53 protein-coding genes and 1 tRNA gene (1 of these 54 cut by a window edge) are annotated in these 55,210 nt (G+C 63.9%); 33 read left to right on the top strand and 21 right to left on the bottom strand.

Going from position 1 to position 55,210, the window contains the following annotated elements:
* Positions 1–717 carry the 3' portion of a copper-containing nitrite reductase gene (gene nirK, locus ACMHYJ_RS11730; protein ID WP_414246355.1) on the top strand. Its footprint begins 684 nt before the window's first position, so the window shows 717 of its 1,401 coding nt (coding positions 685–1,401); its start codon lies beyond the left edge, outside the window; its stop codon occupies positions 715–717.
* A gap of 71 nt (positions 718–788) precedes the next feature.
* On the opposite strand, the gene ACMHYJ_RS11725 is transcribed toward nirK, so the two are convergent.
* Positions 789–2,786, bottom strand: a complete 1,998-nt coding sequence (locus ACMHYJ_RS11725; protein WP_414246354.1) for a ligand-gated channel protein — start codon at positions 2,784–2,786, stop codon at positions 789–791.
* A gap of 273 nt (positions 2,787–3,059) precedes the next feature.
* On the opposite strand from ACMHYJ_RS11725, the gene ACMHYJ_RS11720 reads away from it, so the two are divergent.
* From ACMHYJ_RS11720 to ACMHYJ_RS11705, 4 genes are read left to right on the top strand one after another with little or no spacing between them, the layout of a single operon-like run.
* Complete coding sequence (locus ACMHYJ_RS11720; protein WP_414246353.1) at positions 3,060–3,596, top strand: MarR family winged helix-turn-helix transcriptional regulator; 537 nt, start codon at positions 3,060–3,062, stop codon at positions 3,594–3,596.
* Positions 3,597–3,607: 11 nt separating this feature from the next.
* Positions 3,608–4,141: a diaminobutyrate acetyltransferase gene (gene ectA / locus ACMHYJ_RS11715; protein WP_414246352.1), complete on the top strand. Its 534-nt coding sequence runs from the start codon at positions 3,608–3,610 to the stop codon at positions 4,139–4,141.
* Positions 4,142–4,180: 39 nt separating this feature from the next.
* Positions 4,181–5,488: a diaminobutyrate--2-oxoglutarate transaminase gene (gene ectB / locus ACMHYJ_RS11710; RefSeq protein WP_414246351.1), complete on the top strand. Its 1,308-nt coding sequence runs from the start codon at positions 4,181–4,183 to the stop codon at positions 5,486–5,488.
* Positions 5,485–5,880: an ectoine synthase gene (locus ACMHYJ_RS11705; RefSeq protein WP_414246350.1), complete on the top strand. Its 396-nt coding sequence runs from the start codon at positions 5,485–5,487 to the stop codon at positions 5,878–5,880. Before ectB ends, ACMHYJ_RS11705 begins: the two co-directional genes overlap by 4 nt.
* Here ACMHYJ_RS11705 and ACMHYJ_RS11700 read toward each other — a convergent pair.
* From ACMHYJ_RS11700 to ACMHYJ_RS11665, 8 genes are read right to left on the bottom strand one after another with little or no spacing between them, the layout of a single operon-like run.
* On the bottom strand, positions 5,867–7,303 hold the full coding sequence (locus tag ACMHYJ_RS11700) for an aldehyde dehydrogenase family protein (RefSeq protein WP_414246349.1): 1,437 nt from the start codon (positions 7,301–7,303) through the stop codon (positions 5,867–5,869). The genes ACMHYJ_RS11705 and ACMHYJ_RS11700 overlap by 14 nt on opposite strands.
* The gene (locus ACMHYJ_RS11695) at positions 7,300–8,352 is read right to left on the bottom strand and encodes a threonine aldolase family protein (protein ID WP_414246348.1); all 1,053 of its coding nucleotides are present in this window, start codon (positions 8,350–8,352) and stop codon (positions 7,300–7,302) included. The genes ACMHYJ_RS11700 and ACMHYJ_RS11695 overlap by 4 nt, the downstream gene beginning before the upstream one ends.
* Positions 8,353–8,409: 57 nt before the next feature.
* Positions 8,410–9,612, bottom strand: coding sequence for a M24 family metallopeptidase (locus ACMHYJ_RS11690; protein ID WP_414246347.1), 1,203 nt, complete (start codon positions 9,610–9,612; stop codon positions 8,410–8,412).
* Complete coding sequence (locus ACMHYJ_RS11685; protein WP_414246346.1) at positions 9,609–10,115, bottom strand: hypothetical protein; 507 nt, start codon at positions 10,113–10,115, stop codon at positions 9,609–9,611. Before ACMHYJ_RS11685 ends, ACMHYJ_RS11690 begins: the two co-directional genes overlap by 4 nt.
* Positions 10,108–13,062 (bottom strand): sarcosine oxidase subunit alpha family protein, encoded by a 2,955-nt coding sequence (locus ACMHYJ_RS11680; protein ID WP_414246345.1) that lies wholly within the window; start codon positions 13,060–13,062, stop codon positions 10,108–10,110. The genes ACMHYJ_RS11685 and ACMHYJ_RS11680 overlap by 8 nt, the downstream gene beginning before the upstream one ends.
* Positions 13,059–13,325 carry a sarcosine oxidase subunit delta gene (locus ACMHYJ_RS11675; protein ID WP_414246344.1) on the bottom strand — a complete coding sequence of 89 codons (267 nt, stop codon included), beginning with the start codon at positions 13,323–13,325 and terminating at the stop codon, positions 13,059–13,061. The genes ACMHYJ_RS11680 and ACMHYJ_RS11675 overlap by 4 nt, the downstream gene beginning before the upstream one ends.
* Positions 13,326–13,337: 12 nt before the next feature.
* Positions 13,338–14,594, bottom strand: coding sequence for a sarcosine oxidase subunit beta family protein (locus tag ACMHYJ_RS11670; RefSeq protein WP_414246343.1), 1,257 nt, complete (start codon positions 14,592–14,594; stop codon positions 13,338–13,340).
* A gap of 10 nt (positions 14,595–14,604) precedes the next feature.
* Positions 14,605–15,771 (bottom strand): M24 family metallopeptidase, encoded by a 1,167-nt coding sequence (locus ACMHYJ_RS11665; RefSeq protein ID WP_414246342.1) that lies wholly within the window; start codon positions 15,769–15,771, stop codon positions 14,605–14,607.
* A 256-nt stretch (positions 15,772–16,027) separates the two neighbouring features.
* Between ACMHYJ_RS11665 and ehuB (ACMHYJ_RS11660) the strand changes: the two genes are divergently transcribed.
* From ehuB (ACMHYJ_RS11660) to ACMHYJ_RS11630, 7 genes are all read left to right on the top strand, one after another.
* The gene (ehuB, locus tag ACMHYJ_RS11660) at positions 16,028–16,891 is read left to right on the top strand and encodes an ectoine/hydroxyectoine ABC transporter substrate-binding protein EhuB (RefSeq protein ID WP_414246341.1); all 864 of its coding nucleotides are present in this window, start codon (positions 16,028–16,030) and stop codon (positions 16,889–16,891) included.
* 71 nt (positions 16,892–16,962) lie between these two features.
* On the top strand, positions 16,963–17,691 hold the full coding sequence (ehuC, locus tag ACMHYJ_RS11655) for an ectoine/hydroxyectoine ABC transporter permease subunit EhuC (protein WP_414246340.1): 729 nt from the start codon (positions 16,963–16,965) through the stop codon (positions 17,689–17,691).
* Entirely contained in the window at positions 17,688–18,347 is a 660-nt protein-coding gene (gene ehuD, locus ACMHYJ_RS11650) for an ectoine/hydroxyectoine ABC transporter permease subunit EhuD (RefSeq protein ID WP_414246339.1), read from the top strand. The genes ehuC (ACMHYJ_RS11655) and ehuD (ACMHYJ_RS11650) overlap by 4 nt, the downstream gene beginning before the upstream one ends.
* Positions 18,344–19,129: an ectoine/hydroxyectoine ABC transporter ATP-binding protein EhuA gene (gene ehuA, locus ACMHYJ_RS11645; RefSeq protein WP_414246338.1), complete on the top strand. Its 786-nt coding sequence runs from the start codon at positions 18,344–18,346 to the stop codon at positions 19,127–19,129. The genes ehuD (ACMHYJ_RS11650) and ehuA (ACMHYJ_RS11645) overlap by 4 nt, the downstream gene beginning before the upstream one ends.
* Entirely contained in the window at positions 19,129–19,851 is a 723-nt protein-coding gene (locus ACMHYJ_RS11640) for a GntR family transcriptional regulator (protein WP_414246337.1), read from the top strand. The genes ehuA (ACMHYJ_RS11645) and ACMHYJ_RS11640 overlap by 1 nt, the downstream gene beginning before the upstream one ends.
* 82 nt (positions 19,852–19,933) lie before the next feature.
* Positions 19,934–21,085, top strand: coding sequence for an acetylornithine deacetylase (argE, locus tag ACMHYJ_RS11635; RefSeq protein WP_414246336.1), 1,152 nt, complete (start codon positions 19,934–19,936; stop codon positions 21,083–21,085).
* The gene (locus tag ACMHYJ_RS11630) at positions 21,082–22,677 is read left to right on the top strand and encodes a methyl-accepting chemotaxis protein (RefSeq protein ID WP_414246335.1); all 1,596 of its coding nucleotides are present in this window, start codon (positions 21,082–21,084) and stop codon (positions 22,675–22,677) included. The genes argE and ACMHYJ_RS11630 overlap by 4 nt, the downstream gene beginning before the upstream one ends.
* A gap of 72 nt (positions 22,678–22,749) precedes the next feature.
* Here the strand turns inward: ACMHYJ_RS11630 and ehuA (ACMHYJ_RS11625) are convergent, their stop codons facing one another.
* The 4 genes from ehuA (ACMHYJ_RS11625) to ehuB (ACMHYJ_RS11610) form a co-directional block, all read right to left on the bottom strand.
* Positions 22,750–23,520 (bottom strand): ectoine/hydroxyectoine ABC transporter ATP-binding protein EhuA, encoded by a 771-nt coding sequence (ehuA, locus tag ACMHYJ_RS11625; RefSeq protein WP_414246419.1) that lies wholly within the window; start codon positions 23,518–23,520, stop codon positions 22,750–22,752.
* A 161-nt stretch (positions 23,521–23,681) separates the two neighbouring features.
* Positions 23,682–24,377 (bottom strand): ectoine/hydroxyectoine ABC transporter permease subunit EhuD, encoded by a 696-nt coding sequence (gene ehuD, locus ACMHYJ_RS11620; protein ID WP_414246334.1) that lies wholly within the window; start codon positions 24,375–24,377, stop codon positions 23,682–23,684.
* A gap of 4 nt (positions 24,378–24,381) precedes the next feature.
* Positions 24,382–25,053, bottom strand: coding sequence for an ectoine/hydroxyectoine ABC transporter permease subunit EhuC (gene ehuC, locus ACMHYJ_RS11615; protein WP_414246333.1), 672 nt, complete (start codon positions 25,051–25,053; stop codon positions 24,382–24,384).
* Between the two features lie 125 nt (positions 25,054–25,178).
* Positions 25,179–26,039 (bottom strand): ectoine/hydroxyectoine ABC transporter substrate-binding protein EhuB, encoded by an 861-nt coding sequence (ehuB, locus tag ACMHYJ_RS11610; protein ID WP_414246332.1) that lies wholly within the window; start codon positions 26,037–26,039, stop codon positions 25,179–25,181.
* Between the two features lie 465 nt (positions 26,040–26,504).
* Here ehuB (ACMHYJ_RS11610) and aroG point away from each other — a divergent pair, with 465 nt between their 5' ends.
* From aroG to mnmA, 6 genes are all read left to right on the top strand, one after another.
* Positions 26,505–27,602 (top strand): 3-deoxy-7-phosphoheptulonate synthase AroG, encoded by a 1,098-nt coding sequence (aroG, locus tag ACMHYJ_RS11605; protein ID WP_414246331.1) that lies wholly within the window; start codon positions 26,505–26,507, stop codon positions 27,600–27,602.
* Between the two features lie 94 nt (positions 27,603–27,696).
* Positions 27,697–29,112, top strand: a complete 1,416-nt coding sequence (locus ACMHYJ_RS11600; protein ID WP_414246330.1) for an FAD-binding oxidoreductase — start codon at positions 27,697–27,699, stop codon at positions 29,110–29,112.
* Between the two features lie 15 nt (positions 29,113–29,127).
* The gene (locus ACMHYJ_RS11595) at positions 29,128–30,624 is read left to right on the top strand and encodes an FAD-linked oxidase C-terminal domain-containing protein (RefSeq protein WP_414246329.1); all 1,497 of its coding nucleotides are present in this window, start codon (positions 29,128–29,130) and stop codon (positions 30,622–30,624) included.
* Positions 30,625–30,684: 60 nt separating this feature from the next.
* Positions 30,685–31,779 (top strand): glycolate oxidase subunit GlcE, encoded by a 1,095-nt coding sequence (gene glcE / locus ACMHYJ_RS11590; protein ID WP_414246328.1) that lies wholly within the window; start codon positions 30,685–30,687, stop codon positions 31,777–31,779.
* Between the two features lie 15 nt (positions 31,780–31,794).
* Entirely contained in the window at positions 31,795–33,024 is a 1,230-nt protein-coding gene (gene glcF, locus ACMHYJ_RS11585) for a glycolate oxidase subunit GlcF (RefSeq protein ID WP_414246327.1), read from the top strand.
* A complete protein-coding gene (gene mnmA / locus ACMHYJ_RS11580) occupies positions 33,017–34,159 on the top strand; it encodes a tRNA 2-thiouridine(34) synthase MnmA (RefSeq protein ID WP_414246326.1) in 1,143 nt (380 codons plus the stop codon). Before glcF ends, mnmA begins: the two co-directional genes overlap by 8 nt.
* Positions 34,160–34,175: 16 nt before the next feature.
* Here mnmA and ACMHYJ_RS11575 read toward each other — a convergent pair whose 3' ends face one another.
* The gene (locus ACMHYJ_RS11575; RefSeq protein ID WP_414246325.1) at positions 34,176–34,790 is read right to left on the bottom strand and encodes a glutathione S-transferase N-terminal domain-containing protein; all 615 of its coding nucleotides are present in this window, start codon (positions 34,788–34,790) and stop codon (positions 34,176–34,178) included.
* Positions 34,791–35,030: 240 nt separating this feature from the next.
* Between ACMHYJ_RS11575 and purB the strand changes: the two genes are divergently transcribed.
* The 4 genes from purB to ACMHYJ_RS11555 all read left to right on the top strand — a co-directional run bounded on the left by purB (position 35,031) and on the right by ACMHYJ_RS11555 (position 39,090).
* The gene (gene purB, locus ACMHYJ_RS11570) at positions 35,031–36,407 is read left to right on the top strand and encodes an adenylosuccinate lyase (RefSeq protein ID WP_414246324.1); all 1,377 of its coding nucleotides are present in this window, start codon (positions 35,031–35,033) and stop codon (positions 36,405–36,407) included.
* Positions 36,408–36,476: 69 nt separating this feature from the next.
* Positions 36,477–36,552: transfer RNA gene (locus ACMHYJ_RS11565), tRNA-Lys, on the top strand.
* A gap of 586 nt (positions 36,553–37,138) precedes the next feature.
* On the top strand, positions 37,139–38,146 hold the full coding sequence (locus tag ACMHYJ_RS11560; RefSeq protein WP_414246323.1) for a DNA-methyltransferase: 1,008 nt from the start codon (positions 37,139–37,141) through the stop codon (positions 38,144–38,146).
* Complete coding sequence (locus ACMHYJ_RS11555) at positions 38,143–39,090, top strand: hypothetical protein (RefSeq protein ID WP_414246322.1); 948 nt, start codon at positions 38,143–38,145, stop codon at positions 39,088–39,090. Before ACMHYJ_RS11560 ends, ACMHYJ_RS11555 begins: the two co-directional genes overlap by 4 nt.
* Before the next feature lie 105 nt (positions 39,091–39,195).
* On the opposite strand, the gene ACMHYJ_RS11550 is transcribed toward ACMHYJ_RS11555, so the two are convergent.
* From ACMHYJ_RS11550 to ACMHYJ_RS11525, 6 genes are read right to left on the bottom strand one after another with little or no spacing between them, the layout of a single operon-like run.
* Positions 39,196–39,774, bottom strand: coding sequence for a YSC84-related protein (locus ACMHYJ_RS11550; RefSeq protein ID WP_414246321.1), 579 nt, complete (start codon positions 39,772–39,774; stop codon positions 39,196–39,198).
* 32 nt (positions 39,775–39,806) lie between these two features.
* Positions 39,807–40,442 (bottom strand): MarC family protein, encoded by a 636-nt coding sequence (locus ACMHYJ_RS11545; RefSeq protein ID WP_414246320.1) that lies wholly within the window; start codon positions 40,440–40,442, stop codon positions 39,807–39,809.
* A 33-nt stretch (positions 40,443–40,475) separates the two neighbouring features.
* Positions 40,476–41,954 carry a TolC family protein gene (locus ACMHYJ_RS11540; protein WP_414246319.1) on the bottom strand — a complete coding sequence of 493 codons (1,479 nt, stop codon included), beginning with the start codon at positions 41,952–41,954 and terminating at the stop codon, positions 40,476–40,478.
* Positions 41,951–43,615, bottom strand: a complete 1,665-nt coding sequence (locus ACMHYJ_RS11535) for an FUSC family protein (RefSeq protein WP_414246318.1) — start codon at positions 43,613–43,615, stop codon at positions 41,951–41,953. The genes ACMHYJ_RS11540 and ACMHYJ_RS11535 overlap by 4 nt, the downstream gene beginning before the upstream one ends.
* A gap of 11 nt (positions 43,616–43,626) precedes the next feature.
* On the bottom strand, positions 43,627–44,673 hold the full coding sequence (gene mdtN, locus ACMHYJ_RS11530) for a multidrug transporter subunit MdtN (protein WP_414246317.1): 1,047 nt from the start codon (positions 44,671–44,673) through the stop codon (positions 43,627–43,629).
* Positions 44,670–44,987, bottom strand: coding sequence for a YtcA family lipoprotein (locus ACMHYJ_RS11525; protein ID WP_414246316.1), 318 nt, complete (start codon positions 44,985–44,987; stop codon positions 44,670–44,672). Before ACMHYJ_RS11525 ends, mdtN begins: the two co-directional genes overlap by 4 nt.
* A gap of 305 nt (positions 44,988–45,292) precedes the next feature.
* Here ACMHYJ_RS11525 and ACMHYJ_RS11520 point away from each other — a divergent pair, with 305 nt between their 5' ends.
* Entirely contained in the window at positions 45,293–45,478 is a 186-nt protein-coding gene (locus tag ACMHYJ_RS11520; protein WP_414246315.1) for a Flp family type IVb pilin, read from the top strand.
* Here ACMHYJ_RS11520 and ACMHYJ_RS11515 read toward each other — a convergent pair.
* Positions 45,475–45,765: a hypothetical protein gene (locus ACMHYJ_RS11515; RefSeq protein WP_414246314.1), complete on the bottom strand. Its 291-nt coding sequence runs from the start codon at positions 45,763–45,765 to the stop codon at positions 45,475–45,477. The two genes, ACMHYJ_RS11520 and ACMHYJ_RS11515, sit on opposite strands and share 4 nt — an antisense overlap.
* 199 nt (positions 45,766–45,964) lie before the next feature.
* On the opposite strand from ACMHYJ_RS11515, the gene ACMHYJ_RS11510 reads away from it, so the two are divergent.
* From ACMHYJ_RS11510 to ACMHYJ_RS11465, 10 genes are all read left to right on the top strand, one after another.
* Positions 45,965–46,171 (top strand): Flp family type IVb pilin, encoded by a 207-nt coding sequence (locus ACMHYJ_RS11510; protein ID WP_414246313.1) that lies wholly within the window; start codon positions 45,965–45,967, stop codon positions 46,169–46,171.
* 31 nt (positions 46,172–46,202) lie between these two features.
* Positions 46,203–46,727, top strand: a complete 525-nt coding sequence (locus tag ACMHYJ_RS11505; protein WP_414246312.1) for a prepilin peptidase — start codon at positions 46,203–46,205, stop codon at positions 46,725–46,727.
* Between the two features lie 32 nt (positions 46,728–46,759).
* A complete protein-coding gene (gene cpaB / locus ACMHYJ_RS11500; RefSeq protein WP_414246311.1) occupies positions 46,760–47,845 on the top strand; it encodes a Flp pilus assembly protein CpaB in 1,086 nt (361 codons plus the stop codon).
* 41 nt (positions 47,846–47,886) lie between these two features.
* Complete coding sequence (locus tag ACMHYJ_RS11495; RefSeq protein ID WP_414246310.1) at positions 47,887–49,188, top strand: type II and III secretion system protein family protein; 1,302 nt, start codon at positions 47,887–47,889, stop codon at positions 49,186–49,188.
* A 167-nt stretch (positions 49,189–49,355) separates the two neighbouring features.
* Positions 49,356–49,664, top strand: coding sequence for a CpaD family pilus assembly lipoprotein (locus ACMHYJ_RS11490; RefSeq protein WP_414246309.1), 309 nt, complete (start codon positions 49,356–49,358; stop codon positions 49,662–49,664).
* 2 nt (positions 49,665–49,666) lie between these two features.
* Positions 49,667–50,872 (top strand): AAA family ATPase, encoded by a 1,206-nt coding sequence (locus ACMHYJ_RS11485; RefSeq protein ID WP_414246308.1) that lies wholly within the window; start codon positions 49,667–49,669, stop codon positions 50,870–50,872.
* Positions 50,872–52,374 (top strand): ATPase, T2SS/T4P/T4SS family, encoded by a 1,503-nt coding sequence (locus ACMHYJ_RS11480; RefSeq protein ID WP_414246307.1) that lies wholly within the window; start codon positions 50,872–50,874, stop codon positions 52,372–52,374. Before ACMHYJ_RS11485 ends, ACMHYJ_RS11480 begins: the two co-directional genes overlap by 1 nt.
* Positions 52,371–53,354, top strand: coding sequence for a type II secretion system F family protein (locus tag ACMHYJ_RS11475; protein WP_414246306.1), 984 nt, complete (start codon positions 52,371–52,373; stop codon positions 53,352–53,354). The genes ACMHYJ_RS11480 and ACMHYJ_RS11475 overlap by 4 nt, the downstream gene beginning before the upstream one ends.
* A 9-nt stretch (positions 53,355–53,363) precedes the next feature.
* The gene (locus ACMHYJ_RS11470; RefSeq protein ID WP_414246305.1) at positions 53,364–54,296 is read left to right on the top strand and encodes a type II secretion system F family protein; all 933 of its coding nucleotides are present in this window, start codon (positions 53,364–53,366) and stop codon (positions 54,294–54,296) included.
* An 18-nt stretch (positions 54,297–54,314) separates the two neighbouring features.
* Positions 54,315–55,148, top strand: a complete 834-nt coding sequence (locus ACMHYJ_RS11465) for a tetratricopeptide repeat protein (protein WP_414246304.1) — start codon at positions 54,315–54,317, stop codon at positions 55,146–55,148.
* Positions 55,149–55,210 lie beyond the last annotated feature (62 nt).

The following is a 55,210-nucleotide window of genomic DNA, read 5'->3' as shown; positions in this document are numbered from 1 at the left end:
AGCACGCACATCCATTCCATCGACCTGCATGCCGTGACCGGCCCGGGCGGCGGGGCGGCCGTGACCCAGGTGCCCCCGGGCCAGACCAAGTCGTTCACGTTCAAGGCCAACCACGTCGGGCTGTTCGTGTACCACTGCGCCACGCCCATGGTGGCGCAGCACATCACCAACGGCATGTATGGCATGATCCTGGTCGAGCCCGAGGGCGGCCTGCCCGCGGTCGACAAGGAATTCTACGTCATGCAGGGCGAACTCTATACCGCCCAGCCGCACGGCGCCAGCGGCCTGCAGGAATTCTCTCTGGACAAACTGCTGGCCGAAAATCCCGAGCACGTCATGTTCAATGGCTCCATGGACGCCCTGACCAAGGTCTACAGCATGGAATCCAATGTGGGCGACACGGTGCGGATTTTCTTTGGCGTGGGGGGGCCCAACCTGATTTCCAGCTTCCACGTCATCGGCGAGGTCTTCGACCGGGTCTATGACCAGGCGTCGCTGACCAGCAAGCCCCTGACGGACGTGCAGACCACCCTGGTGCCGCCGGGCGGCGCCACCATGGTCGAATTCGTCACCGACTATCCGGGCCGCTATCTGCTGGTCGATCACGCCCTGTCGCGGGTGGAAAAAGGCGTGGCCGGTTTCCTGACCGTGCACGGCGAGGCCGACCACAGCATCTTCCACAGCGACGAGCCCATCGACCCGAACTCCGGGCATTGAGGGGCGGCAGCCTCCGGCGGGCGCGCCGGAGGCTGCGGTTTCGCGGGTTCAGGCCGCAGCGGTTTCGGACGTCAGAAGCCCACGGTCAGCTGCGCCCAGTAGCGGCGGCCATCCAGTACCGTGTCGTAGTCGTCGTAGCTGATTTGTTTATCCAGCAGGTTGTAGACCCCGACGCCGATGCTGGTTTTCTTGTTGATCTGGTAATTGAAGCCCGCATCCACGAAAGTGTAGGACGGCGTGCCTTCGGCCATGCTGGTCCGGCTCAGGTATTCGGAGGTGCGGCTGCGGAAGTTCACCCGCGACCAGACGCCCAGCTTGTCCGTGGCATCCCAGTCCAGCGTCGCGTTGATCATGTGCCGGGGCATTTTGTTCAGCGGCTGGCCCTCGTAGGGCCCGGACTTCTGCCTGGAATACGTATAGGTGTAGTTGGTGGCCAGGCGCAGGTCGTCCGTCATGGACCACGTCAGGGTGGCCTCGACGCCGCGCATCAGGGCGCGATCCACATTGGTTCGGGTGCTGATGAACTTGTAGCCTTCGTCGCCCGGCACCACGTGGCAGGTGGGCTGCTGGTTGGCGTCCGTGCACAGGCGGATTTCCGATATCTTGTCCTTGAATTCGGTGTTGAACAGCATCACGCTGGCATCCAGGTTGCTGCCGTTGTTCCAGATCAGGCCCAGTTCCTGGCTGACGCTGGTCTCGGGCTTCAGGTCGGGGTTGCCCATGATGATGGCGGGCACGCCGCCGCCACCGCCCGTGATCTGTCCCCAATCGGCCACGCTTTGGCGCAGACTGGGCGCCTTGAAGCCCGTGGATACCCCGCCCTTGACGCTGAGATTGCCGGTGGCGTGCCAGACGCCGTACAGGCGCGGCGTCCAGTGGCTGCCGTAGTCCTGGTCGTTGGTGGCGCGCAGGCCGGCCGTCACGGTGAACGTGTCGGTCAGGAACCAGTCGTCTTCCGCGAAAATCGCCCACTGGTTGCGCGCCAGGTGGTTGGTGTTGCTGGAGGCGTACTGGTTGCCGTCGTCGCGCAGGGTCTCGCGCAGAAACTGGTAGCCCATCGTCAGTGTATGGGACTGCAGCGGCACCACCCACTGGGTGTTGAATTCGGTGTTGTCCAGCCACATGTTGCGGCCGTCGTTGGCGGTCTCGTCGCGTTGCACATAGGTGGTGGACGTGGCCCAGCCCCAGCGGCCTGTGTGGCGCAGAGCGTAGGTATTGCGGCCGTACTTGCTTTCGGACACCGCGCATTCGCCCCGGCAGCCCGTGGCCGCGCTGGATTTGCCCGGGGTGGATCGGCGCGTCTGCAGGGTGCGGCTGGCCTCGGCGGCGATGTCGTGGTCTTTGTTGGGGGTCAGGGTGAGCTTGACCGTGCCCGCCTCTTGCTGCTGGTGGTTGAAGCCGTTCAGAATGTGGTCTTCCTGGCGGGTGACGTTCTGGCCGTAGAACTGCACGCCCAGCAGGCCTTCCTTGATGGGGCCGGCCAGGTACACGCTGCCCTGGTACGTGTTGCCCGCATTGTGGTTTTCCTGGATGGTGGCCTCGGCGCGGGCCGAGCCAGTCCATTCATGGTGAACCTTGCGGGTGATGATGTTGATGACCCCGCCCATGGCATCGGATCCGTACAGGGCGGACATGGGGCCGCGGATCACTTCGATGCGCTCGATGGCGTCCAGCGGCGGCAGCCAGCCTTGTTCGATGCCGGCATTGTCGCTGTTGGGGCGGGTTTCGCGTGAATTCTGCCGCCGCCCGTCGATCAGGATCAGGGTATAGGCCGAGCCCATGCCCCGGATGCTGATGTCGCTGCTGCTGGCCCCGCCGGTGACGACCACGCCGGGGACGTCTTTCAGCGCGTCGGTGACGTCCTTGTAGGCACGTTTTTCCAGTTCCGCGCGCGGCAGCACGGTAATGGATGCGGGGGCGTCTTCCACCGTTTGCTCATAGCCGGTGGCCGAGACAACCACCTTGTCCAGTTGGGTGATGTTTTCCTGGGCTTGCGTCGCCGGGGCGGCCAGGGCAATGGCCAGCAGCGACAGGGAGAAGGGGAGGGGGTGTCGTGGGACGGAGATCATGGGACTTCGGGATTCCAGCAAAAGAAGCGAGGGGAGGGTTGTGTTTGGTGTCCAGCGATTTATTCAGCTGTAGTTCAGGATGAATCGGATGAATATTAATAGGAATCATTCAATTTTGTAAATGATTATCAAATATGTTTTTTGTTTTTAATCAAATGCTTTGCGCGGACAAACGGCAGGCGAGATCGGGCGCTCCTGGATTTCATTCTTGACCAGAATCTTTCTCTGTCTTATTATTTCAACTGAAATTAATTTTGAGGACGCCTCGACGCCATGACCAACGACACGGATGCGCAGCAGGCCTATGACCTGCGTATCTTGCGGGCCTTGCGCCGCATCACCCGGGCAGTGGCCCTGCATTCCCGGCAGTTGTCGGCCTGCAATCACATCACGGGGCCGCAACTGGTATGCCTGCGCACCGTCATCGACAAAGGCCCGCTGACGGCGACCGCCATCAGCCGCGAAGTCCACGTCAGCGCCAGCACGGTGGTGGGCATTCTCGACCGCCTTGAAGACAAGGGCCTGGTCGTGCGTGAAAGAGGGCGCGCCGACCGCCGCATCGTGTTCGTCAGCGCCACAGAGGCCGGTCGGCAGTTGGCGCGCGACACGCCTTCCCCCCTGCAGCAGAAACTGGCCGAATCCCTGCAGGCCCTGCCCGAACTCGAACAGGCCACCATGACTCTGTCGTTGGAGCGCATCGTCGATCTGATCGAATCCGGCACGGGGGTGGCGTCGGCGGGGGATGTCCAATCGCCCCTGCTGGATGTGCCCGCGTCGGGCGTGGCGCCCGAATCCGGGCTGGTCGTTTGATTTATCCCGGCGTGCCCCGCCCCGCCGTCCAGCCGGGCGCCGACAGCGATGCGATCCGGCTGCGCCCCCCGCGCTGGGCGGACGGCCCCGCCTTGCACGCCCTGGTTTCCCAGTGTCCCCCGCTGGATCTCAACTCCGTCTATCTGTACCTGCTGTTGGCGGAGCATTTTCCCCAGACCTGCATCCTGGCCGAAGACGAGCACGGCATCGTTGGCATGGTGTCGGCGTATCGCCCGCCGGGCCGGGACGATGTCCTGTTCGTCTGGCAGGTGGCCGTGCAGGCGCGGGCGCGTGGCCAGGGGCTCGGGGGGCGCATGTTGCGCCGGCTGCTGGCGCGCCCGCCTTTGCGGGCCGTGCGGTGGGTCGAAACCACCGTCGGCCCGGGTAACCACGCTTCGCGGCGCTTGTTTGCGCGGCTGGCTGATCGGTTGGCGGCTCCGCTGACCGAGTCGCCCCTGTTCGAGGCGGCACTTTTTGGGGCGGATGCGCACGAGGCCGAGCCTTTGCTGCGCATCGGCCCCATTTCCTTGTCGGCAGTGAACTGATTTGCTGTCGTCTTTTCGAACGTCAACAAGGAGAACACCATGGATTTGAAAATATTCGACCGGATGGAGTCGGAAGTCAGGGGCTACGTCCGGTCATTCCCTGTGATTTTTTCCAAGGCTCGCGGGTCTGAACTTTTCGATGAGACCGGCCGCCGGTACATTGATTTTTTCAGCGGTGCCGGCACCCTGAATTACGGCCACAACAACCCGATCCTGCGCGAGCGCGTGGTGGATTACCTGGGCGCCGATGGTGTGGTGCACGGCCTGGACATGGCCACCAGCGCCAAGAAATACTTTCTGCAAACCGTGGATCGGCTGATTCTGAAGCCGCGCCGGCTGGACTATACCCTGCAGTTCACCGGCCCCACCGGCACCAATGCGGTCGAGGCGGCCCTGAAGCTGGCGCGCCAAGTCAAGGGCCGCCAGAACATCATTTCCTTCACCCATGGCTTTCATGGCGTGTCGGGCGGTTCGCTGGCGGCCACCGCCAACCAGAAATTCCGCCGGGCGGCGGGGGTGGCCCTGGGCAATACCACCTTCATGCCGTTCGATGGCTATTTCGGCCCCGACGTCAATACCATGGCCTACCTGGAACGCATGCTGGACGACCCCAGCAGCGGCCTGGATCAGCCCGCCGCCGTCATCGTCGAGACCGTGCAGGGCGAAGGGGGCGTGAATGTGGCCTCGCAGCATTGGCTGCGCGAACTCGAACGCCTGTGCCGGCGGCACGATATGCTGCTGATCGTGGACGACATCCAGGTGGGCTGCGGGCGCACCGGGCATTTCTTCAGTTTCGAGACAGCCGGGATTTCGCCGGACATCGTCACCTTGTCCAAGTCGCTGTCGGGGTTCGGGCTGCCGATGTCGCTGGTGCTGCTCAAGCCCGCGCTGGATGTCTGGCAGCCGGGGGCGCACAGCGGCACTTTCCGGGGCAACAACCTGGCCTTCGTCGCCGCGGCCCAGGCGATGGAAACCTATTGGGCCGACGAGGCCCTGAGCCAGGCCGTGGCCGCCAAGGAATGCCTGGTGCGCGATTGGCTGGAAAACCTGGCCCACAGCTGCCGCGATGCCGGCCTGGCGGTGCGGGGCCGGGGCCTGATCCAGGGGCTGGTTACCCCGGTGGGGGACGATCTGGCCAATCGGATTGCGCGCCGGGCCTTTGAGCAGGGCGTCGTCATCGAGACCTCGGGCGCGCACGACGAAGTCCTGAAAGTGCTGCCCGCCCTGACGATTCCGCTTGAGCAGCTGGAACAGGGCCTGGAAGTCATCGAGCGCAGCACCAACGAAGTGCTGGCGTCCCTGGGCCGCCAGCCGCGCCTGTTGAAAGTCGCGGGGGGCAACGCATGATCGTGCGCCACGTCAACGACGTCATTGGAACCGGCCAGGAAATCGTCACGGACAACTGGACCAGCCGCCGTGTGCTGCTGGCCGATGACAAGATGGGGTTTTCCTTTCATGAAACCATCATTGCGCCAGGCACCGAAACCCACATCCATTATCAAAACCACCTGGAAGCCGTGTGGTGCATCGACGGCGACGGCGAAATCGAAACCATTGCCGATGGGCGGAAGCACGCCCTGGGGCCCGGGGTGGTGTATGCCCTGGATCAGCATGACGAGCACTGGCTGCGCGGCGGCGCCCGGCCGCTGCGCGTCATTTGTGTCTTCAACCCGCCGCTGACGGGGCGCGAGGTGCATGACGCCTCGGGCGTTTATCCGCCGGCGGTCAGTCCTCGGTAAGCCAGGTCGGGTCGATATTGACCGAACGCAGGTTGCAGATGGCCTGCAGGCCCAGCGGCGACAGGCTGATGGAGCCGTTGCCGGATCCCTTGTGGCCGATCCACCCCAGCCGGGCATCCACGAAATTGCAGCGGTTCACGTACACCGTGCCGGACTCCATGTCGCGGATGAAGCGTTCGGCGCGGCTGCGCGACCGGGTGAAAATAGAGGCGGTCAGGCCGTAGTCGCTGTCGTTGATGCGGGCGATGGCTTCTTCGTCGGAACGGACGCTGACGACCGGCAGCACCGGGCCGAAGGTCTCCTCCCTGAGCACGGCGGCGTCTTCGGGCACATTGCCCAGCAGGGTCGGCGCGATGAAACGGGCCTGCCCCACCGTCGTGACCGATCCGCCCGCCAGCACGGACGCGCCTTGCGCGACTGCGGCATCGACCATGTCCTTGAGCCGATCCACGGCGGCATGTCCGCCGTACAGGGGGCCGAGCGTGGTGTCCGGCCGCAGGGGGTCGCCCTGGCATTGCGCCTGCATCACCTGGATGGCTTTTTCGATGAATGCCGCATGCAGCGATTCGTGCACGAAGACGCGCTTGACGGCGCAGCAGGACTGGCCGGAATTGTGCAGGCGGCCGATGCGCACCGCCCACTCGACGCTGTGATCCAGGTCGGCGTCGGCGGCGATGTAGGTGGCGTCGCTGCTGCCCAGTTCGAGCGAGCTGCCGATGAACGGGCGGCGCAGGCGCGTGTTGGCCGCGCGGCGGGCCAGGCTGGCCTGGATGACCGTGCCGCCGTGAACCGAGCCGGTGAACACGACGTGGTCGATATCGCCTTCTTCGATGATGCGGGCCGATTGGTCGAAATCCACCACGGTGTTGACCAGCAGCGGCCCGATGCCCGCCAGCGACCCGAAGGCTTGCGCGAAATGCCGGCCCACCGATGGCGCCGAGGTGTGCTTGAGCAGCACGCTGCTGCCGCCGAGCAGGGCGCAGACGACCCCGTTGATGGCGCAGAACAGGGGGTAGTTCCAGGGGGTGATCACGTAGACGACCCCTTTTGCGACGAAGTCGATGCGCCCCTGGAAATCATCGCTCTGGTAGGCGGACAGATCCACCGGCTTCAGTGCGCCGTCGCGCGCAAAGCGGCACATGTACTCGGCGCGTTCCAGCATGAAGTCCACTTCCCCGGCGGCCTCGGCCAGCGGCTTGCCGACTTCGCGGGTCACGGCCTGGGCGATGTCATCGCGGTGTGCGCGGAAGTATTGCAGGGCCTGTTCGACGTGATCGGCCCGCTGCGCGGGGGGCAGCGTGGCCCAGGCGCGCGCGGCGCTTCGCATGGCCGCCAGTTGGAGCGCCAGGGACTCGTAGGTTTCGGAAGGGGCTGAGAAAATCGTTTCGCCCGTGAAGGGGTTGCGTGCTTCGACCATGCTCATATCGGGGTCTCCTGGTGGTTCAGTCTGGCGATTTCCGCCACGAAGCCGTCGATGCCGGCCTCCGTCGTATCGAAGGAGGTGACGAAGCGGACTTCGCCCGTGGCGGAATTCCAGACGTTGAAATAAGTGTGTTGCTGCAAAGGCGCGATCCAATGGGCGGGCAGGCAGGCGAAGACCATGTTCGCTTGCACGGGCATCCGCAGGCGCACGCCGTCCAGGCGCGCCAGCCCGGCGGCCAGCCTGGCCGCCATCCGGTTGGCGTGCCGCGCATTGCGCAGCCAGAGGTCGTCCTGGAAATACGCCAGGTACTGCGCCGCCAGATAGCGCTGCTTGGACACCAGCTGCATGCCCTGCTTGCGGATGGCCGGCAGCAGGGTGGCCAGTTCGGGGTCGAAGGCGACGATGGCCTCGGCCATCATCAAGCCGTTCTTGGTGCCGCCCAGGGACAGCAGATCGACCCCGAGATCGCGGGTCAGGGCGGCCAGGGGGACATCCAGGGCCGCTGCCGCGTTGGCCAGGCGGGCGCCGTCCATGTGCACCTTCATGCCCTGGCCGTGGGCGAAATCGACCAGTGCGCGCAACTCATCCACCTGGTAGAGGGTGCCATATTCAGTAGCCTGCGACAAGGACAGCACGCGGGGCCGGTTGCGGTGCACCAGCCCGGTCTGGAAAGCGACGGCCTCGGCCAGGGCGTGCGGGTCGATCTTGCCTTCTTGGCCGGCCACGCCGACCAGCTTGCAGCCGATCATGCGCTCGGGCGCGCCGCATTCGTCCACCGCCAGATGGGCCTTGTCCGCGCAGAAAACCGTATCGACCGATTGCGCCAGCGCCTGCAGGGCGAGCACGTTGGCCGCCGTGCCCGTGGTCACCAGCAGCACGGCGGCGTCGCTGCCGAATTGCCGCTGGAAGCATTGCTCGGCCTGCCGGGTCCAGTCGTCGCCGCCATACCCCAGGGCATGGCCCGCATTGACGCGCTGCAGCCAGTCCAGGACCTCGGGGTGGACGCCCGAGGCATTGTCGCTGGCCAGCATGGTTTTTTTCACCTGCATGATTTTTCCTCCGTGTGAGAGACATCGGCGCGCCCGCCGGGTACGCCGGACGATGGGTCAGCGTTCTATCGGCCCCAGATCGCCCTGGGTCAGGATTTCGGCCCCGGACTCGGTCAGCAGCACGGTGTTGGAGATGAAGTAATCCCCCTGCCCGGTGCCCATGAGCCAGGACAGGACGTGATAGCTCATGCCGGGCTGCATCACCAGGTCGCTGTCGTGGCGCAGCCCGACAACGCGGTTGCCCCCCTGCCAGCTGGGCGGCACGCCAACCCCGACCAGATAGCCGCAGTGGTGGCGGCGGTAATGGGACAGCCCCGCCCGGTCGGCCACGCCCTGCCAGGCCGCGTACACGTCGCGTGCCGGCACGCCGGGCTTGAGCGCCTCGGTGACGGCGTGGAAAGCGTCCTTGCAGACGCCGGCCATGTGGTGGGTTTCACGCGGGGCCGGGCCGAGGTGCACCAGGCGTCCCATGGGCGCGTGGTAGCGGTGCACGCAGCCCGAGAATTCCAGAAACAGCACGTCGCCCCGGCGCAGCGTCCCTTGCCCCCAGGTGCCGTGTTCTTCGCCCAGGCGGCTTTCCGGCCGGATGAACGGGCCGTATCCCGGGTAGCTGCCGCCCGCTTCGACCATGGCCAGATAGCATTGGGCGGCCACCTGGTTTTCCGTGACGCCGTCGTGGATGGCTTCCAGAGTCGCTTTCATCATGGCGTTCGAGACCCGCGCGGCTTCGCGCAGGTAGACCTGCTCGGCCGGGCTCTTGACGTTGCGCAGATCGTCGATCACGTAGTTGAAATCCAGCCATTCCACCCCGGGCAGCCCCGCCTGCAGGGCCTGGCCGAAGCCGAAGGGGAAGCCGGCTGCCCAGGTTTCGAGTCCGACCCGGCGGGGGGCCAGGGCGCGCAGGCAGTCCAGAACCTTGACGGCGATGGATTCGCTGTCTGAATGCCCGACGAAACGGGCATTGTGCACCTGGTTGGTGATGGTGACGACTTCCATGGCGCGGGTGACGATGATCAATTCGCCCTCGATCGGCACCACCAGCATGTGCGGCACATAATAGCCCCAGTGATCCAGGCCGGTCAGGTAGAAGATGTTTTCCGGCGAGGAAACCAGGCACAGATCCAGGCCCTTGCGGGCCATCTCGGCCCGGACTTTCGCCAGCCGTTCCTGATATTCACGGGGTTCAAAAATGTGGTAAGCGGGTGCTGCGGACGTGGCCATGGAAGTCTCCTGAGTATGGCTGTGGGGGTGTGTGTTCATGAACGGTGCATCCAGGGGCCGGCGACTTCCGCCAGCCATTCGGTCAAGCTGCGGGCCAGCGAGCGGGGCGCCAGCAGGTCGATGGCCCGCGGGGCGGCGCGCAGAGCCATGACCGGGACTTTCTGGAATCCGGTCTGCAGGGCGCGTCCCGGCGCGGCGGACGGGGCGTCCCAGTCGATGGCCAGGCACGCGCTCAGGACGTCGAGCACGCGTTCGCCGCTGAGGCGGATGCGCATCCGGCCATCGGGCAGGGCCAGCGTGCAGCCGATGTCCGGGTCGAGGCCGAAGGCGGTATCGTCTGCGTCCAGCAGCCAGCCTCTGCGTGGCGCGATGCGCACGAATGAACGGCTGCCGAGGCTCAGGATTTCGCCCACTTCCGCGGGCGCGGGGACGCCCAGCCAGGATTCGAGCGCCGCCTCGAAGGTGGGGGCGCGGTTCGCCCAACCTTCGATCTGGATGATGGCGCAAGGCTGGATGGACATCTGGAATTCGGTTTCAGGCATGGAGCCGGCTCCCTTCAGGGTCGAGAAACACAGGAGAGACAACGCGTGCGCGGACGCTGTCGCCTTTGATGGTATGCACCGCCACGACTTCCTGGCCGGCCGGTTCCTCCGCGCCGGACAGCAGGCCCAGCCCGATGGATTTCCCCAGGCTGGGGCTCCAGGTCACCGAGGTGATGCGGCCACGGCCATGGCCGCGATGCGCCTCGCCGGGCCCGAACAAAATAGCGCCGCCCGTGAGCCGGCGTCCCGCCTCCAGGCATTCCAGGCCCACCAGGCGCTGGCGAGCCTGGTCTTGCAGGGCGGGGCGGCGGCGCAGTACGTCGCCGACGAAGCCGGATTGCTTGGCCACCATGCGGCCCATGCCCAGGTCGTCCAGCGTGGTGCGGCCGTCGATTTCTGGGCCTGCCGCGTGGCCTTTCTCGATGCGCAGCGCGCCCAGGGCTTCGGTGCCGTAGGGTTTGAGGCCGTGGGGTTCGCCCTTGTCCAGCAGCGCGCACCAGGCCGCCTCGCCCGCGCTGGCCGCGACATAGAGTTCATAGGCGCGTTCGCCCGAGTAGCTGAGGCGCATGATGCGCATCGGCTTGCCGTTGAACTCGCTTTCCAGCACGCCCATGTGGGGCAAGGCGTCGTCCGAGAGGTTCAGTCCTTGGAATGCGTCCGCCAGAATGATCCGGCTGCGCGGGCCGGCAATGGACATGGCCGCCCATTCATCGCTGACCGAAGTGATGGCCACGCGCAGATCCGGCCAAGCCGTGTCCAGCAGGAATTCCAGCCAGGACTGGACCTCGGCGGCCTTGGCCGTCGAGGTGGTCATGAAGAAGTCCTGTTCGCTCAGGCGGGAGGTCGTGCCGTCGTCGAACACCACGCCATCGTCGCGCAGCATGACTCCGTAGCGGGCCCGGCCCACGGGCAGTTTGGCAAAGGCGTTGGCATAGACCCGGTTCAGGAACAGGGCGGCATCCGGCCCTTGCACGGCGATCTTGCCCAGCGTGGAGATATCCATCAAGCCGGCGGCTTCCCGCACGATGCGCATTTCCTGGATGTAGGCCGTGTCGGCATCCGGGCCGGCCGTCCGGTAGTACCAGGGGCGCATCCACCAGCCGACTTCCAGCATGTCGGCCCCGTGGCTCAGGTGCCAGTCATGCAAGGGCGTGCGCCGCACCGGCTTGTAGTGCTGCCCCACGGCGCGGCCCGCCAGCGCCCCGATGGCCACCGGCGTGTAGGGCGGGCGGAAGGTGGTCGTGCCGACGGCCGGCACGGCGGCGCCGCGCAGCGCCGCCATGGCCGACAGGGCGGCGAAGTTGCTGGTTTTGCCTTGATCCGTGCCCATGCCCAGGGTCGTGTAGCGCTTGAGGTGCTCGACGGATTCGTAGCCTTCCCGGTGAGCCAGGGCGATGTCCGCCGCCGTGACGTCCATTTGCAAATCGACGAAAGCCTTGCCGCGAGGCGTCGGCGGGGCCTGGTGGGTGGCGCCATCTGGCTGCCGGGGTGGCAGGTCTGGAAGCGGCGGCGGTTCGGCGGCGGCACGCTGGCCGCAGTAAGCCGCGGCCAGCGTGCCGGCGTCATGGCCGGCTTGCACGATCTGGCGCGTGCAGCATTGCCCGGTGATCGCCCCGGCCGTGAAAACCCCCGCCGGCTGGACACCGGGCACGAAGGCGTCGAGGGCGGCATCGAAGACCGGCTTGCTGCCCTGGTGCGACGTCAGGTGGACTGCGGGCGACCAGCCGGCCGACAGGCCGATCAAATCGCACGCGTGCCAGGCGCGTATCCCCGGGCCTTCGATCCGGGCCGCTTTGACGCCCCGGCTGCCGCGCACGTCGGTCAGGCGTGCTCCGGCGTATACCTGGATGCCCAGCGCCTGGGCTTGCGCCCGTCGCTGGCGGCCCGGCTCGGGGCGGGTGTCGACCAGGGCGACTTCGGCCCCGGCCGCCGCCAGATCGATGGCCGTGTCCCAGCCGCCGTCGTGAGTCGTGTGGATCAGGGCATGGTGGCCGGGCAGCACCGCGTAGCGGTGCAGATAGGCGCGGATCGCCGAGGCCAGCATGATGCCGGGCCGGTCGTTGTTGGCGAAGACCAGGGGTTGTTCGATCGCGCCTGTGGCATAGAGAATGGCCTGGGCATGCAGCAGGATGACGGTCTGGCGCGGCGCGCCGGTGGCGCGGGGCGCGGGATCCTGGCGCTGAATCAGCCCCAGGACATGTCCGTCGTAAGCGCCGAACGCCGTCGTGCGCGGCATCAGCCGGACATTGGGCGTGCCGGCCAGCTCGGTCGTCATCCCGGACAGCCATTGCGCTGCGGGGCCTTCGGAGGGGGCGGCCAGCAATTGGCCGCCCAGGAGAAAATCCTGCTCAATGAGCATGACTCGCGCGCCCCCCCGCGCGGCGGCGCGCGCCGCCGCCAGGCCGGCCGGGCCTGCGCCGACCACGGCCACGTCGGTGAAAGCGTGGCGCACCTCGTAGGCATCGGGGTCGGCCGCCAGGCCGGCACGGCCCAGCCCGGCGGCTTTACGGATGAAATGCTCGTAGAACATCCAGGATCGCCGGGTTGGCCCCATGAAGGTCTTGTAATAGAAACCGGCGGACAGGAAAGGGGCGAACAGGCCGTTGACGCTTTGCAGATCGAGCGCCAGGGATGGCCAGCGGTTCTGGCTGTGGGCCGCCATGCCGTGGGCCAGTTCCAGCTGCGTGGCGGGCAGATTGGGCTCCAGGCGGCCGCCGCTGCCCAGCGAGACTAGGGCATTGGGTTCTTCGGCGCCGGCTGCGTAGATGCCGCGGGGCCGGTGATACTTGAAGCTGCGCCCCACCAGGCGCACGCCATTGGCCAACAGAGCGGAGGCCAGCGTGTCGCCGATCAGGCCCTGCATCGGGCGTCCATCGAAGCTGAATGGCAGGGCCTGGGCGCGGTCGATGCGGCCGCCGGTGGCCAGGCGGTGGACAGGCGTGTTCATGGCGTGGATTTCCTGGCGAAAGAGACAGCATGGATCAGGTGGTTGCGGGTGTCCCGTTGCACGATCAGCCACTGGCGGCAACCCATGACGTGCTGCCAGTATTCAAGATGCGGGCCGGGCTGGTTGTCGCGGACGTAGACGTAGCGATACCAGGCCTCGAAATCGGGGTCGTCGTGGGCGGGCCGGATGCGGGCGGCATCGCCGCCATAGCGGAATTCGTCGTGATCGCGGGCCCCGCAGCAGGGGCATTGAATGCGCAGCATGGACAGGTTTCCTCACTGAAGCCAGGCGAAGGGGCCGACGCCGGCTTCGTCGAGGGTGCCGCCGGTGCGGAAGCGATCCAGGCCGAAGGCGGCATTGAGTGGATGGGAGCGACCGGTGGCCAGCGTGTGGGCAAAGCACCAGCCGGAGGCCGGGGTGGCCTTGAAACCGCCGTAGCACCATCCTCCGTTGAGATAGAGTCCATCGATCGGCGTTGGGCAGATGATGGGGCTGGCATCGGGAGTCATGTCCATGACGCCGCCCCAGTGCCTCAGCAGGCGCACCCGGGAAATGCAGGGCATCAGCGCCACGGCGGCCTCCGCGATGTCGCGCACGATGCCTGGATTGCCCCGCTGGGCATAGGAATCGTAGCCATCCAGACTGCCGCCCAAGACCAGGCCGCCCTTGTCCGATTGGCTGAGGTAGTAGTGGTCGGCCCCATAGGCCACCACATGATCGACCAGGGGTTTGAGCGGTTCGGTGACGAAGGCTTGCAGAACATGGCTTTCGATGGGCAGTTCCAGTCCTGCTTTGTGCCCCAGCACCGAGGTGTGCCCGGCGACCGCCAGTCCGACCCGGCCCGCCGAGATCGGGCCCTGGCTGGTCTGCACGCCGGTGATGCGCTCGCCTGCCCAGAGGAAATCGGTGACCTCGCAATTCTGGATGATATCGACCCCGTGCGCGTCCGCTGCGCGGGCGTAGCCCCAGACGACGGCATCGTGCCGCGCCGTGCCGGCGCGGCCCTGCAGGATTGCGCCGTGGATCGGAAACCGCGCCGTTTCGGAATAGTTCAGGTAGGGCACCAGACGGCGCACGTCGTCGCGCGACAGGATGTCGGCGTCGATGCCGTTCAGGCGCATGACGTTGGCGCGGTGGCTGAAGGCGTCCAGTTGGTCGGCCGAATGGGCTGTCACGATCTGGCCGCGCTGCGAGAACATCACGTTGAAATTCAGCGTCCGGGACAGTTGTTCCCAGAGTTGCATCGAGAACTCATAGAACTGGGTATTGCCATCGAGCAGGTAGTTCGAGCGGATGATCGTGGTGTTGCGGCCGACATTGCCGCTGCCCACATAGCTTTTTTCGATGACGGCCACGTTGCGGATGCCGTGGTTTTCGGCCAGATAGAAGGCGGTGGCCAGGCCGTGGCCGCCCCCGCCGACAATGATGATGTCATACGCCGGTTTTGGCGCGGGCGCGCGCCAGGCGCGTGGCCAGTGCCGGTGGCCGGACAGGGCATTGCGCAACAGGGACAGGGCGGAATAGCGGGACATGGCATTCTCCTCAACGCAGCATGACGCCGCCCGGGGCGCGGTTCAGCACTTCGGGCCCGGAGGGACCCAGCAGGACGGTGTTGGAGACGAAAAAATCGCCCCGCCTGGTTCCCATCAGCCAGGACAGGACGTGGAAACTCATGCCGGCGCGCAGCACGACGTCGCTGTCGCGCCGCAGGCCCGTCACCTTGTTGCCCCCCGTCCAGCTGGGGGGAAAGCCGATGCCGACCAGGTAGCCGCAGTGGTGACGCTGGTAATGCGCCAGCCCGGCGCGATCCACCTGGGCCTGCCAAGCGGCGTAGACGTCCCGGAACCGCGTGCCTTCGCGCATTGCGTCCGTCGCTGCAGCGAAGGCCGTAGCGGCCAGATCGGCCATGGCGCGTGATTCCGGGGCGATGGCGCCGACGTGGATCAGCCGCCCGAGGGGCGCGTGGTAGCGCGCCACGCAGCCTGTCAGTTCCAGGAACACCGAATCGCCGGCGGCGAACCGGTCGCCGCGCCAGGTGGTGTGTTCTTCGCCCAGGCGCCGGGTCGAGCGGATGAACGGGCCGAAGCCGGGGAAAGTCCCTCCCGCCGCCGTCATGGCCTGCTGCGCGCACGCGGCCACGTCGCGTTCGCTGGCGCCTTCGGCGACCGCGTCGATGGCGGCCGTCATCCCGGCGTCCGAGACTCGCGCCGCCGCCCGCATCAGGGCTTGTTCGGCGGGGCTCTTGACCATCCGCAGATCGTCGATCAGGCCCTGCACATCCAGCCAGTCCCGGGCGTGCAGACTGTGTTTGAGCTGTTGCGCCAGTCCGTGGGGCAGGCCCGAGGACCAGGCTTCCAGCCCGATGGTGCCGCAATCCGCGCGCAACACCCTCAGTGCGGCGTCGGCTACGGTCTCGTGATCGGCGTGGCCTTCGAAGCGGGCATTGCGCACCTGGTGGGCGATGGTGACGCGCTCCATGGCGCGCGTCGCCAGCACCAGCTCACCCTCGGCGGGCACCACCAGCAGGTGCGGTGCGAAATAGCCCCAATGATCCAGGCCGGTCAGCCAGAAGATGTTTTCGGGGCTTGAGACCAGCAGGGTATCGACGCCCAAGTCCCGCATTTTCGCCCGGACGGTAGCCAGACGACCGGCAAATTCCTCGGGTTCGAAATAGGGCGCGGTCGGCTCTCGGCAATCTGTGAGATGCATGGTTTTTCCTGTGTTGAAACGATATTCCGACGATTAGGGGGGATTCAACTGGAACTGCTTAGTTGTATTCAACTGTGCAGAGTATAGGAGTTGCTTGTGGATAAAATCAATGGATTAGTCATTTATATTAGGTTTTTCACCTAGTGTTGTGCACAACCGTTGCGTTGGCAGGCAAAAAATGCGATGCTTCGACTAAGCCGTCACCAGATCAAGCGCTGGATCATGCGGCCCGCTAAAAAACATCAGGAGGAAGACAATGAAACATGTTGTATGGACGCGGCGCATGCTGCTGAGTCTGGGCGCCTCGCTGGCCTTGCTGGGTTCCGCCAGCACGGTCGTCATGGCGCAAACCACGCTGGAACGCGCCCAGGCCGACGGCTTTATCCGCGTCGGTTTTGCCAATGAAGCCCCATTCGGTTTTGCCACCCCGGATGGCAAGCTCACGGGCGAATCCCCCGAGGTCGTCAAGGCCGTGCTGGCCCGCATGGGCATCAAGCAGGTCGATGGTGTGCTGACCGAATTCGGTGCGCTGATCCCTGGGCTGAAGGCCGGCCGCTTCGACATCATCGCCGCCGGCATGTTCATCAACCCGAAGCGTTGCGCCGAAATCAACTTCTCCGAGCCTTCCTATGGGATTGGCCAGTCCATGCTGGTGCCCAAGGGCAATCCGAAAGGCATCAAGGACTATGCCTCCATCAAGGATGACCCGGCCCTCAAGCTGGCCGTCATGGCGGGGGCGGTGGAAGTCGGCTACGCCAAGGACGCCGGCATCGGCCTGAAGCAGCTGGTCATGCTGCCTGATCAGTCTAGCCTGGTGGCCGCCGTCCAGTCGGGTCGCGCGGATGCTGCGGCCCTGACCGCCCTGTCTATCGCCAATATGGCCTCGAAGGCTGATGGCGTCGAAGCTACGCAGCCTTTTGGGGAAGTGGCTGGCAAGTCCGTCAAGGGGCATGGCGGCTTTGGCTTCCGCAAGGAAGACAAAGACCTGCTCGATGCATTCAATGCCGAACTGAAGCAGTTCCTCGGCTCGCCGGAGCACATTGCGCTGGTCGAACCGTTTGGCTTCGGCAAAGACTACCTGCCCAACAAGACCACGGCCGAACTCTGCGCCGGTGAATAATCCGTTTGCCGCCGGGCCGGTGCCTGCCGCACCCGGCCCGGCGGTATCCTCAACCCGAAAATGGAAAGCGGATGACGATCAGTTCTCTCGGTGGCATGTTGCTGGCCACCCTGGCCATACTCATCTTCCTGTCCACGCGCAGCGACTACAGCGTGTTTCTCCCCGGTTTGCTCGACGGGGTCGTGCTGACGCTGCAGATCACGGCCTGGGGCATGTTGCTGGCCGTGTCGATGGGCGTCCTGGCCGCCCTCGCGCGCCTGTATGGCCCGGGGCCCTTGCGCTGGCTGGCCATTGTCTACGTTGAAATCTTCCGCGGCACGTCCGCTCTGGTGCAGCTGTTCTGGCTGTTTTTCGTGTTGCCGCAGTTCGGCGTCATGCTGGATGCCTTCACGGTGGCGGTGCTGGCGCTGGGCCTGAACATCGGCGCCTATGGGTCGGAAGTCGTGCGCAGCGCCATCCAGGCCGTTCCCAAGGGGCAATGGGAAGCCACCATCGCCTTGAACATGAGTTTCGCGCATACGCTCCGGCGCATCATTCTGCCGCAGGCGTTCGTGGCCATGATTCCCCCGTGGGGCAATCTGTTCATCGAATTGCTGAAATCCACCGCGCTGGTGTCGCTGATCACCCTGGGCGACCTGACCTTCAAGGCGCAGCAGCTTAATCAGACCACCCTGAAAACCGTGCCGATCTTCGTGCTTGTCCTGCTGCTGTACCTGGTCATTTCCCTGGTCATCACCATCGGCATGCGCGTGCTTGAAAAACGGGCTGCCAAAGGGCTGTCCCGCGGGAGGGCCGCATGATGTGGGATTGGTCTTTTACTGTCGAAATCCTGCCGATGCTGGCGGAAGCCGCCGTCATCACCATCCAGGCCACGGTGCTGGGCTTCATCATGGCGGCCGTGCTGGGGCTGGTCGTGGCGGTCTTGCGCATCGCGTTCCCCCGATCCAACCTGATCCTGTCCATCCTGGTGGAATTCATCCGCTCCACGCCGCTGCTCATCCAGATTTTCTTTATTTTCTTCGTGTTCCCGAAATTCGGCTTGGTGCTGGACGGCTTTACCGCGGGCGTCCTGGCGATCGGCCTGCACTACGCCGCGTATTGTTCGGAAGTCTACCGGGCCGGCTTCGCCAGCGTGCCCCGCGGGCAATGGGAAGCCAGCATCGCCCTGAACCTGCCGCTGAAGACGACGCTCCTGGACATCATCATCCCGCAGGTCATCCCGCCCATCGTCCCGATGCTGGGCAATTACCTGGTGGCCCTGTTCAAGGAAACCCCGCTGCTGTCCGCCATTGCCGTGCTCGAACTGATGCAGACGGCCAAGATCATTGGCTCGCAGTCCTTTCGCTACACTGAACCCATTACCCTGGTCGGCCTGTTTTTCCTGGTCATGAGCCTGGCCTCGGCCGCGCTCATCCACCTTGTCGAACGCCGGCTCAACCGGAGACCCGCCCCATGACCGATGCCGCCGCCCCCATGATCCGCTTTGAGAATGTCTCCAAACGCTACGGCCCGCTGACCGTGCTGGACGGCCTGAACCTGGACATCGCCCGGGGAGAAAAAGTCTCCATCATCGGGCCTTCCGGTTCGGGCAAGACCACGGTGCTGCGCATGCTCATGACGCTCGAAGACATCGACGACGGCGTCATCTGGGTCGAAGGCGAACCGCTGACCCACATGCTGAAGGACGGCAAGCTGATCCGGGGCAATCTGGCCCATGTCCGGCGGGTTCGCTCGAAGATCGGCATGGTCTTTCAGTCCTTCAATCTGTTTCCGCACATGACCGCCCTGGCCAACTGCATCGAAGCGCCCATCAAGTCGCTGGGCATGCGCAAAGCCGACGCCCAGGCGCGCGCGGCGGAGCTGCTCGATATGGTGGGCCTGTCCCAGAAAAAAGATCACTACCCCGCCCAGTTGTCGGGCGGCCAGCAGCAGCGCGTCGCCATCGCCCGGGCGCTGGCCATGCGGCCCAAGATCATGCTGTTCGACGAGGTCACGTCCGCCCTGGATCCCGAACTGGTCGGCGAAGTGCTGCAGGTGATCCGCCGGATCGGCCGGGAACATGACCTGACCATGCTGATGGTCACGCACCAGATGGGGTTCGCCAAGGAATTTTCCGACCGCGTCTGCTTTTTCTACCAGGGAAAAATCTGCGAACAAGGCACGCCCGATGCCTTGTTCGGCGCCCCCCGGAACGAGCGCACTCAGCAGTTCCTGAGCGCGGTGCTGGAGGCGGGCTGATGGCTGATTCCCAAACCGAAACCGCGCCCGGGCCGGGCCATCCGCATTCGCCTTCGGCGAAAGAGCGGCATGAGCGCATGTACCAGCTGCTGCGCGACCGCATCTATTTTCTCGATTATGCGCCGGGCTGCGTCCTGTCCGAGGTCGAGCTCGCCCAGGAATTCGAAGTCAGCCGTACCCCCTTGCGCCGGGTGCTGTCCCGGCTTGAGGCCGAGGGCCTGGTTCAATCCGTGCATGGCGTCGGCACGATAGTCACCGACGTCGACATCGAGGCGCTGCAGCAGGTCTACCAGTTGCGCATGGAACTGGCCGAATTGCTGGGCCGGCTGTGTCCGGTGCCGCGCACCCCGGAAGACCTGGATCGCATCCGCGAACTGATCCAGCGCTGCGACCGGGCCATGCAAGCCCCGGATCAGGTGACGTTCCTGCGTTTGAACATGCAGTTTTTCCAAGAGGTCACGGCCTTGACGGGCAACCTGCCCCTGCGCGAAGTCAGCGAGCGGCTGTATTTCCAGGTGTCCCGGGTGGTGCTGAAAATGATGCCGCAGCTGGGGCTGCAGGATGAGTTCAAGGCATTCCATCGTGAAATGACCGATATCCTCGCTGCGGCGGAAATCGGCGATTGGGCGGCGATCGGTTTGATCCGGCGGGCGCATATCTCCATGAGTTTCATGCGGATGATGCGCCACCGGGTTCGGGCCGATGACGACGCCGGCGCCTGACCCCCGAACCGGGCCGTGCCCGCCGCGGTGCGCAAGCCACACCTTCTGCCTATATAGACAATGTAGATAATGGAGCCGCCTCATGATGCCTCAATCGCTGGACATGATTACCCGGTTGGTCGGGTTCGATACCGTGTCCCGTCACTCGAATCTCGATCTGATCCATTTCGTCCGCGACTATCTGGCGGCGCAAGGGGTCGCCAGCCAGTTGGTGGAAAGCCCGGCGGGCGACAAGGCGAATCTGTTCGCCACCGTGGGCCCGCAGGTCGAGGGCGGGATTGTCTTGTCCGGGCATACGGATGTCGTGCCGGTCGATGGCCAGCCTTGGGAGACCGACCCGTTCACGGTGACTGAAAAATCGGGCCGCCTGTATGGCCGCGGCACCTGCGACATGAAGGCCTTCATCGCCGTGGGCCTGGCCATGGTGCCGCGGATGCTGCAGGCCGGGCTGCGGCGTCCGGTGCATTTCGCCCTGAGCTACGACGAAGAAGTGGGCTGCACCGGGGCGCCGCCGATGATCGCCCGGCTGGCGCGTGAAATCGCCCGGCCGGCGGCGGTCATCGTCGGCGAGCCCAGCAGCATGAAGCCCATCATGGCGCACAAGGGGCTGGCGCCGGTGCGCACCACGGTCATCGGGCACGAGGCGCATTCAAGTCAAATCCAGCGAGGGGTGAGCGCCGTCATGACTGCCGCCCGCCTGATCACCTTCCTGGATGACCTGATGGCTGAGAACAAAGCCCATGCCGACCCCGATTGCCCTTTTGTGCCGCCCTATACCACCTTGCATGTCGGGGTGGTGCACGGCGGGACGGCGGTCAACATCATCTCCCGCGAATGCAGCTTCACGTGGGATTGCCGGGCGCTGCCCGGCGACAGCGTCCAGCGCTACCTGGACAAGTTCCGGGCGTATTGCGACAGCCTGCTGCCCGCCATGCGGGCCATCGCCCCCGAGTCGTCGATCACCACCGAACTGCTGGCCGACGCGCCGCCGCTGACCAGCGACGGAGATGATACCGCCCAGCGGCTGGCCATGCGGCTGACCGGCAGCAGCGCCTGCGGCGTCGTGCCCTACGCCACAGAAGGCGGGCAGTTCCAGGCGCGCGGGTTCTCGGTGGTCGTCTGCGGCCCCGGCTCGATCGACCAGGCGCACCAGCCCAATGAATACATCGAGATTGCCCAGGTCGAGGCCTGCGAGGCTTTCATGGAAAACGTCATCGCCCATTGCGCATCATGAAAAACCTGAAAATCGGCACGCGGCTGGCCCTGGGTTTCGGCGCGATCATCGTGTTGCTGGCCGTGCTGTCCGGCATCGGCTTCTGGCGCATTCTGGATGGCAATGCCGCCAGCGCCAATCTGCGCGGACGCCAGGACATCAACACTTTGGTGCTGCAGTGGGCGCGCCAGGCGCAGGACAACATCAGCCTGGCCCTGGGGGCCGCCAACATGAGCGACCCGGATGCCCGGGAACAGGCCGAAGTGGCGCTTGCCCAATCCGACGCCCTCATCATGGCGGCCCGCGAGGCGTTGGCCGCGCATCAGGCACGCCCGGAATTCGTGGCATTGCTCGATCAGGCCGGCGCCACCCAGGACGCCTTTTTCGCGGGCCGCAAAAAGGCCTTCGACGACCTGAAAGACTGGGAATTCACTCGGGCCAATGAATTCTTCAACCACGATATGCCTCAGTTGAGCAAAACCCTGATCCAGCAAGTGGATCAACTGGCGCGCTATCAGCAAGGGCTGATCAACGGCATCAACCAGGAAACCCAGGCGTCCAATCAGCTGGGGCTGATGATTCTGGCGGCGGCCTCGCTGCTGGCGCTGCTGATCAGCCCCTTGCTGGCCTGGCGCACCACCCGCAGCATCACCCGTCCGCTGCGCCGCGCCATCGGCCTGGCCGAAGCCGTGGCCCGGCGCGACCTCAGCCACCAGGTGCGCGCCACCGGCCGCGATGAAGTCGGCCAGCTATTACGCGCCCTGGCGTCGATGGCCGACCACCTGCGCCACACCGTCAGCGACGTGCGCGGCGGGGCCGAATCCATCGCCTCGGCCGCCCATGAAATCTCCGCCGGCAACCTGGATCTGTCCTCGCGCACCGAACAACAGGCCAGTTCCCTGGCGCAGACCGCCGCCACCATGGAAGAAATCACCGCCACCGTGCGCCAGAACGCCGACAACACCCAGCAGGCCAACAGCCTGGCCGCCGCCGCCGCGAAAACCGCCGCCGACGGCGGCGACATGGTAGCCGAACTGGTCGCCACCATGGGTGAAATCAACAGCAAGTCCCAGCAAGTGGCCGACATCATCAGCGTGATCGACTCCATCGCCTTCCAGACCAACATCCTGGCGCTCAACGCCGCCGTCGAGGCCGCCCGCGCCGGCGAACAGGGCCGCGGCTTTGCCGTGGTCGCCGCCGAAGTGCGCGCCCTGGCCCAGCGCTCGGCCGGCGCCGCCAAAGAAATCAAAGACCTGATCGACTCATCGGTCGAAACCACCACCAAGGGCAACGACCAGGCCGCCCACGCGGGCGACACCATGCAAGCAATCGTCACCAGCATCAACCGCGTCACCGACATCATGGGCGAGATCAACGCCGCCAACCGCGAACAGACCACCGGTATCGAGGAAATCAATTCCGCCATCACGCAGATGGACGGCGTCACTCGGCAAAACGCCAGCCTGGTCGAAGAATCCGCCGCCGCCGCCACCAGCCTGCGGGCCCAGGCCGACCACCTGGCCAGCCTGGTCGCCACCTTCAACCTGGGCGATCCAGTGGGGGAGGGGCACCGCGCGGGCCGGCTGAGGCTGGGGCTGGTTCCTTTCCGATAATGGTTTTCTGGGCGGCAAACGTCCACAGGATCTGCTGGTGACGGCCCCCAATCGGGTGGTCAAGGCCGCGCTTCAGCGGCCGCCCTGGCGGGCAGCCATGAAATTTTTCAAAAAGTCCTGCGTGCGCGCTTCCTGCGGATGATTGAATATGACTTCCGGGGAAGCCTGCTCCACCACCACCCCTTTGTCGAAAAAGCATACGCGGTCGGAAATCTGTCGGGCGAATTCCATTTCGTGGGTCACCAGCAGCATGGTCAGGTCGTGTTCTTCGGACAGCCGCTGGATGACGCTCAACACCTCGCCCACCAGTTCGGGGTCCAGCGCGGAGGTCGGTTCGTCGAACAGCATGATGTTGGGTCGGGTCGCCAGGGCGCGGGCAATCGCCACGCGCTGCTGCTGGCCGCCGGACAATTGGCTGGGGAATTTCTCCGCGTGCTCGGTCATGCCCACCAGATCCAGATATTCAAAAGCCCGCCGCCGGGCTTTTTCGCGTGACAGACCCAGCACGTGGATCGGCGACTCGGTGACATTGCGCAGCACCGTCATGTGGGGAAACAGGTTGAACTGCTGGAACACCATGCCCATTTCCTTGCGCATGCGCCGCAGGTGGGCTTCGCTGGCCGGCGCAATCCCGCCCCCCTCACGGTATTCGTGCCATAGCGGCTGGCCCGCCACGTGGATCAGGCCGTCGTCGATGGTTTCCAGCGTCATCAGGATGCGCAGCACGGTGGATTTGCCCGAGCCGGACGGCCCGATGATGGTGACCTTTTCACCTTTGGCGACCTGGAAATCCAGCTGATTCAGCACCGTGGCCGCACCGAAGCGCTTGACGACCTTGTCCATCGTGATGATGGCGGATGTGGCGGATGTGGTGGATGTGGTGGATGTGGTGGATGTGGTGGATGTGGTGGATGTGGCGGATGTGGCGGACAGGGTTGACGAAGACCGTGAAGTGGATGCGGCCGACGAAGCGGATGCGGGAGTGAATATCATGACGGTTCCTTTCAGCCGCGCAGGGGAATGCCATGCTTGGGCAGGTGTTTGTCCAGATAGCGCACCCCGGCGGATGCCGCCAGGGTAAGGATCAGGTAAAGCCCGCCGACCATCGTCAGCGGCACCATATAGTTGAAGCTGCGGTCGCCGATGATGCGGGCCACGTTCAGCATCTCCAGCACCGAGACCACCGACAGCACCGGCACGTCCTTCATGATGGACACCAGGTAATTGCCCAGGGCGGGAATGATGCGCGGGATGGCCTGGGGCAGGATGATGACGGCAAAGGTTCGCAGCGGCGAAATATCCAGGGCGCGGGCGGCTTCGGTCTGCCCGTGAGCGATGGATTCCAGCCCTGCGCGGTAGACCTCGGACATATAGGCGCTGTACTGCACCCCCAGGGCCAGGGCGCCGGTCAGGAAGGCGGGCAGCACCAGGCCATATTCGGGCAGCACGTAGTACAGAAAAAACAACTGCACCAGCAGCGGCGTGTCGCGCAGGAATTCTGTCAGCAGGCGGGCCGGCCAGGCGATGAGCTTCAGGCGGGCGCTTTTCAGGGCGGCCAGAACCAGGCCCAGCGCCGCCCCGACGACAAAGCCCAGCAGGGTGGCCTGGATGGTGACCCCCATGCCGCGCAGCAGAATCGGCAGGATGGACCAGGCGAAGGCCCAGTCGTTGGCGGTGTTCCATTCAATCCCGAATAGCATGGGGTCAAGTCCTCCGGCTGCGCCAGCGGCCGACGCGCCATTCCAGAATGCGCATCGCGCCCGCCAGCACCAGGGCCATGCCGAAATACATCAGCAGCAGCAGGGTATAGACGGGGACACTGTCCTGGGTGAAATTACGGATGCGTTCGGCCTGGAAGGCCATGTCGCCCAGGCCGATCAGGGACACCAGGGCGGTGTCCTTCAGGTTTTGCACGGCCAGGTTGCTGAAGCTGGGCAGCATTTCCGGGATGGCCTGGGGCAGCGCGATGCGCCACAGGGTTTGCCGGGGCGTGAAGTCCAGTGCCTTGGCCGCTTCATATTGCGTGTGCGGCACCGCCTGGATCGCGCCGCGCACCACTTCGGCCCCGTAGGCGCCGATGTTCAGGCTCAGGGCCAGCGTGCCCGCCACCACCGGCGGCAGGCGCAGGTCGATGCCCAGGGCCAGGCCCAGCACGGGCAGGGCGAAGAACAGCCAGAACAGCTGAACCAGCAGCGAGGTGCCACGGAAGATTTCGATCAGGGCGATGGATGCCCAGCGGCAGGGCAGGCTGCGCGACAGCCGGCCCAGGCCCAGCAGAAAGGAAAACAACGCCCCCAGCAGGGTGGAATACGCCGTCAGCGCCGCCGTGACGCCAGCCCCCGCCAGCAGGGGGTTCAGGTAATCAAGCCAGTCCATGGATCAGCACGCCGTCCGCCCGGCGGGCGCGCTGCGGAGCGCGCCAGTCAGGCGCGATGGATGACGGCCCGGGTGGGGCCGCCCGGCGGATGCGCCGGCGCGCGGCCGTACCGGCGCCGGCTGGTTCAGCCCTGGCACAATTGGGCCGTGGTGCGGGCGAAGGATTGCGTGGCATCTTCTTCGGAAAAGCCGTACTGCGTCAGGATCTGCTTCCAGGCGTCGGTCTGCTTGAATTTGGCCAATTCCTGGTTCACGGCCTTGCGCAGGGCTTTCGAGTCCTGGGCGAAGGTGAAACCGCCCCAGCTGCGCACGGGTACGCCATCGACCACCGGGTCTTTGAATTCGGCGGCGGCTTCGACCTTGCCTTTGCCTTTTGCGGCCAGTTGGCTGACCGTCAGGCTGGTGGCCGCATAGCCGTCCGCCCGGCCGGTGGCCACCGTGGAAATCGCGTCCGCGTTGCTGGCGATGGTGACGATCTGGTCTGCGGGGACGCCCAGAGCCTGCAGCATTTCCAGTTGATCCGCCCCGGCCATGATGGCGATCTTGTGGCCGGATTGGGCGAACGTCGCGTAGTCGTGCAGGTTTTCGGGATTGCCCTCGGCCACGAGCAGGCCTTCGCCGTAAGAGCTGTCCGGTTCGGAAAAGCCGACTTGCTGGCAGCGTTGCGGCAGGATGGCCATTTCGGCCGCCACGACATCGTAGCGATCCGCTTGCAGGCCCGGAATCAGCGACCCGAAGCTGGTTGTGGTCCATTGGATGTTCTGGATGCCCAGCGCGTCGGCGATGTGCTGGATCACGTCGGGGCCGACGCCTTTGGCCTGGCCGTCCAGATCCATGTAGCCGTAGGGGATTTCATTGGCCACGGCCACCCGCAGGGTGCCCGACTGCTGGATTTCCGCCAGATCGGCTGCTTGGCTGCCGCCCGCCAGGCCCAATGCGGCGAGGGTCGCCGCGGCCAGGAAGCCGTTTTTCAGTGTCTTGTTCATCTCGGGTCTCCAGATGGATTTGTTCCAGAATGGTTCATATAAGAATCATCAATTATAGAATGATTTGAATGCAAATCAATTGAAGGCAAATGATAGCCGCTCCTTAATCGCACAAGACTCTAAACCGTGCAAGGCCCCCAACCGCGCAAGGCTATCGGCCGCTCCAGGCTGTCGACGCCGTCGAGGCTGCTCAAGCTTGTCAAGGCTGTCCAAGTGATCAAGTTTGCCAAGCTTTCAAGCCTGTCAAGCTGTCAAAGCCTTGCTCGATGCCCTGGGTTATGCTAGGATCAGTCAATGAACGCGAATTCCTACTTCTTTTATTTTTTTACTTTTCCAACGCCGCTGGTGGAGGAAGGGAATCGCTGTACATCCAAGTAGTCAACAAATTCCCCAAAAGCCGCCGGCGCAGCCAGGCGGCTTTTTTGTTGTCGCCTGGATGGCTGGATACCTCATTGGAGTCACACCGTGTCACACAATACCGACGATATACGCATCCGAGAAATCCGCGAACTCGCGCCGCCGGCGCACGTCATGCGCGAATTTCCCTGCACCTCCGCCATTTCCCACACCGTCCACGACGCCCGGCAGGCCGTGCACAAGATGCTGCAAGGCCAGGATGACCGCCTGGCCGTCGTCATCGGGCCGTGCTCCATCCACGATACGGCGGCGGCCCTGGAATACGCCCGCCGCCTGGCCGAACAGCGCCCGCGCTTTGCCGCCGACCTGGAAATCATCATGCGGGTGTATTTCGAAAAGCCGCGCACCACAGTGGGTTGGAAAGGCCTGATCAACGATCCGGGCCTGGACGGCAGCTTCGACATCAACCAGGGCCTGCGCACCGCCCGCGAACTGCTGATCGACATCAATGCCCTGGGCCTGCCCGCCGGCACCGAGTTTCTCGACATGATCACCCCGCAGTACATCGCCGACCTGGTGTCCTGGGGGGCCATCGGGGCGCGCACCACCGAAAGCCAGGTGCACCGCGAACTGGCCTCCGGCCTGTCCTGCCCGGTGGGGTTCAAGAACGGCACCACCGGCGACACCCGCATCGCCATCGACGCCCTGAAGGCCGCCGCCAATTCGCATTACTTCCTGTCGGTCACCAAGGGCGGCCACTCGGCCATCGTGGCCACGCGCGGCAACCAGGATTGCCACGTCATCCTGCGCGGCGGCAAGGCCCCCAACTACCAGGCGGAATTCGTCCAGGCCGCCGCCGAGTCCCTGGAAAAATTCGGCATGCCGGCCCGCATCATGGTGGACGCCAGCCATGCCAACAGCCACAAGGACTACACCCGCCAGCCCGAAGTCATCGAAGACATCTGCCAGCAGGTGGAAGCCGGCGACACGCGCCTGTTCGGGGTGATGATCGAAAGCCATCTGGTCGGCGGCCGCCAGGATCTGGTGCCGGGCCGCACCCTGGTGTATGGCCAGAGCATCACAGACGGCTGCGTCGATTGGGACACTTCGGTGGCGCTGCTCGAACGCCTGGCCGCCGCCGTGCAGACGCGTCGCCAGCGGCTGGCCGCCGCGGCGGGGGCGCGGGCCGTGGGCAGCGAGGCCTGACCCGGCGGGGCGTGCCGGCTTTCCGCCCGCAGGGCGGGCAGCCGGGTAGAATCAAAGGGTTTTCCGGTTTTCACGGGCCATTTCAGGATCATTGATGGACACATTGCATCTGGCACAGCAGCCCCGGCCGATTCCGGCAGGGTTCATTCAGGCGCTGCGGGATCATTTCGGCGACCGCTGCGCCACCGCCCTGTCCGTGCGCGAGCACCACGGCCGCGATGAATCGCCGTACCCGGTCATGCCGCCCGATGCCGTGGTCTATGCCCAGTCGGTGGATGACGTGTCCTGGGTGGCGCGTCACTGCCATCGCCACGGGGTGGCCCTGATCCCGTTCGGCGCGGGGTCTTCCCTCGAAGGCCACATCCTGGCGGTGCAGGGCGGGGTGTGCCTGGATTTGTCCCGCATGAACCAGATCCTGCGGGTGCATGCCGAAGACTTCACGGCCACCGTGCAGGCCGGCGTCACACGCAAGCAGCTCAACGACGCCCTGCGCGATACCGGCCTGTTCTTTGCCATCGACCCCGGCGCCGACGCCAGCCTGGGCGGCATGGCGGCCACCCGCGCATCGGGCACCAATGCCGTGCGCTATGGCACGATGCGCGACACCGTCATGTCCCTCAAAGTCGTCACTGCCGATGGCCGGGTCATCACCACCGCCAACCGGGCGCGCAAATCATCCGCCGGCTACGACCTGACCCGCCTGTTCGTGGGCAGCGAGGGCACCTTGGGCATCATCGTCGAGGTCACGGTGCGGCTGTATCCCCAGCCCGAGGCGGTTTCGGCGGCCATCTGCAACTTCCCCGACCTGGATGCCGCCGTGCGCAGCGTCATCGACGTCATCCAGATGGGCGTTCCCGTGGCGCGGGTCGAATTCATGGATACCGGGGCGGTGCGTGCCACCAACCAGTACAGCCACCTGAGCCTGCACGAATCCCCCTTGCTGCTGTTTGAATTCCACGGCAGCCCCGCCGGGGTGCGCGAACAGGCCGAAACCGTGCAGCAGATCACGCAGGAACACGGCGGGATGGACTTCGAATGGGCCGAGCGCCCCGAAGACCGCAGCCGCCTGTGGATCGCCCGGCACAATGCCTATTTCGCCGGCCTGGGCCTGCGCCCGGGATGCCGATCCAGCACCACGGATGTCTGCGTGCCGATCTCCCGCCTGGCCGAATGCGTGGGCGATACCGCGCGCGAGCTGGATGCGGCCGCCTTTCCCTATACCATCGTGGGCCATGTGGGCGACGGCAATTTCCATGTGCTGATGCTGCTCGACCCCGATAACCCGGCCGAATGGGCCGAGTCCGAGGCCCTCAATCAGCGCCTGGTGCAGCGCGCCATCGACATGGACGGCACCTGCACCGGCGAGCACGGCATCGGCCTGCACAAACAGGCCTTCATGCGGGCCGAGCACGGCGACGATGCGCTGGCGGTCATGCGGGCGCTGAAAGCCGCGCTGGACCCGCTGGACATTCTCAACCCGGGTAAGATGTTGCCTTTGCCGCCCGCCTGAACCCCAATAATCGCCATGGATACCGCCTCCGTTTCCGCGCACGCCGCCGCTGCCTTGCCGGATTTTTCCGGTTTTCTGGCCCGTATCGGGGCTCAGGTGCCGGCCCACTGCATCCTCACGCGGGTGGATCAGACCCGCGTCTACGAATGCGACGGGCTGGTGCTGTACCGCGAACTGCCGCCCGTGGTGGTGCTGCCCGAGTCCGAGGCCCAGGTGATCGCCGTGCTGCGGGCCTGCCGCGATTTCAACGTGCCCGTGGTGCCGCGCGGGGCGGGCACGGGCCTGTCCGGCGGGGCCACGCCGCATCCCCAGGGGGTCGTGCTGGGGCTGGCCAAGCTCAACCGCATCATCCGCCTCGATCCGTTGTCCTGCACGGCCGTGGTGGGGCCGGGCGTGCGCAACCTGGCGATTTCCGAAGCCGCCGCCGCGCACGGCCTGTACTACGCGCCCGATCCGTCCAGCCAGATCGCCTGTTCGATCGGCGGCAACGTGGCCGAGAATTCCGGCGGGGTGCATTGTCTCAAGTACGGCCTGACCGTGCACAACGTCTTGCGCATCCGCATGGTCACCATCGAGGGCGATGTCGTCGAGCTAGGCGGCGAGGCCCCCGATGCCCCGGGGCTTAACCTGCTGCAGGCTTTCATCGGTTCTGAAGGCATGCTGGGCCTGGTCACCGAAGTCACCGTGCGCCTGATTCCTCGCCCGCAACTGGCCCAGGTGGTGATGGCCAGTTTTCCCAGCGTCGAACTCGCCGGCGAAGGCGTCACGCGCCTCATTGCCGATGGCATCATCCCGGCGGGGCTCGAACTCATGGACAAGCGCGCCGTGCACATGGTCGAGCCCTTTGTCCAGGCGGGCTACGACCTGGACGCCGAGGCCATCCTGCTGTGCGAATCCGACGGCACGCCCGACGAGGTCGCCGAGGAAATCGCCCGCGTCGAAACCCTGCTGCGCGACGTTGGCGCCAGCCGCCTGCAGGTGTCGGCATCCGAGGCCGAGCGCCTGAAATTCTGGGCAGGGCGCAAAAACGCCTTTCCGGCGGCGGGCCGGATCTCGCCCGACTACTATTGCATGGACGGCACCATCCCGCGCCGCCACCTGGGCAAAGTCCTGGCGGCGATCACCCAGATGGAGACCCGGTTCGGGCTGCGTTGTTCCAACGTCTTCCATGCCGGCGACGGCAACCTGCACCCCCTGATCCTGTTCGATGCCAACCAGCCCGACGAAGTCGAGCGCGCCGAGGCCTTTGGCGCGGCGATCCTCGAACTCTGCGTCCAGGTGGGGGGCACCATTACCGGCGAACACGGTGTGGGCATCGAAAAAATCAACCAGATGTGCACGCAGTTCACCCGCGAAGAACTCGACGCTTTTTCGGCATTCAAGCGGGCCTTCGATCCCTATGGCCTGCTCAATCCGCTGAAGCTCATCCCCACGCTGGTGCGCTGCGCCGAATACGGCAAGATGCACGTGCACCAGGGCCAGCTGCGCTTTCCCGATATTCCGCGTTTCTGAAGAAGCTCCGCGCCCCGCAACCCTGAAGCCTCAAACGCCTTAACGTCCTGAAATCGTCCTATGGAATTCGTCTTGTCAGAACTGAGCGAGCAGGTGGTCACTGCCCGCGCCGCCAAGCGGCCACTCATGATCCGGGGCGGCGGCACCCGTCTGTTCTACGGCGAACCCCTGCCCCCGGACGATGCCTTGTCCTGGTTGGATCTCTCCGTGTATCAGGGGGTGGTCGGGTACGAGCCCGCCGAACTGGTGTTGACCGCCCGCGCCGGCACGCCGCTGGCCGAGATCGAGGCCGTGCTGGCCGAGCATGGGCAGATGCTGGCTTTCGAGCCGCCGCGTTTCGGGGCCGCCGGCACCTTGGGCGGTTGTATTTCGACGGGGCTGTCCGGCCCGCGACGCATGGCGGCCGGGCCGCTGGCGGATTTCGTCCTGGGCGCCCGAGTCCTCGGCACCGATGGCAATGTGCTGCGCTTTGGCGGCGAAGTCATGAAAAACGTGGCGGGTTACGATCTGTCCCGCCTGATGGCCGGATCCCTGGGGATACTCGGCGCCCTGGTCGAAATTTCCATCAAAGTCCTGCCCCGGCCGCGCTGCGAAGCCACCCGGGTGCTGGCGCTCGATGAAGCCGCCGCCTTGGCGCATTGCCTGCGCTGGCGCGCGCAGCCGCTGCCGGTGTCGGCCACCGCCTGGCTGCCCGACGATGGCGCGGGTGCCGGCCGCCTGCTGGTGCGCCTGTCGGGCAATGAGTCCGCCGTGCGCCAGGCCCAGTCCGTCCTGGGCGGTGAAGCCCTGGCGGACGACCAGGCAGAGGCTTTCTGGCTGGGCCTGCGCGACCAGACCCATGCGTTTTTCCAGCAGCGTCCTTTGTGGCGCCTGAGCCTGCCGCCCAATACCCCGGCGCTGGGCCTGGGCCCCAGCCTGCACGAATGGGGCGGCGCCCGCCGCTGGCTGGGCGGCCCGCAGGACGCCGCCGCGTTGCGGGCGCGGGTACAGGCCATGGGGGGCTCGGCCTGCTTGTATCATCGGGGCGGGGTGTCGCGCGACGTCACCACGTTTCACCCCCTGTCGGCCGGGGTTTTGCAGATCCATCGGCGGCTGAAACAGGAATTCGATCCGGCCACGGTGTTCAACCCGCGCCGCCTGGCCCCGGAGCTTTAAGGACTCAGATTCATCATGCAAACCCAACTTGCCGAGTGGGCCCGCGACACGGATTACGGCCGCGAGGCCGAAGAAATCCTGCGCCGCTGCGTGCACTGCGGTTTTTGCCTGGCCACCTGTCCCACGTACCAGATCCTGGGCGACGAGCTCGACAGCCCGCGCGGGCGCATCTACCAGATGAAACAAGTGCTGGAAGGCGTGCAGCCCACCTATGTCACCCAGCAGCACCTGGATCGCTGCCTGACCTGCCGCAACTGCGAAACCACCTGCCCGTCGGGGGTGGAATACGGCAAATTGGTGGATATCGGCCGTCAACTGGTCAGCGAAAGGGTGCGGCGCCCGTGGCACCAGCGCCTGTTGCGCGGCGCCTTGCGCCGCCTGATGTTGTCGCCCGCTTTCGCGCCCCTGTACCGGGTGGGCCGCTGGGTGCGCCCCGTGCTGCCCGCCGTCCTGCAGGGGAAAATCGCGGTGCCGCGCCCGGCCGGGCCTGTTCCGGTGCATGGCGGACGCCACGCCCGCCAGGTGCTGATGCTCAGTAACTGCGTGCAGCCGGCCATGCTGCCGTCCATTGATGCCGCCACCCAGCGGGTGCTGGACACCTTGGGCGTGGGCACGCGTTTTGCGGCGGGTTCGGGTTGCTGCGGGGCCATCAATTTTCACCTGGATGCCCAGGACGCCGCCCGCGACCAGATGCGGGCCAATGTGGATGCCTGGCTGCCGCTGCTGGAATCCGGCCAGGTCGAAGCCGTCATCGTCAATGCGTCCGGCTGCGGCGGCATGCTCAAGGACTACGCCCACCATCTGCAGCACGACCCGGCCTACGCCGACCGGGCCGCCCGGCTGATGCCGTATGTGCAGGACATCGCCCAGTTCCTGGCCCCCATGGCCGGCCAGGTGCGCGCCAAGATGAAGCGCCCCCCGGGGCGCAGCGCCTTTCACCCCCCCTGTACCCTGCAGCACTGGCAGGGCCTGCGGCCCCTCACCGAACGCCTGCTGGCCGACCTGGGCTTTGATTTGCAGCATTTCGACGAGGCCCACCTGTGCTGCGGCTCGGCGGGCACTTATTCCATTACCCAGCCCAAGCTGTCCAAGGCCTTGCGCGACCGCAAGCTGCAGGCCATCCAGACCACCTTGCCCGATACCATCGTATCGGCCAACATCGGGTGTATCTGCCACCTGCAAAGCGGCACGGACACCCCTGTGCGCCACTGGATCGAAACCGTAGACGAGGCCATGCATGGCTGATTTTTCCATTCTGCCGGATCGGGATCAGCGCCCCCCCGCGGGCGCGCGCGTGGTGGTGGGCATGTCCGGCGGGGTGGATTCCTCCGTCACGGCCTGGTTGCTGAAACAACAGGGCTACCAGGTGGTGGGCCTGTTCATGAAGAACTGGGAAGACGATGACGACAGCGAATACTGCTCGTCGCGCCAGGATTGGCTGGACGCCGCCAGCGTGGCCGACGTGGTGGGGGTGGACATCGAAGCCGTCAATTTCGCCGCCGAGTACAAAGACCGGGTCTTCGCCGAGTTCCTGCGTGAATATTCCGCGGGCCGCACCCCCAATCCCGACGTCTTGTGCAATGCCGAAATCAAATTCAAGGCCTTCCTGGATCATGCCATGGGCCTGGGGGCCGATTACATCGCCACTGGCCATTATGCCCGAGTGCGGCGCGTGTCCGCGGGCGGGCAGGCGCGCAGCCAGCTGCTGAAAGCCACAGATGCCGGCAAGGATCAAAGCTACTTTCTGCATCGCCTGAATCAGGCGCAGCTGTCGCGCACGCTGTTTCCCCTGGGCGAAATGCCCAAGACCGAAGTCCGGCGCATCGCCCGGGACATCGGCCTGCCCAATGCCGCCAAAAAGGATTCCACCGGGATTTGCTTTATCGGCGAGCGGCCTTTCCGGGAATTCCTCAACCGCTACCTGCCCACCCAGGCCGGCCCCATGCGCACGCCCGAAGGCCGGCTGCTGGGCCAGCACCAGGGGCTGGCCTTTTATACGCTGGGCCAGCGCAAGGGCCTGGGGATCGGCGGGGTGCGCGGTCGCCAGCGCGACGACGGCACCGCCGACGCCTGGTATGTCGCGCGCAAAAACCTGGCGGACAACACCCTGATCGTGGTGCAGGGGCACGACCATCCTTGGTTGTTGTCGGCTGATTTATCCGCCCAGGATGCCAGTTGGGTGGCGGGCGAGCCCCCGGCACCCGGCGCCTATGGCGCCAAGACCCGTTACCGGCAAAGCGATGCGCCCTGCACGCTGGCGGTACAAGACACGCGGGCTTTTCGGCTGTCCTTTGCCGCGCCTCAGTGGGCGGTCACGCCGGGGCAGTCGGCCGTGCTGTACGACGGCGACGTCTGCCTGGGCGGCGGGGTGATTATCTGAAGAAACCGGCCGGGGGCTATGCCGCCGGCGGGCGGGTCGACATGAAGGAAGGCCGCGCATCCAGTTTTTCGGCCAGCCGGGCGAGGTTGGCGTGCTGGTCGCGCCAGCCCAGGTCGGGCGTGCGCAGATCCAGGTAGGCCAGGGCCGCGCCCACCGCGATGTCGGCCAGGCACAGGTTGACCCCCATGCAATAAGGCTGTTCGCCCAGCAGGGCATCCATATAAGCCAGGGCGGCGGTGATCTTGGTGTCCTGGCGGGCGGCCAAATCGGGGCTGCGCACGCCTTCGGGGCGACGGTGCAGCTCTAGAAATGCCGCCGCGGCGGCGTCCATGATGCCGTCGGCCACGGCTTCCCAGTGCTTGACGGTCACGCGTTCACGCCCCGGCGGGGGGATCAGGCGGCCCACAGGCGACAGGGTGTCCAGGTATTCGACGATGACGCGCGAATCGAACAGGGATACGTTTTCGTCCAGAATCAGGCAGGGGACTTTACCCAAGGGGTTGTGCGCTGCAAGCTGGGTGGCCGGCCCCCAGGGATCGTCCAGAATCAGTTCGTAGTCGAGTTTTTTCTCTGCCAGCACGATGCGGACCTTGCGGACGTAGGGGCTGGTCAGTGAACCGATCAATCTCATGGCAAACCGAGGTAGTCTAAGGCTAAAAAAGTATATCAGGGTGGCGTGGCGTATCCAGACATCTACCCATTGATGACAGATTTTTAGAGAAATTTACCGCTAGGGTGTGGTTTATCTGCCGAAAGCCTTGACAGCACGGCAAAATGCTAGAATCAAAAGTCAGGATGCAGGCCGTCCGGCCCGGACGCCCTGCTTTTTCATCGCCATTTTCTCAACCCCTTCAATCCCTTCAAGCACACTATGCAGATTGACACGACACTCAGCGCCTTGAACGCGCTTTCGCCCCTGGATGGGCGTTATGCGGCCAAGGCCGATTCCCTGCGGCCTTATTTGTCCGAAGCCGGCTTCATGGCGCATCGTGTCGAAATCGAAGTCGCCTGGCTGGTCGGCCTGTCGGATGCGGGCCTGCCCGAACTGCCCGCTTTCTCGGCGGCGGCGCGCAGCCGCCTGCAGGCTTTGGTTCAGGGGTTTTCCGAGGCGGACGCCGCCCGCATCAAAGCCATCGAGCGCACCACCAATCACGACGTCAAGGCCGTGGAATACTGGTTGAAAGAGCAGGTGGCCGACGATGCGGAATTATCCCGCGCGGCTGAATTCATCCATTTCGCCTGCACGTCCGAAGACATCAACAATACCTCGCATGCCTTGATGCTGGGCCGGGCGCGATCCTTGGTGGTGGTGCCCGCGCTGGCGGCCGTGACGGCCCGCCTGCGCGAATTGGCCCACCAGCATGCCGGCCAGCCCCTGTTGTCGCGCACCCACGGCCAGCCGGCCACCCCCAGCACCATGGGCAAGGAATTCGCCAACGTCGTCGCCCGCCTGGATCGCGCCCTGGAAACCATCCGCGCCGTGCAGCCCCTGGCCAAGATGAACGGCGCCACCGGCAATTACAACGCCCACTTGTCGGCCTACCCGGAAATCGACTGGCCCCGATTCGCCGGCGGCGTGCTGGACGGCCTGGGCCTGACGCAAAACCCGTACTCCATCCAGATCGAGCCGCACGACTGGATGGCCGCGTTGTTCGATGCCATCGCGCGCGCCAATACCATCTTGCTGGATCTGAACCGCGACATCTGGGGGTATATCTCGCTGGGGTACTTCAAGCAGCGCCTGAAAGACGGCGAGGTCGGGTCGTCCACCATGCCGCATAAGGTCAACCCGATCGACTTCGAGAATTCCGAAGGCAACCTGGGGCTGGCCAACGCCATGCTGCGCCATCTGTCCGAAAAACTGCCTGTCTCGCGCTGGCAGCGCGACCTGACCGACTCCACTGTGTTGCGCAACCTGGGCGTGGCCCTGGGCTACAGCCTGGTGGCCTACGACGCCTGCCTGCGCGGCCTGGGCAAGCTGGAAATCAACGCCGCCGCCATTGATGCGGACATCGACGCGTGCTGGGAAATCCTGGCCGAGCCGGTGCAGACCGTCATGCGCCGCTACGGCCTGCCCCAGCCCTACGAGCAGCTCAAGGCCCTGACCCGTGGCAAGGGCATCACCCAGGACGCTTTGCGCGAATTCATCCAAGGGCTGGATCTGCCCGCCGATGCCAAGGCCCGGCTGCTGGAGATGACGCCGCGCAGCTATGTCGGCCTGGCCGCGGATCTCGCCCGGGCGATCTGAAGCCTGCGCGGGCTTTTTGCGTCGCTATCAAAATAGGTGTATAGTTTTGTTCTTCGCAAAACACGCGATGGGCAGTTAGCTCAGTTGGTAGAGCAGCGGACTCTTAATCCGTCGGTCCAGGGTTCGAGTCCCTGACTGCCCACCAGGAATATCAAGCACTCAGGCCAGTTCTTCAGAGCCGGCCTTTTTGCGTGCGCGCCCAGCATGGGCGTACTCCTGCGGGTGCAAGTCCCGCCGCGAGTTGGTCACAACGGCGCTATTCCATAAACGAGGATGAGCCTGTAGGCATTTTCGGGAACCGCCGATCATCCCCGCCGCTTCGTTTCGAGGGGCCATCAGGGGTGACTAAATATGCACCACACTATGCACCACACGACTGTGCTTATCGTTGGCGGCGACATCTTCGATATTCTCCCGACGAGGACGCCCTCCTTGACCATCAAGCAGTATGATCCCCTCCTGGCTGATGTCCTGAGTGCGCAACCGGACAAATTGAGCAGTGCGCTGACTCCTCGTGAGCAGGGTACACACGCAGCGACGGCGCATCCAGACGTAGAGCGATAAGAAATAAAACCTTTATAAATCAATACATTGAATTGTTAACTGTCGAAGCCAGGCGGGAGAGGCGCAGAACATGGCCCGTGTCGGGCGGAAAAATCAAGGGCCTGGGGTAGCTGTCCGCCGTGTGTTTCTCAAAACCCGGGGTTAGAATCCGTATGCATGGATGGCGAATGCCGAGAAATAAAGAGGCCATGATGGATGGAACAATGGATGCCCCGGAAACAAAGCCTGCCGATGCGGGTAATGCTTTGATTGCGGCGCCGATCGAAGCCTGTGCCACCGGGGAAGATCAAAAAAAGCGCTTTGCTGCCGAAAGCTTCCAATTGCAATACGAGCACCCCCATGGACGTTTGTATCAGGGTGATTCATTTGATTGGCTGGAATCGCTTGATGAAGCGAGCGTCGATCTTGTTGTTGCTGATCCTCCCTATAATATAAAAAAGGCGGATTGGGACAATTTTGAGAGTCAGGAAAAATATATTGAATGGTCCGTCCAGTGGATCAGGCGGGCTTCTCGTGTTTTGAAATCCACGGGGTCTCTGTATATTTGTGGTTTTTCCGAGATTTTGGCTGACCTGAAGCATCCCGCTTCAAAGTATTTCAAGTATTGTCGATGGCTGGTCTGGCATTACAAGAACAAAGCGAATCTGGGCGGGGACTGGGGGCGCTCGCATGAAAGCATCATCCATTTCAGGAAGTCTGACGCGGTCAAGCTGAATATCGACGATGTTCGTATTCCTTATGGAGCGCATACCCTGAAGTATCCGTCCCATCCGCAGGCGGAATCCAGCGTTTATGGCAAGGGCGCGAACAAAAAACGTGATAATTGGATGCCGCATCCAAAAGGAGCAAAGCCCAAGGATGTCTTTGATATTCCTACCACTTGCAATGGCATGGGGGAGAAAACACCGCATCCCACTCAAAAGCCGGAGGAATTGGTGCGAAAACTTGTTTTGGCTTCGTCAAACGAGGGAGATCTGGTCATCGACCCTTTCTCCGGGTCTGGCACAACGGCGGTTGTGGCGGAGCAGCTCAACCGACATTGGATGGCATGCGACCTCGATCCGCAATATAACCAATGGGCTATAAAAAGGATTGAGAACGTCCGGCGGATGACGAAGGATGAGTGGATCGCATACGACCGAAAGACAGCGGAACGAAGGGAGTCCATCCGGTGAGCTTTTCCGAATTGATCGGCTATGCCGCAAACAAGGAGCGGTTTCGTTCGATTGAGAATTATATTGATTTTTGCATTCGCTACCTGGAATACGCGGATACGAGCCTGCAGGCGCGCATTGTTTCGCAGAATGAAAATCATTATCAATTTTTTCAGTACAAGGAAGAAGGGGGATTCAACATTACGCGCCCGATAAATTCCAGGTTGATGTATGGCGCGGAAGATTTTGAAAATGGTGTACGGAAGTTCCGAATGGTGCTTGATTTTCTGCGCGAGGGCCAACAGCCACCAGATGGTTTTCGTGAAAGTCTGATTCGAACCATCTACACGCTTCAACAATCTATTGGCGCTGCGCTTGATGGCTTGCCTGTTGGAAAATCCAACCAAGCCAGAAAGGTGAATGGAGATTTGTTCGAGCGGCTCATCAGGCTGCTGATAGCCTCTCTTGATATCGACTGCGTTTCTGGCGTCATGCAGGTGCCAGTCAAGGATGTGGATGGAAGGGGACTTTTCAAATCGAACTATCAGCATGACCTGCTGGTGAGCAAGAAGGGCGAGCTGAAAATAATTGGTTCCGTTAAGACTTCCAGCAAGGATAGAATCGATAAAGTTTTTTTGGACAAGTTCCTGTATGGCCGCCTTACAGGGACGGCGCTGCCGCATATCGCAATTTTCCTGAATGACGTCCAGCGCAAGAAAACAAGGCGAGAAAACGAGTACGGCATTAGTGCCACATTCTTGCCGGGGCATTTCAAGGCATACACCATCAAGTTGAATCCACTGGATGGTGTGTATTATTGTGACATCCGGCCGAATATGACTGAGGATTCGTTCCTGTCACGCCATATCAAGACAATCGACCATTTTTTCTATTCCGATCTATGGGGGCTGTTGAATCGGCAAGGCCAGAATATCGAAGAAATCGCAATCAGAAGCGATCGGTGATTCCAGCTGTTGCCTGCCTTGCCGAGCACAGGCATCCTGTTGTTCAATGACGTGGTTTGGTCTCGGCGACAGCCCTCATGGATCAAGCAAGACCGCTCGACGCGCTCAATCCAGCCGGGAAATTTTGCTGCCCTGGATGCCGATGCCCGCCATCAGGCCTTTCTGGCCGAAAATATAGGCGTAGACGTCGCTGTCCAGCGTGGTGGTGGACAGCTTGCGGGCCAGGCCCTGGTCGATCAGCACTACGCTGGGGCCCATGCCGATTTCCCAGCCGTCGCGCTGATCCAGGGTTTTCAGGGCGGCGTCATTCATGAAAAACAAGGCGTAGGCATAGGCTTGCGCCCCGGCCTGCAGGCCGTAAGACAGGCCCGTGGACACATAATGGCCGGTGGCTTTGCCATCCTGGAACAAGGTGCCTTTGCCGCGTTCGCCGCCCACCACGAAACCGGCCTTGACGATGCGCGGAAACACCAGCACGGCGCTGGCCTGTTCGGCCAGCAGACGGGCTTCGGGCTGCTGGGTGTACAGCTGTTCCAGCGCGGCCTGGGACTGCGTGGTCAGTTCGGTATCGGAGGCGGCCGGGCTGGCCGTTCCCCACAGCAGAAAAGCCATGCCCAGCAGCAGGCTGGCCCAGAACGGGCGATGTGGGTGGGCTGTGCCCCTGGATAGTGAAGCGGTCGACATATTCAACGCCTTGGTGGATGAAAGCTTAAATCCTAAACCAGTTTGGGGAAAAAAGCCTGCAGGCTTTGCACCATCATCTGCATGGCGATCGCCGCCAGGATCATGCCCATCAGGCGCTGCGCGATGGCCGTGACCTTGGGAGACAGATAGCGGTTCAGCGTGGGGGCCAGCATCAGGGCGCAGGCCATGACCGCCAGGAAAGCGCCCAGGCCCAGGGCCAGAGCGATTTCATGACCATCCTGGGCAGCGGTGTGGCCCAGCACGATCAGGGTGGCGATGGTGCCCGGCCCGACCAGCAGGGGGATGGTCAACGGGTAGACCGCCACATCGTCGGCCTTGGCGATGGCGGCGCTCTCGTCGTCCGTCGAGGCGTGCTGGGTGCTGGCCTCGCCGTGCAGCATGGACAGGGCGATCAGCAGCACCAGCAGGCCGCCCGCCAGGCGAAAGTCGTTGACTTGCAGGCCGAATACCTGCAGCAGTGGGCCGCCCGCCACGGCCGACACAATGCAGCCGATGGCCACCCCCAGCGACACCTTGGCGGCGACCTTGCGCTGGGCGGCGATGGGGATGCCCCGGGTAAACGATAAAAACACCGGCACGTTGGCAATGGGGTTCATGATGGCGAACAGGGCCATGAAGACTTTGATGGCGAAAGGAAAATCAAGCATGTCGGGTCGTCGTCCGTAATGAGATAAATAGGCTTATTGTGCCAGCCATTGGCTGCGCGGTCGCACCATGGCGCCCGTGGCGAAGGCCAGGTTGGCTGCGGCGATCTGCGCGGCGGTGCGGGCGTCCAGGCGCGCCAAGCGGGCCAGCAGCAGTTGGTTGGCGGCTTCGGTGGCCAGCGTGATCGTGCCCATTCCCGCTTTGTAGGCCGCCAGGGCCGCCTGGCTGGCCGTCTGGGCGGTTTGCACCAGTTCGTGGGCGGCGGCATGGCTTTGCAGGGCCGATTGCAGGGCTGCGTCGGCGGCGGCCATTTCGCGCAGGGCCGCCTGCTGCAGCGATTGCAGGTCGTCCCGGGCCTGGCGGGCCGACAGCCTGGCGCTTTCCAGGCGGTTGCGCCGCAGGCCGCCGTCGTACAGCGGCACGGTCACCCCCAGCATCACCCCGCTGGAGGTGGCCTGCATCCCCACGTCGGGCAGGCTGCCGGCCTGCAGGTGGCGGTTCTGGTGGGCATATGCCGCCCCCAGGTAGATCTTGGGCATGAAGGCGGCCTGCGCCGCCCGCACCTGGGCTTCCTCGGCCTGCGCGGCGGCATATTGCGCCACGATGTCCGGCCGCTGGGACAGCGCCTGCCGCAGGGCATCCCGGGTGAGGGCCGGGGTTTCGGCGGGCAGGGGGCGGTGCGCCGGTGCGGCGATGGTCAGTTCGGTGTCTGGCGCCAGCCCCAGGGCCCCCAGCAGGGCCAGCCGGGTGGTTTTTTCCAGCCCCCGGCTGTTGACGACCTGCAGGCGAGCCTGAGCCACCGCCTGGCGCGCCAGGGCCACGTCCACCGTGGTGCCCGTCCCGGCCCGGTAGCGGGCCTGGGCGGCGGCCAGCACCTGCCGCTGCAGGGCCAGGGACCGCGCCGACCATTCGACCCGCTGCCGGGCCGTCGTGTATTGATAGTATTGATCCGTGACGTCGCGGATGACTTTCTGGTGGCTGGCGTTGAACAGCACATTGGCCGCGAACGACAGCTGTTCGGCCCCTTCGCGTAGCGCGCGGCGCTGGCCGAAATCGAACAGCAGCCAGGTCAGGGCTACCAAGGGCACCGTGCCTTGGCTGCGGGTGTCGAGGTGGTCGATCCCCAAAAGATTGTCGCGCAGAGGAATGCGGGTTTTCTGTGAACCGGCCAGCACACTGGCCGACAGCATCGGCAAGAACGCGGCGTCCGCCAGGCCCACCCCCAAGGCGGCCTGACGGGCCGCGGTCCAGGCTTGGCGCGTCAAGGGGTTGGCGCGTTGGGCGATGTCGATCAGCGCGACCAGATCCAGCGGTTTCCGGGCGTCGAGGCCGGCGGGGGCCGGCGCGGGGTCGGGCAGGGGGATGGCCGGCACGGCCCAGGGCCGGTCGGGAGCGGACAGGGGCAGGGCCGATGGCGTCCAGGGTTGATCCGGGGCGGATGGCGCGCTGACGCCGGCGCAGCCCGCCAGTGCGACAGCCAGGGCAAGGGCCGACAGGCCGGGCCGGATGCTCATGGGGTCTCCAGTTCGGTTTGCAGGCGCTGTCGCATCGCCGGGACGGACGCGGTGTCGGCCCCGGGCCGGAACGCCCGCAGGTAGAAATCTTCCAGGTCGTCCAGCAGGGCGCGCAAGCGGGCGATTGCCGCCGCCGGCGGGCGCACCGAGGCGGGCTCGAACACGATCAGCGCCAGTTGCTCGCGGGCGTGCCCCAGGCGCCGCAGCGCCGGGACGGCGTCGGCGCGCAATTGGGGCGCGCCGGGGCCTTGCGGCCGGCCGGCGCATGGCCCCAGGCTGTCGGCCAGCGGCCGCAGCTGGGCGCGCACTGCGCTGGCCACGCTGACTGGCCAGATTCGGGTGAACACCAGGTACATCACCACATTGCCCAGCAAAATCCCCATGACCCGGTAGAATGCGGCATCCATGCTGATGTCCGGGCCGAAGCCCTGCAGAATGGTCAATAGAAAGGCCAGGCCGATCTGCACCCCGGCGTAGCTGCTGCGTTCGGATCCCGTGGATACCCAGGCGGCCAGCAGCGTCACCAGGAAGACCAGCACCATCAGTCCGCCGATGGAATCCATGTGCGGGATGAAAAAATAGATCGCCGCCATGCCGATGGCCGCCCCGATCAGGCAGCCGACGATGCGCAGCGTCAGCTTGTGCAGGGTTTCGGCGGTCGTGCCCAGCGCTCCCACGTAGCAGGTGATCAGCGCGGTGTGGATGTCCTGCCATTGCAGCGTAGTGTAGACCCAATAGCAGATCATGGCCGCCAGAGTGGTTTTCAGTGCGTAGCGCACGTACAGCGGGTTGCGCCAGGCGTCCGGGGCGAAGAAGCCCTGGGTGGCCAGGGGGCTTGACATGGCCTGGCCATCGGTCTGGCCATCCGCCGGGGTAACCGGCGCCGGGCTGGCTGGCGGCGGGCTAATTCCCGCCGCCGCGGCCAGCAGCCGTTCGCGGCTGGCGGCGATTGCCTGGGTCAGCGCCTGGGTTTCGGCTTTCGGGGCGGCGTGGAATATCCGCAGGAACAAGGCCATTTTTTCCAGATCGTCATCGCCCGCGCGCAGAATATCCAGCGCCTGGCGGCGGCTGTCCGGGTCCGGGGCGCGGGACAGGCGGGTGGCCAGATCCAGCCGGTGCGCCAGCGCCTGGCGCAGACGCGGGCGCACCGGCTGGCCGAAGAACGCATTGAAGGCCAGCAAGACCCCCATGGGCGCCAGGGCCATCAGGGCGGCGTACAGTATGGCCCGGGTCGCCGCCTCGCCAACAGGCACTTCGCCCAGCAAGGTCAGCACGAACACGATCACCAGGGCGATGATCCCCCCGGCGGGCCCCACCGGGCTGGCCGCCCCGAGGAACATGAAGCTTCCCGACAGCGCCACAATGACGGCCAGACGCGCCACCGGGTATTCGATGGTCAGCCAGGTGACCCCGAACAGCACCGGCACGATCAAGGCCACCAGCACACAGATGCCCAGGGCCATCAACAGGGTCTCGGCCGGGTTGGGTTTCATCAGGAACAGCACCAGATAGCAGCCGATGGCGGCCAACGGGATGCCGTAAGTCATGAACACCATGACGGTCAGCGCGCAAGTGGCCGCCACCCGCCATGCGGTGGACAGGCGGCCGTCGAACGGCGCCAGTTCCGACCGCGCGAGGGCATACAGCGTGGCCGCTTGCATGGCGCGGCCCCCTAGCAGCCCTGGCCGGGGCGCACCATCACGGTGGCGGACGCCCCCACCCGCATCAATTCGGGGGGCGGATGATCCAGCCGCACCCGCACGGGAAAGCGTTGCGCCACGCGCACCCAGTTCAGTGACTTTTGCACCAGCGGCATGGTTCTGGGCAGCTGGATCGCGTCGCTGGACGCCACCCCCCAGCCGATGCTGGCCACGCGGCCCGGCAGGGTCTTGTCCGGCGCCATCAGGGTATAGGCCACGGCGCAATCGCCCACTTGGATGCGCGGCAGGTCGGTTTCGCGGTAGAACGCGGTGGCGTACCAGGCATCGGTATTGATCAAGGTGAACAGGGCCTGATCCGGGATCAGGCGTTCGCCCGGAGAAACGACCAGCCCCACGACCAGCCCGTTGTGAGGGGCGTGCACCCGGGTGTCGGCCAGGGCCTTGTCGGCCAGGCCCACGGCGGCCCGCGCCACCGCCACGGCGGCCTGGGCGGCTTCCAGTTCACCGATCAGGGCCTGGGCGGCATCCGCCTGGGCTTGCGCCTGGGCCAGGCTGACGCGGGCATCGCGCAGCGCGGTTTCCGCAGTGTCCAGTTCTTGTCTGGGTGCAAACCCCTTGGCCGCCAGGGGCCGCAGGCGCTGCGCCGTGCGTTCAGCCAAGTCCAGGTTGGACTGGGCGCGGGTGATCTGCTGCTGGGCGATCCGGGCATTGGCCTGTTCGGCCCGCACCTGGCGCTGGCGCGTTTGCAGGGCCGCCTGCGCCATGGCCAGCTCGGCCCGGGCCTGATCGGCCCGCAACTGGTAGTCGCGGTCGTCCAGCGTAAACAGCAGGTCGCCCGCCCGCACCCGGCTGCCTTCCTGCACGTTCAGGCGCTGCAGTGTGCCGGGCACCCCGGCGCTGAGGTGAACCACGTCGGCCGAGATCGACGCGTCCGCGGACATGGGGTGGGCCGCGAGATGGCGCCAATACAGCCAGCCCAGCAGCAGGGCGGCGCCGATGATCAGCGCGGCCAGGGCGGTGGCCAGTGTTTTTTTGCGAGGGCGGGAAGCGGGGGTCATTGCGGCGAAAACACGAAAGAAAACCCCATGGCGAACAGAATGGCCAGGCAGGTGTACACCAACAGGCGCAGGGGCAGGTGGTCGTCGATGCCCGCGCGGATCAGCCCCAGGCGGACGAGAGCGGCCAGCGGGATGCCCAGGGCGATGCCGACCAGCCAGGAAGGAAAATAGGATCCCATGAGGAAAAAGGCGGGGGCCCGAGGGGTGCAGCCCGAGGACAGCAGCAGGGTCAGCGTGAGCAGGGAACGGGCGGCGGGCATAGGCGACGGGACGGAAAAGCGGCGGAAACCAGGGCGGATGCCTGGATTATCCATGATTTTTGAGGGGCTGCGGCGTGGCTTGTCTTTGCGGTGGACGATGGAGTCGATTTGAAAAGTGGCGTGCGGATCGGGTTTTGCCGCTTTGAGCGTTTTGTTGCACTTCAACAACGAACTATGTGTATCTCAAGGATTGATGATTGTTTTATGCATAAATTACATAATCAGGACTGAGAAATTACCCTTACTCAGAGTGAGGTAAAGCACTGTATCCACTGCTGGATGATAAATTACGCGCTGTCCCGCATGTTTGGGCTGGATAGTCGGGCCGCGATCCTCTTTTTTTATGGACGGAGCCTTATATGCTTTCTACACTCTGCGCACGCCTCTGGCTGGCTGGCGAACAACTAAAAGATGATGCGCGCGGTATTTCTACCTTGGAATACGCTGTTTTGCTTGCGATTATCCTGGTGGTTACTGTGACCGGCATCAGTACCCTGGCGAACGGGATAAACGAACTGTTCAACGGGGTAAGCGCACTGTTCTAATCATGGCGCCCCATGACCCGGTAGAATGCGGCATCCATGCCGATGGCCGGGCCGATCAGGCAGCCGACGATGCGCAGCGTCAGCTTGTGCAGGGTTTCGGCGGTCGTGCCCAGCGCCATCAGGGGATAGGCCACGGCGCAATCGCCCACTTGGATGCGCGGCAGTTCGGTTTCGCGGTAGCACGCGGTGGCGTACCAGACATCGGTATTGATCAAGGTGATTTGCTGCTGGGCGATCCGGGCATTGGCCTGTTCGGCCCGCACCTGGCTTTTGTTGCACTTCGACAACGAACTATGTGTGTGTCAAGGATTGATGGTTCTTTTATCCATAAATTACATAATTAGGGCTGGGGTCTTACCCTTACTCAGGTTGAGGTAAGGCACTGTATCCACTGCTGCATGATAAATTACGCACTGTCCCGCATGCCTGGGCTGGATAGTCGGGCCGCGATCCATTGTTGAGTTTTTTTTATAGACGGAGCCTTATATGCTTTCTACACTCTGCGCACGCCTCTGGCTGGCTGTTGCACAACTAAAAGATGATGCGCGCGGTATTTCTGCCTTGGAATACGCTGTTTTGCTTGCGATTGTCCTGGTGGTTATTGTGGCCGGCCTCGGCACCCTGACGAACGGGATAAACGAAGTGTTCGAATCCGGCGTCAATGCCTTGAACACTGCGGCGGCGGGGGGCTAAGGTCAAGACCCTGTGCCGCAAGCAGGCGTAAATGCATTGGCTTGTGGTTGTGATCCTGGTGTCAGCCGTGATGATTTTGCTGGGACTGGGATTATCCGACCTTAAACATAGGCTGCTGCCCAACCGCTGGGTGGCGGCCTATGCCCTGCTGTTTCCTTTGTTTGCCGCCAGCGCATCGCTGGGTTTCTCCCTGTTTTTCTGGCATGTGCTGTTGGGGGCGCTGGCTTTTTTTGTGTTCTTTTTACTATTCATGACGGGCGTCATGGGGGGCGGGGACGTCAAACTGGGGACAGCTGTCTTTTTATGGGCAGGCCCTCATTTAGCCTTGCCGGTCTTGTTGATTACCGCATGGTTGGGCGGTGCACTGGGTATCGTCGGCTGGCTGGCGGATCGTCGCTGCCTGGCTCGTCGGATGCCGGCGCAACATGGCCTGTTTTCCGGTATGCTGCGATGGGTGTCCGCTCGTCGGGGTGTGCCCTACGGGGTGGGACTGGCAGCCGGTGGCTTGTTTGCTTCGTGGTCGTTTTATCTGTACTGGGCAGCGAGACTCATCTAAATCAACGCTGAAGGAAATCAGGTTTCATCCTTATGTCGTCTGTTTTCAAACTGGCCCTGATTCTTCTGGCCGCTGCTCTGCTGGCGGTTTTGGCTCGTTCATTTTATGTCAGCAGCCAAAAAACGCCTGTCGTGGTCGAACCCGATCCGCGCATCCGGGTGGCTGCCGCGGATCTTCCCGCTGGGTTGCTGATCCGGGATGCGGATTTGCAGTGGCAGAGCATCTCCCGCGACAGTGTGCCCAAGGGGGCGGTGGTGGAAGGCCAGTCCAGTGTGGATGTCAATGGCGGCCTGTTGCGCCAGGCGCTGGAATCCGGGCAACCCTTGTTGGTCGGCAATATCATCCGTGCCGATTCGCCGGGCTTTCTGGCGGCGGCCCTGAAACCGGGCATGCGGGCTGTCTCTGTCCCCGTTGATGATGTTTCCGGCAATGCCGGCCTGATCCAACCGGGGGATTTTGTCGATATTCTGCTGACCCAACGCTGGGTTCGCCCGGGCGGCCCGGGGCAGGCCCCCAAGCCGCAGATTGCCAGCGAGACCGTTGTGCAGTCTGCGCGGGTGATTGCGGTAGGGTCCAGTTTTGAATCCGGGGATGGCAAGTCCAACCAACCCAACCGGGCGCGGACGATTACGCTGGAACTCGATTCCCGCACAGGCGAAGCCGTGACGGTTGCGTCCAAAATGGGGGATTTGTCGCTGGCCCTGCGGAGTTTCGCCGTCGCCGGACGCGATGACCCCAACCAGGCGGCCCGCGCCCAGGGCGCCAGCGTGGTTGCCTGGGAAGGCCGGCCGCAGGCTGCGCCAGGCGGACCGGTCTGGGGTAGCGATGTTTCCCAAGTCCATCGGAAAGAACTGGAATCCAGCCATGACATGGATCGTGCCGAGCCTTCGGCGGCTGAGGATTCGATGCAGAAACCCGACCGTCGTCCGGCTGTCGTGACCGTGATGCGCGGGGCCAGCCCCCCCAAGCTCGTTCATTTTGGCACGGACGATGAATTCGCGGATTTTGACATGGGCGATGGGTTCACAGGAACAGAAAACCCTGCTGATCGTCCGATGGCGGCCGCCAGCGCGGCTTTACGCCAGGCCGCCAGCGCCGCAGGAGCCAAAGCACAATGAAAACGATGCGAAGCAAGGCCTGTGGCTGTTTGATGTCGCTCATGCTGGTCATGCCTGGCATGGCCAGCGCCATCACCCTCTTTATTGGTGGCGGGGATTTGCTGCAGGTTTCGCAAGAAATCGGCACCGCGTTCGTTGCCGATCCGAATATTGCCGAAATCCAGGTGCCCAGCCCGGATAAAGTCCTGCTGATGGGGGTCAAGTCGGGAACCACCACGCTGTATCTGCTGGATAAGGACGGCAAGGAAATTCGCCGCGAAACCGTGGTGGTGCAGCATAACATCGGCGAAATCCAGCGCTTGCTGCATCAGCGGTTTCCTGCCCAGCGGCTGGAACTCAGTTCAGCGCCCGGTTCGCTGATGATCAGCGGCGGCGTGCCGGATGCCGAAACAGTCGAGGCCATTATGCGCAGCCTGCGGCCTTATCTGGGTGAAAACGACACCTTGATCAACCGTCTTAGTCTGAACAGTCCTACGCAGGTTTACCTGAAGGTGCGCGTCACTGAAATGAACAAGTCCGTTACCCAGAAATTGGGGGTGAACTGGGCGGGCCTGACCGTGCAGGGCAGCGGGCTGGTCGCGGGCATCATCAGCGGGCGGGCCTTGCTGCCCGGCGACGCGGCGCAGGGGGCTTTAGTGGGGGCAACGGAAGGCTATACCTTTCTGGGCGGCTATACGCGTGACAATGGATCCATTTTCGGCCTGATCGACATTCTGGATCGCGAGGGCCTGGTTACTGTGCTGGCCGAGCCCAATCTGACCGCAGTGTCCGGCCAGACCGCCAGTTTTCTGGCGGGGGGCGAATTTCCCGTCCCCGTGAACCAGGACAGCGATAAAGTGACCGTCGAATTCAAGCCTTTCGGTGTGGCGCTGGATTTTACGCCCACGGTTCTGGCGGATGACCGGATCAGCCTGAAGGTACGCCCTGAAATCAGCGAGCTGGACACGACGTCCGCGATTTCCGTGGGTGGCCTGAGCATCCCCGGCTTGCGCGTGCGCCGGGTGGAAACCACGGTGGAAATGGCCAGCGGCCAAAGCTTTGCCATCGGCGGGTTGCTGCAAAACGATTTGAGCGATATCGTCAGCAAGATACCGGGCCTGGGGTCGGTGCCGGTATTGGGCAAGCTTTTTTCTTCCAGCGACTATCGCAACCACAAGAGTGAACTCGTGGTCATCGTGACCCCGTATCTGGTCCGACCCACCAGCCCGGATCAATTGGCGACCCCATTGTCGGCGCTGCGTGCCAACTCGGACATCGAGGATATCTTGTCCCAGCGGGTGCATTATGATCCGTTGGATGGCGGTTTGCCCCGCTTGACGGGGGCGGCGGGTTTTGTATATTAGGTAAGGGGATGGCGATGGCTTTGGTTTCCTCCCGGCGCGTATCTATTGTGCGGCCTCAACGGATATGGGGGGGCTGGCGGGCGTCCGCCCGGTCGGCGGCTGGGTTGTTGTCGGTAGCCGTTTTGCTGGTTTTGGCGGGCTGCGCCTTTCCAAAACGGGATTACAGCATGATGCCGGATCAGTCCGTCATCCGGGTGGAAGTGCAGGCGGATGGTTCGTTGGCGGCTGTGCCGCCGCATTGCGGGCCGCTGTTCCCGGAGCAGCGGCGCTTGCAGTTCGACAGCCGTCCCCAGGTGGCGTTTGGCTGCGCCACGTATACCAATTTGGCCAATAGCGTGGCCCGCCCCCAGGATTTGCTGGCCCCGCGGCCCTATGCGGGCCAGATGGCAGAGGATGCCGCCGCGGCGGTTACCCGCTATCGTGAGGACAAGGTGACCCCCTTGCGCGATACGACCTCTACCAAAAAAGGCGGTTAGGCATGGCCTTGGCGAACAAAGACTCCAAAGCCGGGACGCATTATTCCTTTGTGGCGTTTGTCAAGGATGTGGCCAGCGCGCATGAGTTCGAGCAGTTGTTTCGCTCCGACACCTTGACGAACAGCTATGTGGGCACTGGCGACATCGACGATGCCATTGCCTGGTTGCAGAAAACCGACCGATCCCCGCAGCGTTTGCTGGTGGATATTTCCGGCTCGGAACGCGCGCTGGATGAATTGGATCGGCTGGCGGACGCCTGCGAGCCCTCGGTTGAGGTCTTTGTGGTGGGTGAGCGCAATGATGTGGGCCTGTTCCGCAATCTTCTGGCCCGGGGCGTGATGGACTATCTGGTCAAGCCCCTGTCGGCGGAATTGCTGCGGCGGCTGACCTTGCAGCAGGCCTTTGATGCGCCGCGCCAACAAGGCCGTCATGGGCGGGTGATTGTGTTCCACGGAACCCGGGGGGGGGTGGGCACGACATCGGTGGCTGCCCATCTGGCCCGCGCCCTGGGGGTGGGCGGGGTGCGCCGCCGAGTCGTCTATGTGGATCTGAATGTTTACGATGGCTGCGGATCCGCTTTGCTGGGCCGTCCCGGCGGTAACGCGCTGCTCGAAGTATTGGGCAATGTCGACCGTCTGGATCAGCAATATCTGGAACGCACGCTGGCCGACGCTGGCGAAGGGCTGTTCGTCCTGTCCAGCGAGCAGGAATACGCCGAGCATTTCGAACCCGGCCCGGGCGCGGTCGCCAAGCTGCTGGCGGTTCTGTCGCGCCATTACCATTATGTCGTGGTGGATGCTTATCGGCGTGGTGGCTGGCTGTTTGAAGAAATTCTTGGTCATGCCAGCATGGTTTGTGTGGTGGCTGATCCGTCCGTGCACTCGGCGCGCACGCTGGTGCGGCTGGTTCAGGCCGTGCAGTCCCGATCCAATCCACCGACAGTGCGCTGCATCCTCAACCATCCCCAGCCTGCTTCACGCAGCCGGGTGCATGTCGAGGATTTCAAGGCTGCGGTAGATATGGATATCCAGGTGCAGATTGACTACGACCCCAAGGCGCCGTCGTTGGCGGAGAATACCGCTGCGGATCTGCAGCGTGGCAGTGAATTCTTCCGAGGGGTTGAGAGCTTGGCGGCGCAGGTGACGGGCGAGTCGCAGGGGTCTGTCAAACCTTCGTTCTGGCAGCGTATGCGTCGACGGGGGCGCTGATGGGCTTTGGTCGAAAACAGCAGGCGGTGACTCAGGCGCTGGCAGAACAGCCGGCTCAACGCCCCCAGTCGCCAGAATCCGCCGGCCCGGTGCGTACAAATCCTCCATCCGAGACTTCCATCGCAGCGCTGGATGCGGCGGCTCAATTGCCGGCGGATCCGCCAACCCCCCCGGTAGCCCAGGCGCTGCCGGGGATTGGCGGGGCCAGTGGCAAGCAGAGGCCGCGTGGATCGTCCCACACCATGGTGCGTTCGGCTGCTTATGCGCAGGTGCGCCAGGCCGTTTTCGCCACCATTGATATTTCTTCGGCCCTGAGCCGCCCTCGGGATCAGATCCGTCGTGAAATCGACCTGATCGTGGCTGAAACAGTCCGTAGCGACAACCTGTTGGTGACTTACGCCGAACAGCAGGCGATGGCGCAGGAAATCATCAATGACATGTTTGGGGTGGGGCCTATCCAGCCCTTGCTTCAGGATGACTCCGTCACCGATATCATGGTCAATGGGCCGGATCAGGTCTATGCCGAACGTTTCGGCAAGCTGGAACTGACCGATCTGAAATTTCGAGATAATGCGCATGTGCTGAACGTCGCCCAGCGGATTGCGGCATCCATTGGCCGCCGGGTGGATGAAAGCAGCCCCATGGTGGATGCCCGCCTGGCGGATGGCAGCCGGGTCAACGTGGTGGTGCCGCCGCTGGCCATTGACGGGGTGTCGATCTCGATCCGCAAATTCTCACGCAAGGATCTGACCCTGCCGCGTCTGGCATCGCGGGGCTGCTTGTCGCAACCCATGACCCGCCTATTGGAAATTGCCTCGGCTTGCCGCATGAATGTCATTGTGTCGGGCGGTACGGGCTCGGGCAAGACGACCTTGCTGAATGCCTTGTCACGGTATATCTCCGGCAGCGAACGGATCGTGACGATCGAAGATGCCGCCGAACTGCAGCTGCAGCAGCCGCATGTGGTGCGTCTGGAAACCCGTCCGCCCAGCCTGGAAGGCACAGGCCAGGTGACGCAGGGCGATCTGGTGCGCAATGCCCTGCGGATGCGGCCGGATCGCATCATCTTGGGTGAAACCCGGGGCGCCGAAGCGCTGGATGTGCTGCAGGCCATGAATACGGGGCATGACGGGTCGATGACGACGCTGCACGCCAACAGCCCGCGCGACGCGTTGGTGCGTCTGGAAAGCATGGTCATGATGGCGAATGGCAACCTTCCTCTGCTGACGATTCGCCGCCAGATCGCCAGTGCGGTCAATCTGGTGGTTCAGGTGGAACGCATGCGGGACGGCACGCGTAAAGTGACTTACATCACTGAACTGGCCGGCATGGAAGGCGAGGTCATCGTGACACAGGATTTATTCCGATTCAATTACGATGCCAGTACCTATGATGAAAACGTGCGCGGCACCTATGACAGCACCGGGTTGCGCCCTCTGTTTGCCGACCGCGCCCGTTATTTTGGCATGGAGACTGCGCTGATCGAGGCCATGCGGTTATGAGCAGCGCGGATATTGTCGCCTTGGCGGCGTTTATGGCGATTGTGCTGCTGGGCCTAGCCTGGCTGGTGCTGCAGGAATGGTATCGTAATTTGCCCGGCCAGGTCATCCGCCAGCGTTTGCGCGAGGTGTCGGCCATGGCGGGCAAAACCGTCAGAGACAGTATCACGGCTGATTTTCAGCGGGCGCGCAAAGAGTCTCGCCGCCGCCGCCGCCGCCAAGCCCTGGGCCATGCGGGCCATTTTCTGAATCGCCTGGATGTTGTGGCCGGTCGAAATGGCTTTGTCCATCTGGTCTTGCTGGCTGCGGGGGTGGCGCTGGCTTGCAGTTTCTTGCTGCTGTCTGGTTTTGTTCCTTTCCATTGGTGGTCTGCGCTGCTGGCTTTTCTGGCGCTGCCGTTGCTGTTCGTGGTGCTGGCCTATCGTTGGCTGTTGGCACGGTTTCGTCGGCGTTTTCTGGTGCAACTGCCCGATGCGCTGGATACCATTGTGCGAGCCAGTCAGGCGGGCGTTCCTGTCACTCAGTCCATTCGCACGGTGGGACAGGGCTTTGCTGCGCCGTTGGGGCCGGAATTCCTGAAAATGGGGGATGGGCTGCTGCTGGGTAATGAGTTGCAGGAAGTCATGGATGAGGCTGTGCAGCGCATCGAGTTGCCTGATTTTTCGTTTTTTTCTGTTTGTGTTCTGCTGCAGCGGGAGTCGGGCGGTTCGGTTGCCGAGGCCCTGACCAATCTGGCCGCCATTATCCGTGCCCGGCGCGATTTGGCCCTGAAGTCGCGGGCGATGACCGCGGAAGGCCGCTTGTCCGGCATGGTGTTGTCTTTGTTGCCTTTATTCATTGCCGGGGCGCTGTACTTCACCAATCCAGACTACATCAGTGTGTTGTTTGACTCTGAGTTGGGCCGTCAGCTGCTGTGGTTGTCTGCCGGGATGCTGGTGGTGGGCGTGCTGTTCATCCGCAAGCTGTCGCAGATCAAGATATAAGGGGCTGTCATGGGGTTGCGTGGGCTGGATGCGGGGATTCTTGTGCTGCTGGTTCTGGCGCTGGCCCTGTATTTCTATGTGCGCACCAACAGGCGGGCGCAGATTTTCGAATATGCCAAATCCGAGGTCAAGCGGCAGGGCGCTTTGATGCATCAGGGGCCGCGCATCGCCGTGGGCGGTTTGTCCATGCTGCTGCTCAAGCGCCTGGGCGGGCTGATTCCCTTGCTGAGTGCCGGCCAACGGGCCGAGGCCAGTACGAAACTGGTCATGGCAGGCTTGCGCTCATCGACGGCCATGCTGACGTTGGGTGGGGTTATCGTGCTGTCCTGTGTGGGGATGGCCTTTTTGACTTGGTGGCAGGTGTGGCCGCTTCTGGAAGACAAAGACCCGTTGCTGCGCTGGGGGGCCTTGGCGGTATCCCTGTATCTAGGGATTTTTTTACCGCGCCTGGTGCTGGATCGGCTGGTGGCGCGCCGCCAGGAAGCCATCCGTCTGGCCTTGCCCGATGCGCTTGACCTGCTGGTCATTTGCACCAATGCGGGCCTGGGTCTGAATGCCGCCATCGAACGGGTGGCCGATGAGCTGTTTTTTGTCGCCCCGGCGCTGGCGGATGAATTCAGGCTGACGGCAAACGAGTTGAGACTGAGCAGCGATACCGAGCAGGTGCTCAAGCGCCTGGTGGATCGCACCGGCTTGGATGGCATGCGATCCCTGGTCAACACCTTTTTACAGGCCCGGCAATATGGCACGGCCATTACCCATGCCTTGCGTATTCTGGCCAGCAGCGAGCGCACCGCCCGCATGATGCGGTTGGAAGAAAAAGCCGCCAAACTGGCTGTCAAAATGACATTGCCCATGATGGTTTTTATTCTGCCCACCGTCTTGATCATTGGCGCGGGGCCTGCTTTGATCAATTTGGCAAAATTTTTTGGTTCGCAGTAGGCGGGTCGGGGGTTTCTCATGACATTGGACACATTTCAGCCTTCCACGACGGCGATGGGGGGGACAGGCATGCGTGTTTCCGGGGCTCCATTCCGGGCTTTGGCCGTCTGCGTGCTGGTGGCGGCGCTGTCGGGTTGTGCGGTGACCAAGACGGCGGAGCGTCCGGTTGGCCAGGATGCCGACGGCAGCCTGATCCTGACCAATGCCGATCTGCGCGTGGCGGCCAGTGCTTTGCAAAGCGGGGATGTCAATGCCGCCCGTTCGCTGTATACCGAGCTGGTGCAGCAGCATCCGAATTCTTCTCCGGTGTGGCTGGGCCTGGGCAATACATTCTTTCTGGAAGGCGATTATCAGGCTGCCCGCAATGCCTACGACAAGGCGGTTCAGCTGGATGCGGATTCTCTGGATGCGCGTCTGGCGCAGGCCCGCGTGGCCGTGCGCCTGCGCGATCTGCATACCGCCCAGGTACTGTATCAGCAGGTTTTGCACACCGAACCCAACAATCCTGTGGCGCTGGCTGGTTTGGGGGTGGCTTTCGACTTGCAGGGGCAGGCGGCCCAGGCCCAGGACATTTATCGCCGCGGGTTGACAGCCCATCCGGGGGACGAAGCCTTGCGGGCCAATTTGGGTTTATCTTTGGCCTTGTCCGGCCAGCCGCGTGAGGCGATCAATATTCTGCTGGGTAAATCGGGTGCGGCGGGCAGCTTGCCGCAGGTGCGTGACAACCTGGCGCTGGCGTATGGCCTGCTGGGCCGTGAAGATGCCGCCGAAGCGATTCTGTCCAGCACTCAACCCCGCAGTTTGGTGCAGGATAATCTGGCGTTTTATACCTACTTAGTCGGCCCTGCATAATCCCAGCAACCCGCATGAACACTGAGCATTCTAGCTATATCCGATATCCATAACTCCCAGTT

It is taken from the genome of Castellaniella hirudinis (assembly GCF_047468865.1).
GTDB lineage: Bacteria > Pseudomonadota > Gammaproteobacteria > Burkholderiales > Burkholderiaceae_B > Castellaniella > Castellaniella hirudinis_A.
Note: the sequence above shows the minus strand (reverse complement) of the source record. Positions and strands in the feature narration are given on the sequence as shown.

Bases quoted from the DNA above. Each gene is read 5' to 3' on its own strand.
- ACMHYJ_RS11725 (WP_414246354.1), bottom strand. From the start codon at position 2,786: ATGATCTCCGTCCCACGACACCCCCTCCCCTTCTCCCTGTCGCTGCTG.
- ACMHYJ_RS11720 (WP_414246353.1), top strand. From the start codon at position 3,060: ATGACCAACGACACGGATGCGCAGCAGGCCTATGACCTGCGTATCTTG.
- ectB (WP_414246351.1), top strand. From the start codon at position 4,181: ATGGATTTGAAAATATTCGACCGGATGGAGTCGGAAGTCAGGGGCTAC.
- ACMHYJ_RS11705 (WP_414246350.1), top strand. From the start codon at position 5,485: ATGATCGTGCGCCACGTCAACGACGTCATTGGAACCGGCCAGGAAATC.
- ACMHYJ_RS11700 (WP_414246349.1), bottom strand. From the start codon at position 7,303: ATGAGCATGGTCGAAGCACGCAACCCCTTCACGGGCGAAACGATTTTC.
- ACMHYJ_RS11695 (WP_414246348.1), bottom strand. From the start codon at position 8,352: ATGCAGGTGAAAAAAACCATGCTGGCCAGCGACAATGCCTCGGGCGTC.
- ACMHYJ_RS11690 (WP_414246347.1), bottom strand. From the start codon at position 9,612: ATGAACACACACCCCCACAGCCATACTCAGGAGACTTCCATGGCCACG.
- ACMHYJ_RS11685 (WP_414246346.1), bottom strand. From the start codon at position 10,115: ATGCCTGAAACCGAATTCCAGATGTCCATCCAGCCTTGCGCCATCATC.
- ACMHYJ_RS11680 (WP_414246345.1), bottom strand. From the start codon at position 13,062: ATGAACACGCCTGTCCACCGCCTGGCCACCGGCGGCCGCATCGACCGC.
- ACMHYJ_RS11675 (WP_414246344.1), bottom strand. From the start codon at position 13,325: ATGCTGCGCATTCAATGCCCCTGCTGCGGGGCCCGCGATCACGACGAA.
- ACMHYJ_RS11670 (WP_414246343.1), bottom strand. From the start codon at position 14,594: ATGTCCCGCTATTCCGCCCTGTCCCTGTTGCGCAATGCCCTGTCCGGC.
- ACMHYJ_RS11665 (WP_414246342.1), bottom strand. From the start codon at position 15,771: ATGCATCTCACAGATTGCCGAGAGCCGACCGCGCCCTATTTCGAACCC.
- ehuB (WP_414246341.1), top strand. From the start codon at position 16,028: ATGAAACATGTTGTATGGACGCGGCGCATGCTGCTGAGTCTGGGCGCC.
- ehuC (WP_414246340.1), top strand. From the start codon at position 16,963: ATGACGATCAGTTCTCTCGGTGGCATGTTGCTGGCCACCCTGGCCATA.
- ehuD (WP_414246339.1), top strand. From the start codon at position 17,688: ATGATGTGGGATTGGTCTTTTACTGTCGAAATCCTGCCGATGCTGGCG.
- ehuA (WP_414246338.1), top strand. From the start codon at position 18,344: ATGACCGATGCCGCCGCCCCCATGATCCGCTTTGAGAATGTCTCCAAA.
- ACMHYJ_RS11640 (WP_414246337.1), top strand. From the start codon at position 19,129: ATGGCTGATTCCCAAACCGAAACCGCGCCCGGGCCGGGCCATCCGCAT.
- argE (WP_414246336.1), top strand. From the start codon at position 19,934: ATGATGCCTCAATCGCTGGACATGATTACCCGGTTGGTCGGGTTCGAT.
- ACMHYJ_RS11630 (WP_414246335.1), top strand. From the start codon at position 21,082: ATGAAAAACCTGAAAATCGGCACGCGGCTGGCCCTGGGTTTCGGCGCG.
- ehuA (WP_414246419.1), bottom strand. From the start codon at position 23,520: ATGGACAAGGTCGTCAAGCGCTTCGGTGCGGCCACGGTGCTGAATCAG.
- ehuD (WP_414246334.1), bottom strand. From the start codon at position 24,377: ATGCTATTCGGGATTGAATGGAACACCGCCAACGACTGGGCCTTCGCC.
- ehuC (WP_414246333.1), bottom strand. From the start codon at position 25,053: ATGGACTGGCTTGATTACCTGAACCCCCTGCTGGCGGGGGCTGGCGTC.
- ehuB (WP_414246332.1), bottom strand. From the start codon at position 26,039: ATGAACAAGACACTGAAAAACGGCTTCCTGGCCGCGGCGACCCTCGCC.
- ACMHYJ_RS11600 (WP_414246330.1), top strand. From the start codon at position 27,697: ATGGACACATTGCATCTGGCACAGCAGCCCCGGCCGATTCCGGCAGGG.
- ACMHYJ_RS11595 (WP_414246329.1), top strand. From the start codon at position 29,128: ATGGATACCGCCTCCGTTTCCGCGCACGCCGCCGCTGCCTTGCCGGAT.
- glcE (WP_414246328.1), top strand. From the start codon at position 30,685: ATGGAATTCGTCTTGTCAGAACTGAGCGAGCAGGTGGTCACTGCCCGC.
- glcF (WP_414246327.1), top strand. From the start codon at position 31,795: ATGCAAACCCAACTTGCCGAGTGGGCCCGCGACACGGATTACGGCCGC.
- mnmA (WP_414246326.1), top strand. From the start codon at position 33,017: ATGGCTGATTTTTCCATTCTGCCGGATCGGGATCAGCGCCCCCCCGCG.
- ACMHYJ_RS11575 (WP_414246325.1), bottom strand. From the start codon at position 34,790: ATGAGATTGATCGGTTCACTGACCAGCCCCTACGTCCGCAAGGTCCGC.
- purB (WP_414246324.1), top strand. From the start codon at position 35,031: ATGCAGATTGACACGACACTCAGCGCCTTGAACGCGCTTTCGCCCCTG.
- ACMHYJ_RS11560 (WP_414246323.1), top strand. From the start codon at position 37,139: ATGCCGAGAAATAAAGAGGCCATGATGGATGGAACAATGGATGCCCCG.
- ACMHYJ_RS11550 (WP_414246321.1), bottom strand. From the start codon at position 39,774: ATGTCGACCGCTTCACTATCCAGGGGCACAGCCCACCCACATCGCCCG.
- ACMHYJ_RS11545 (WP_414246320.1), bottom strand. From the start codon at position 40,442: ATGCTTGATTTTCCTTTCGCCATCAAAGTCTTCATGGCCCTGTTCGCC.
- ACMHYJ_RS11540 (WP_414246319.1), bottom strand. From the start codon at position 41,954: ATGAGCATCCGGCCCGGCCTGTCGGCCCTTGCCCTGGCTGTCGCACTG.
- ACMHYJ_RS11535 (WP_414246318.1), bottom strand. From the start codon at position 43,615: ATGCAAGCGGCCACGCTGTATGCCCTCGCGCGGTCGGAACTGGCGCCG.
- mdtN (WP_414246317.1), bottom strand. From the start codon at position 44,673: ATGACCCCCGCTTCCCGCCCTCGCAAAAAAACACTGGCCACCGCCCTG.
- ACMHYJ_RS11525 (WP_414246316.1), bottom strand. From the start codon at position 44,987: ATGGATAATCCAGGCATCCGCCCTGGTTTCCGCCGCTTTTCCGTCCCG.
- ACMHYJ_RS11520 (WP_414246315.1), top strand. From the start codon at position 45,293: ATGCTTTCTACACTCTGCGCACGCCTCTGGCTGGCTGGCGAACAACTA.
- ACMHYJ_RS11510 (WP_414246313.1), top strand. From the start codon at position 45,965: ATGCTTTCTACACTCTGCGCACGCCTCTGGCTGGCTGTTGCACAACTA.
- ACMHYJ_RS11505 (WP_414246312.1), top strand. From the start codon at position 46,203: ATGCATTGGCTTGTGGTTGTGATCCTGGTGTCAGCCGTGATGATTTTG.
- cpaB (WP_414246311.1), top strand. From the start codon at position 46,760: ATGTCGTCTGTTTTCAAACTGGCCCTGATTCTTCTGGCCGCTGCTCTG.
- ACMHYJ_RS11495 (WP_414246310.1), top strand. From the start codon at position 47,887: ATGCTGGTCATGCCTGGCATGGCCAGCGCCATCACCCTCTTTATTGGT.
- ACMHYJ_RS11490 (WP_414246309.1), top strand. From the start codon at position 49,356: ATGATGCCGGATCAGTCCGTCATCCGGGTGGAAGTGCAGGCGGATGGT.
- ACMHYJ_RS11485 (WP_414246308.1), top strand. From the start codon at position 49,667: ATGGCCTTGGCGAACAAAGACTCCAAAGCCGGGACGCATTATTCCTTT.
- ACMHYJ_RS11480 (WP_414246307.1), top strand. From the start codon at position 50,872: ATGGGCTTTGGTCGAAAACAGCAGGCGGTGACTCAGGCGCTGGCAGAA.
- ACMHYJ_RS11475 (WP_414246306.1), top strand. From the start codon at position 52,371: ATGAGCAGCGCGGATATTGTCGCCTTGGCGGCGTTTATGGCGATTGTG.
- ACMHYJ_RS11470 (WP_414246305.1), top strand. From the start codon at position 53,364: ATGGGGTTGCGTGGGCTGGATGCGGGGATTCTTGTGCTGCTGGTTCTG.
- ACMHYJ_RS11465 (WP_414246304.1), top strand. From the start codon at position 54,315: ATGACATTGGACACATTTCAGCCTTCCACGACGGCGATGGGGGGGACA.